Consider the following 57671-nt stretch of genomic DNA (forward strand, 5'->3'; position numbering starts at 1 on the left):
TGGTGACCCGTACGGGATTCGAACCCGTGTTACCGCCGTGAAAGGGCGGTGTCTTAACCGCTTGACCAACGGGCCATATCGTAATTAATAATTATTCTCAAGAAACATTTTCACATAAGAGGTCTGGCGGAGATGGAGGGATTCGAACCCTCGCACCAGTTTCCCGGCCTACACCCTTAGCAGGGGCGCCCCTTATAGCCACTTGGGTACATCTCCAAAAGAATGGCTCCGCAAGTAGGATTTGAACCTACGACCTACCGGTTAACAGCCGGTTGCTCTACCGCTGAGCTATTGCGGAACGTTACGTTCTGTTCGGAACACTTTTATATAGTAGCAACTTTTTTTCTTTCCGTCAATGCTTTTTTAAAAAAGTTTTTAGCGACGATAAGTTGTTTAGTTGCTGTCGTTTTGACGACTTCTATAATTTATCATGCTCCGAAATGAACGTCAACTACTTTTGTAAAAAATCTTTCCACGACATCGACCACATCGATATCTTTCCGTATTCATGCGTCTTTTCCTTCTATATAATGTGCTGCATTTCTCACATTCATAAAGATAGGATTTTTTTTCGTCTTCTTGTCTTCTCGGACTGTATCGAAGCCCATCGTAGCGCTCTAACCATTCCTTGAAGTCTTGATCTTGATGACGGTGTCCCATTCCTGCTAGATGTAAATGGTAGTGACACAGTTCATGAATCACGATTCCGCGGAAGACTTTCATGTCATCGATATATCGTTTATTGAAGTCTAAATGATGATCGCCTAAGAAATAGCGACCACCTGTCGTCTTCAGCCGTGGATTAAAATAAGCTTTATGTCGAAACGGTAAGGAAAATACGTCGAGCGACAGTTGCTCGACGTATCGTTGTAATTGTTCATTCGTCATTTCGGCGGAACCAGTGTCAAACCAATCCGTCCCCGCTCTGGTTCAACATTCGTCACCCATACTGTCACGATATCCCCGACAGCGACGACATCAAGTGGATGCTTGACACGTTTACGACTGAGCTTCGAGATATGAATTAAACCATTCTCTTTCACTCCGATATCAACGAACGCACCAAAATCAAGAACATTCCGAACCGTCCCTTGGAACTCCATCCCGACTTGGATCATATCCATCGATAGAACATCTTGGCGGAGCAACGGTTTATCGAGCGCTTCCCGAGGGTCACGACCCGGACGTTGTAACGCTTCGATGATATCACGTAATGTCGGCTCTCCGATCTCGAGCGTCTGTGCCATCTCCGGTAATGACAATGTAGACAATTGTTCCCGCACCGCATCCGTTCCAACTTGATCCAGCGTTAAGCCTAGTGTCTTAAATAACTTCTCGACTGTTTTGTACTGTTCCGGATGAATCGGCGTCCGGTCGAGCGGATGCGTACCTTCTAGAATTCGCAGGAATCCTGCTGCCTGTTCGTAGGCTTTTGCACCAAGACGAGGAACTTTCAATAATTCCTGGCGTGTCTTAAACGTCCCAAGTTCCGAGCGGCGTTCAACGATTTTTTTCGCCGTCGCCTTCGTGATTCCTGCGACATAACTCAATAGCGGTTCTGACGCTGTATTAACATCGACTCCGACTTGGTTGACGACCGTCTCGACGACAAAATCAAGCGTCTCCTTCAGTTTTGTTTGCGAGACATCATGTTGATATTGACCGACTCCGACAGACTGCGGGTCGACTTTGACAAGTTCAGCGAGTGGATCCTGCAGGCGACGCGCAATCGAAATCGCGGATCGTTGTTCGACCTGAAGCTCTGGAAACTCCGTCCGGGCAATCTCTGAAGCGGAATAAATACTCGCCCCTGCCTCGTCGACGATTGTAAAGGCGATATCTGTTTGCCCCTTCATCCAGTCCGCAACAAATGCTTCTGTTTCCCGTGAAGCAGTTCCGTTCCCGATCGCAATCAACTCGATTCCATATGTATCAACGAGCTGCGAAAGGGTTTGACGTGCTTCTTTTGCTTTTTGCTCTGACATCGTCACGTAAATGACGCCGACTTCCTTCATTTCACCTGTCGGATCAATGACTGCCCACTTACATCCTGTCCGGTAGGCCGGATCCAGTCCCAACATGACTTTCCCTTTCATCGGTGGTTGCATGTAGAGTTGACGGAGATTCTTACCAAAGACGTCAATCGCTTGGAACTCTGCCTTTTCCGTCAGTTCATTTCGAATTTCTCGTTCGATGGCAGGAAAGACCGATTTTTTATAGCCCGTCGTGATCGCTGCTTCGACGATATCACGTTTCTTTGGCGCCAGTTGTGCGTAGGAACGAAATAATGTCGGTAAAACCTGTTGTTCCTCTAACACGACTTTCACAGAGACGATTTTCAATGCTTCCGCACGGTTAATCGCAAGAATCCGGTGCGGAACGATCTGTTGGATACGCTCACTGTAGGCATAATACTGTGCAAAGACACCTTTTTCATCGACTGCATCCTTTTTCTGTTTCGTGACGATTTCTGCTGAACGGCGCATTTGCTTACGAATGAACTCACGCACCGTCGCTTGTTCGCCCCACTCCTCGGAAATGATCGATTGTGCCCCAGTAAGCGCTTCTTCCGGATCCAGCCCATTGCTCAAGCGATGGAATGTCGCTTCATCATAAGCAGACTTGTCGCGGAACCAGTCGGCAAGTGGTGCAAGCCCTTCTTCCCGTGCAATTTCCGCCTTTGTCCGACGTTTTGGTCGAAACGGTAAATAGATATCTTCAACTTGTTGTAACGTCGTCGCTTCTTCGAGCGTTCGACGGAGTTCCGGCGTCAATGCACCTTGCTCCTCGATTTTTTCAAGGACGTCACTCCGTCTACTTTCAAGTTGCGTTAATTGTTTATGTCGATCGAGAATCGCTTTGATCGCGACCTCATCGAGTTCACCTGTCTGTTCTTTCCGGTAGCGGGCGATGAACGGAATCGTACCGCCTTCTTCCGTCAATTGTAAGACTGCCTTCACTTGCGCAGGACGTACATTCAATTCACTTGCGATTCTCATTTCCATCTGCTTCACCTCTCATTCATTATACCGAAGAACGCATGGAAAAGAAAAAAGACTGACACGAGGTCAGTCTTTTGAGAATACTTCATTTGGTTCGACTTTGATCGCTTCACGTAACTTCTGTAAAGCGCGTCGTTGGAGACGGGAAACGTGCATTTGCGAAATGCCGAGTAGTTCGCCCGTTTCTTTTTGACTCATATTACGGTAGTAGGCACATTCGAGAATCGAACGTTCGCGGTCCGTTAAGACAGCAAATGCCTTTTCAAGAATCAAACGCTGATCGACGGAGTCATAGCCGTTTTCTTGATTCCCGACAAGATCGAGTAACGTAACGGTACTACCTTCCTGATCTGCCTCAATCGAGCTATCAACGGATAACGCTTGATAGCTTTTACCCATTTCAAGTGTTTCGAGGACTTCCTCTTCTGATACTTCAAGACGAGCAGCAATCTCATCGATGCGCGGAGAGCGTTGCAACTCCGTCGTCAACTCCTCGACTGCCTTCTTAATTTTCGGTCCGAGTTCCTTGATGCGACGTGGAACGTGAACGCTCCATGTCTTATCGCGGATGAAACGTTTGATTTCACCGATGATCGTCGGAACAGCAAACGACTCAAAACTGCGACCGAATTCCTTATCGAAGCGACGAAGCGCTGCAAGCAACCCAATCATGCCGACCTGAACAAGATCGTCATGAATCGGTCGACCACGCGAGAACTTTCGGGCCAAAGCTTCTACCAAGTCTGAATAACGCTCGAGTAATGCCGCATGCACTTCCTCATCTTGGTCGTCCTGCTGATACAAATCAATCAGTCGAAGTACTTCATCATCACTGTGATGGCGTTGTTGAGACTTTGCTGGCACTTTGACCCACCTCATCTCTATTCATATATTTTGTCATATGGACAGTGACGCCGTTCGCTTTCTCGATCGTTACTTGATCCATCAATGCTTCGATCATCAAGATACCGAGTCCTCCTTCATGCAAGGAATCGAGATCGTGTGCATCCGTAATCGGTTCACTTTGGCGTTTGACCTCATCTTTATCGAACGTAATGCCGTTATCCTTGACGACAATCTCGAGACGATCATCCGGATAGACGTTACATGTCAAGGCGATGCTACCATCTTCTTTTCCTTCGTACGCATGTTGAACAGCGTTCGCACATGCTTCTGAGACAGCGATCTTGATATCTTCGATGTCATCATACGTGTATCCCATCCGGTTGGCGACACCTGAAACCGTCAGACGGGCAATGGCTACATATTCCGGTTTTGCCGGTAATGTCATGTTTAGTTGTTCGTTCTTCATTGCGTTCCACCTCTTACACCACTATCGATTGTAATGATGCTTGAAAGACCTGTAATTTCGAATAGACGACGGATGCGTTCAGAAACGCCGACGAGCGTGAACGATGTACCGTTCTTTTTCGCCGCTTTGAGTGCTCCGACGAACACGCCGAGACCTGTCGAATCCATGTAGTGTACTTCATCCAAATGGACGACGACATCGTTTGTTTCAACTGCCGGGACTAGTTCTTGGCGAAGCTTTGGTGCTGTATACGTATCAATCTCACCTGCGATATAAAGATGCGTCTGACCGTCAAGCTGCTCTGTTTTAATTGTTAAATCCATCTTCAAGTTCCTCCTCAAGGAAAATCTGTCTATGTGGTCTTGCTATTCATCCTACCTCATCCCTTTATAAAAAGGTCACTTGGGTATGTTTCCCCGTAAAGAAAACTTTAAAACCCATTTTATAAAAAAAGAGGTCAAAAAAAGTCGCATACGCTAGTATCGACTCTTCTTGTGTTGCGCTTCTATGTAAGTGCCTAAAAATCAACCAAGCCTAAGCTGATTGCGACGGCACTATTTACTTTCATCATCGTGTCTGGATCTAGATGTGTGACTTTATCCGTTAGACGGCGTTTATCAATTGTACGGATTTGCTCAAGTAAGATGACCGAATCACGTTCTAATCCGTGTCGCTCTCGATATACTTCCACATGGGTCGGTAGTTTGGCTTTGTCGATCTGTGCCGTGATCGCAGCCACGATGACTGTCGGGCTGAATCGGTTACCAATATCATTTTGTAGAACAAGCACGGGACGAACTCCCCCTTGTTCCGATCCGACCACAGGTGACAAATTTGCATAAAACACGTCGCCACGTTTGACTATCAAAGCTTACACCCCGCTTACTTGACGTAGGAGTGAGAACTCCGCCTCCGTTTCAATCTGGAACATTTCGCCAACGATCGATAAATTGATTGCTGCCATTTCTTCGTAACCACGTTTCAATTCCTCACGTAGCTGACGCTTGCGTTCTTCGGTCGTATGGTTCGACTTCATCCCAATCGTCTCCTTCGCTACATTTCGCTCAACAAACTGCATTTCCCGTTGTTGGACCAAGATAATGGCACCTCCAGATTCACTGAAACCTTAACGAACGACTCACTTTCTACTTCAATATATCAGTCGAATTCAGAAAATACAATCAAAATTCAAACAAATAACATATTTTTGCCATCTTATTGATGTCTTGTACGAATCATTGACGCGGCACGCGCTTCGAGAATTGACAGAGAACTTCATAGTTGATTGTCCCGAGCCAATGGGCTGCTTCCTCGATCGGTGCCCCTTTTCCAATCAGAATGACTTCCGTTCCGATTGGATATTCCCTTGGTAATCGAATCATGAGCCGGTCCATGCAGACTCGACCAACGATTTCACACGGTAGACCGTCCACAATCAATGAGTAGCCTTGGAACTTGCGTGACCAGCCATCCGCGTAACCGATCGGAACAGTACCGATCCATTCATCCGTCGGTGCCGTATAGGTCGCCCCGTAACTGATCGTTTGACCAGGCTCGACTTGTTTGACCTGCATCAGACGACTTTTCAGTGAAAACGCCGGTTTTAAGAACTCGTAATGTCCTGCCATCTCATCCGACGGCATCGCCCCATATAAAGCGATACCGACTCGAACGACGTTAAACGGCGCTTGACCTGCTAGACGAATCGCTGCCGCCGAATTGGCACAGTGGATGTAACGGATATCCGGTACTAGTGCGACATACGATAAAAACGTTTCAAGTTGGCGTTCGAACAATCGGCTGTTCAACTCGTCAGCAGTTGCGAAATGCGTATAGATGCCTTCGAGTTCAACGAGATCGTCATCACATTCAGCAAGAATTCGCTTCAACTCATCGACATGTTGCAGTCCGAGTCGTCCCATTCCGGTATCGACCTTGATATGCAGACGAAGATGATCGATTTCTGTCAAATGACGTTTCGCTTCCTGAAGCCAATCAGCTGAAAAGACAGGAACGGCGACATCATAATTCGAAGCGACTGGTGCATGTTCCGGTAGTAAGGCTTCAAGCATCAGAATCGGTGCTTGGATGCCCGCTTCGCGTAACTCAATCGCTTCTTCGAGGAGCGCGACAGCCAGTAAGTCTGCTCCGTTCTCAAGAGCGATCTCAGCGACCGTCACTGCCCCGTGACCATAGCCGTCCGCCTTGACGACCGCCATCACCTGTTGTTCGCCCATCCGTGTTTTGATTTCGCGTATATTATGTGCGATCGCTTCCCGATCGATTTCAATCCAAGTTGGTCGGTACATCCCATTCCCTCTTCTCTAATAAGACTTGCGCAGATGCATAATGCTCTGAATGTGTGATCGAGACGTGGATGACGCCATCGAATGGTCCACTCATGATCGGTCGCCCTGTCTCATCGTTTAAAATTTCAACGTCTTGCCAGGAAACTTCTTTTCCGACGCCGGTTCCGAATGCTTTGACGAACGCTTCCTTTGCAGCGAAACGTCCAGCGAGGTACTCGATGCGACGGTGTCCTGAGAGCGATTGATAGCGTTCCTGCTCTATCTGCGTTAAGATTCTTCCGGCAAAACGTGGCTGCCGCTCAAGCGTTTGCTCGATTCGATCCAGTTCCACCAAATCGATGCCAATTCCATAAATCATCCGAGACGCCTCCACAGTTCTATTCTTCGCCATCTTCATATAGAATGAAGATGAAGCGAGGTGTTGTCATGTTTAGTCGAACGGAAAACCTACAAACGTTCACACGTTCTTATCCGGTCGTTTCGTTGTTCATTTTAATCCAAGTCGCCCTGTTTGTCATCGAACAGTTAGGTGCACTCCTTAATCTGACGTTCTCTCCTTTAAGTGCAGGCGCAGCAATCAATCTCTTAATTGGACAAGGTGAATGGTGGCGTGTCGTCACGGCCACGTTCTTGCATTATGATTTTTGGCACATTGCGTTCAATACGTTTGCTCTCGTCATCTTCGCTCCACCGCTCGAGCGGATGATCGGACATGCTCGATTTGCCGCTTTTTACTTGCTCGTCGGTACGCTCGCGAACATCTTGACGTACTTCACGAAAATCAATGAACCGTTTTACGGTCAAGCTGGAGCATCGGGTGCCATTCTTGGTTTGCTTGGGTTTTATGTCTACTTGAGCCGATTCAAGCGGACAGTCATCCTAGCAGACGATACACGTCTTGTGTATATCTTTACTGCGGTCACGGCAGTCTTTACGTTACTTGGCTCAAATGTCGCTGTATTCGGTCACTTGTACGGTTTCGTCCTCGGATTCCTCTTCGGATTCGTCTTTGGTAATCGTGCCGTTCCATTCACACGTCCGTTCCAAACCGGTCGTCGATCGAGCGGTGGACCTGTCTTCGTAAGCGGTTCTGGTCAACTCGGTCGGATCTTCTTCTATATCATCATCGCGTTTGCCGTACTCGGATTATTCTTCCGCTACTTGTAAAATGGCATAAAAAAAGGACTCCGCTACACGCGCGAGTCCTTTTTTTGCTTATTTGCGAAGTACTTCTGCTAAGTCCTTCACGTCGTCAATCAGATTATGGATTGTCTCCTGATTATCCGTATAGAGTGCTTTTAGTTCTTCAAAGCGCCCTTTTGGATCTTGTTTGACAGCAGACAATTGTGTTCCTGCGCCGCTGAATGTCCGTTTCACTGCTGCAAACTGCGCTTGGCGCGTATCTTTATGCAGTAGTGATAAAGTAGCGCCGACAAGTGCGCCACCAAGTGTTGCTACGACAAAATAGTTCTTCTTCATCTGTTAGTCCCCCTGCATCTCACTCATTTGTTGGTGGTACGATTTGATACCGTTTCATGACGGGAGAAGGCGCGAACGACTTCCCTGCCTCTTCAGCATACTGGTCTACCGTAAGACGTTCAACTGATTTTGCATAACGAGCTCCGTCCCCTGTCTCTTGGAACTGAATCAATAAGGCAAGATCCGTTCCCTTCTCGACACGTCCAATCCGAAATGCCTGGAAGCCACCATATTCTGCTCCGATGACTTTCGGATTCGACATCACTTGATGTACGAATAGATCCCCGCTATTTTGATCTGCCGGAATCGACCAGTAGAAGAGACTGCCTTCGTCCGAAAAATTGCCACGTGATTCGAGCAACGTATAGGTATTGCCACTTTGAAAAGGTGATTTCGAGTCCGTCTCCATCCAGAGGATGGCATCGCCGCTTCCGCTAGCGACACGAATATGAGCATCACGGGAACGAATTTGTTCAACGAACGAACCGCTACCGAATGTAATCGAAAGTTTAGATGGCATCACAGGCCTCCGCAAGTTGAAAGTCTTTTTCCGTCAATCCGTTTTCATCATGAGTCGTCGCTGCAAGTGTGACGTTTTTATAGTCGATCACGATTCGTGGATGATGATTCAAGTTTTCAGCGATACTTCCGACTTCCTGTACGAAATCCAGTGCCGCAGGAAACGATGCAAGTGTATAAGTCCGGACGATTTCATCATCCACGACACTCCAATCCTGCAACCGCTCAAGACGCTCTTCCACTTCATACTCATTCAACCTAGCCATCCCTTTCTCCTCCTCTACTATCATTTTCGTCCTATACCTTATACCCCATTCTTTTACTTCTCTATACCTGTTTGTATCCGATTTCTTCCTTTTGCCTTCTGTGTGAGATAGAGTACAATGTGAAAGAGAACACTAATTCAAAATCGGAAAGGGGCTTACGCATATGCGCGCTCTGATTGTCATTGATTACACGATCGATTTCGTTGCTGACGAAGGAAAGCTGACTTGTGGAAAACCAGGACAAGCGATTGAAGATCGAATTGCTACGTTGATGGAGGAATTTTCAACGGAAGACTACGTCGTCATCGCCAACGATATTCACGAAGAAGGCGATACGTTCCACCCGGAAACCGTCCTCTTCCCGCCACATAATATCCGCGGAACACATGGACGTGATTTGTTCGGAAAAGTCGCAGCCATGGCACGGGTCGCCGATCACGTCATCGACAAGACGCGTTATAGTGCGTTCGCCGGGACGGACCTCGATTTACGCTTGCGTGAACGCGGTATCCGCGAAGTCCACCTCGTCGGTGTCTGTACGGACATTTGTGTCCTTCATACAGCTGTCGATGCCTACAATCTCGGGTATCGTATCGTCGTCCATGCCGATGCGGTCGCAAGCTTTAACGCGACTGGTCACGAGTGGGCGCTTACACACTTTAAACAATCGATCGGCGCTGAAGTCGTCGGCGAATAAGAAGGGATCTGTCCGTCATGTTACAACGTAATCTTGCACTCCATACCGATCTGTACTTACCACGGTGGATGTATATCTATTGGAAAGAAGGACGTCATAATGAACGCGCCGTCTTTGATGTTTACTACCGTTCGAATCCGTTCGCAGGAGGCTATGTCGTCTTTGCGGGTCTCGAAAATATCATCGAGTACATTCAAACACTCCGTTTCACGGAAGAAGATATCACGTACTTGCAAGAGATGATTGGCTTCCCGGATGAGTTCAAGGATGAACTGCGTCAGTTCAAGTTCAATGGCTCGATTTCAAGTGTCAAAGAAGGCGAAATCGTCTTCCCGAACGAACCATTGATTCGGATCGAGGCACGCATCTTTGAAGCGAAGCTCTTACAGACCGCGATTCTGAACATCGCGAACCACGAATCGCTCATCGCGACGAAGTACGCACGTATTCGTCAATCGGCTCCCCGTGCGAAGTTCCTCGAAGCTGGTGCCCGTCGCGCGCAAGGCATCGATGCCGCTTACTTCGGAACGCGTGCTTCGTACCTGGCTGGTTTTGACGTCACAAGCCTTGCTTCAGCAGGACGCGACTTCGGCATTCCGTGTGGTGGAACGATGGAACATGCTGACATTCAATTCCACGATGACGAATTGACGGCATTCCGGACATTCGCTTCTCATTATCCGGATCAGGCGACATTACTCGTCGATACGTACGATACGCTCAAGAGTGGTCTTCCGAATGCGATCACGGTTGCGAAGGAGCTCCAAGCCAAAGGGCATAAACTGCGTGGCATCCGGATCGATTCTGGCGACTTATCTTACTTGTCAAAACGTGCCCGTAACATGCTTGACGAAGCTGGCTTCCCGGAAGTCGACATCGTCTTGTCAGGGGACCTCGATGAGTACGTCATTCAGGACTTACGCATCCAAGGTGCCCAAGCCAATACATTCCTCGTCGGAACACGTGGTATTACAGCTTACGAACAACCGGCTCTTGGGATGGTCTATAAACTGGTCGCACGTGAAGTAGATGGCGAGCTCGCACCCGTCATCAAAGTATCCTCGTCAAAAGCCAAGACGACGACACCTCACATCAAAGAAGTCTATCGCATCATCGATCCGGTGACGGATAAGTTCAAAGGCGATTACGTGACGTTGATGGACGAAGATCCGTCGACACTTGAAGCTGTCGATCTCATCGACGTCCGAGACCCATCGTTCCGAAATCGCATCGAACAGTTCAAGGTCGAGCGGTTACTTGAACCAATCTTCAAAGATGGAGAACTGGTCTATACGGTCCCAACGATTGAAGAAAGTCGCCACTTCCACGAAACACAGATCGGTCGTCTGTGGGAAGAGTACAAACGGCTGCGGTTGCCAGAGATTTATGCTGTCACATTCAGCGATCGTCTCTGGAAGCTCAAACTCGACATGATTCGGGACACTCGACTGGCAAGTGGGTTAAAATAAGACACAAAAAGCGCAGTTCTTCCTCCATCGGGATGAACTGCGCTTTTTCTCATGTTAATCCTGCTTCGTTTCCGACAGGTGTCATTTCTGTTGGCGCTTGTTCCATCTTCTTACGAAAGTACCATGCGAAGCCAAGTGCACCTCCGATGAAGACGATATACGTGATGCGTTGACCGAATTCAGCTAAGGAATCCGCGTAGAAAATACTGATTAAATGATCACTTCCACTAATGAGTAGCAAACAGGCAATCAGGAGCGCAATGCGATATGCAAGCGTCGGGCGGTCTGTCGGTTCAGCATGCCAATACATGATGATATGGTGGGCAAGTAGAACGATACCCAGGATTCCTAATATTCCAATGAGTACTTGCGGCATAATGAACGATCCTCCTGTTTAGTAGTATCTAGTCTTATTTAAACATAGTTCATACGAATTTCGTCAGGAAAAGTTTCCCGTCTTACATTCCTCACGGTATACTGTAGGAAAATCGTAAGCGATCAAGGGAGGGCATTTTTTCATGAAAACCTTTAAGTTATGCACATTACGCATTTTAATGGATGAGTCAGGACGTGATACGACGATTCCCGTCGCCATTCAGGACGGATTGACGGTCAGTACCGAACAGACGGCACAGTGGGTTGCAGAAATCGTCGTTCCTCCGACGGATCAGCCGATCGTCGATGAATTGTTCACAAAACATTTACGTGCTTTGATTGAAATCACGATCTCACGACCTGATAATGACCCTGCCGCGATGATCGTCACGCCTCTTGAACGGACTGTCTTAAGCGAAAACGTCTCGTATGTCTTCACGGGTAAGATGGTCATGATGAAAAATGATTTATCTGAATCGATCTTACGCGAAGTCGTCGAAGATGGATTCGCTGGCGAAGAACTCGTTCAGGAGTATAAGGATCGTCGTTCAAAACGTGGTGCCCATATCACAAGTATCGCTAAAGAAACGTTCAAACAATATTTGACAGAGCATCCGAACACACCCGTCTCTTAAGGTTTTTCGACCTCGTCCGTGATGTGGTCCGCTACGTTGATGCGGTCAATCGTATAGCGATCCGTATGATAGATATAATTCGCACACGCGTTTTTCAAAGGTGTCCGGTAACTGAATGTCGCGTCAATCGATGATAATGCTGCCTTGATCGTATGCGAGTGACAGACGATTAGAATTCGTTTCCCTTCATACGTGCGTGTCACTTCCTGTAGCGCCTCGAACACGCGATCCTGGATGGCTTGTTCCGTTTCAAGACCCGGCACAAGCGTCGTATCGTTCGCTTGAACGGCTTCGTAAATCGCTGCGACCGGTTCACCGGAAGCGGCTCCGAATTCGCGTTCGACAAGTCGCTCATCTGTCCCCGTGATCGTTAAACCAACAGCACGACCGATGATTTCCGCTGTCTCAACGGCACGCGACAGGGGACTTGCTAACAAGACATCCCACTTTTCATTCGATAGATAAGCGGCGCTGAGTTCCGCTTGTCTTCTTCCTGTTGCATTCAACGGGATATCTTCTCTTCCTTGAATCCGTTCGTTTAAGTTCCAATCCGTCTGACCATGCCGCACTAAACAAATTTCAGTCATGTCTCTGTCTCCCTCATTTAAGAAATATGACTGATTGTATCATGTTTTCCATTCGGAAGTTGTCGCGGTGGCAACAGTAGTACCTGACAGGTGAAATGTTCAATTCGTTCAAGTAATCGCTCGATCTTTAACGGATTTTCCGTCTGAGCGAAACTAGCTAGTGAGTGCGTACCATTCGGAAAGGAAAATAACCGAACATCGGCTCCGACATCTGCTCCTTTCTCAACGAAATGCAAGGCTTGAGAAAACGGAACAATCGGATCTTTTTTACCGTGCAAAAGCATGATTGGTGGGGCATCTGACGATAAATGTGTGACGGGTGAGACGTGCGTCATCAGCTTGCGCCATTCTTCTCGCCCCCCCTTGTAGAACTTAATGTGGGCAATCCAAGTTTGAATGAAATTAAACAACAAAAAGTTCGTCGGTGGATATAAAGCGATCACACCACTGATCAATGGCATGTGCCGCTCATCACGCTCACCGACGAAAGCAGATGGGGCAAGTGCCGTCGTCAGCATGAGTGCAGCTCCGGCTGAGTCTCCCCATACCATCATCCGTCCTCTTAGAATGCGAAGGTCCTCTGCTTCCTTGTTCAAAAAACATAACGCATCCCGTACATCCTCGAGGTTATCCGGAAAATAACTGCCCTCTTCGAACAAACGATACTCAATACTACAGACGGCAACTCCGAGTTCAAGTAGGCGGTCAACGATTGGACTAAAGCAGAATATGTCATCACGCTCCCCACGAACGAATGCACCACCGTGTGCATAGATGGCAACTGGAAACGGTCCTTCCCCCGGCGGATAATAGAGATCGAGCTGTAAGGTGCGGTCCCCCACCTGTTTATAGATGAGTGTCCGCGGTGCAAGTTGTTTTTCTGTGAGTGGCAAGGCGGGTTCGGTCCATCGAAGTAGTGCACCATAATTGTTCCAAATACTCGCTCCCGCTGCTGCTGTCGTCAATAATGCAGCTCCCCCCATTAGCCATGCAGTTTCACGTTTCACTTGATCACCTCCAAAAAGACGTGCCAGTTTCTTCACTTTATTATCCTTCTACCCCGTTTTAAAAGATGTCGAACGTCTTGGTATCCCTACTTGACGCTTCATCAACGTTCCGCTATAGTGAGAAAGTCCAAATCGGAATAGTTACGTTTTAATAATGGGGGTATCATATAATGAAAAAAATCATTCCTGCTTTAACAGTCGCATTTGCGAGTGCGAGTGTCCTCGCGGCTTGCGGATCAAATACCGATTCATCAACTTCAGAGAACAAACAGACAGAAGTCTACGCGTCAACGTTCGCGACGGCTGCTATTGCCCGCGAAATCGGAGGGGATCAAGTCAACGTCAAGATGATCGTTCCACCTGGAGCAGATCCCCACTCTTACGAACCGACATCGAAGCAACTCACAGAGATCGCTAAAGGAGACTTGTTCCTTTTGACAGGTACGACACTCGAGCCGTATTCGAAAAAAATCCAAGAGAGCTTAAAAGGCACGGACGTCCGCTTCATTGAGACGAGTAAAGACGTCAACTTGCTAGAATCGGATGCTACGCTTCATGCACATGAAGAAGAGGGGCATACAGAAGACGAACATGCTCACGAAGAAGAAGGGCACGATGATCACGCAACGGACGAACATGCGCATGAAGAAGAGGGTCATGACCACGGAAAATACGATCCACACGTCTGGCTCGACCCTGTCAACGCAAAAGCAATGGCACGTTCGATCACAACTGCTTTATCAAAAGAAGCTCCAAAAGACAAAGCAACGTTCGAAAAAAACTTGAAAACGTTCGATCAGCAAGCTGATGAATTGGACGAACAATTTAAACAAGCCGTCGCTGATGGATCGAAAAAAGAACTTCTCGTTACGCATGCCGCTTATGGTTACCTCGCAGAACGATATGGTTTCACACAACTGCCGATTGCGGGAATTTCTCCTTCCGATGAACCGTCACAAAAGCAACTGGCCGCTTTAGTGAAAGAAGCACGGATGCATGATTTGAAATACGTCGCGTTCGAAGAGACGGTCTCACCGAAGGTCGCACGTGTCATCCAAAAAGAAATCGGAGCTGAATCCGTGACGATTCATAATCTAGAGTCGGTCACGAAAGCGCAACAAAACAGCTCTTATTTCAAGTTGATGGAAGAAAACGTCCAAACATTGAAAAAGGCACTTCAGTAAAGTACAGTTGACACGCGTTACTCAATGCGGTACGGTAAGAAACGTGTTTTACAACAATTGAATGACTTCTTTTTATCGCGAGAAACGGAGGGACTGGCCCAATGATGTTTCGGCAGCGGACGATTTGATTCGTACTGTGCCAAATCCAGCAAGCGAAAGCTTGAGAGATAAGAAGAGCGTCTTTATTTCATAAAGACCTCCTTCTTTCTTGCGAAGGGGTCTTTTTTTGTATCTTTGAGAAACGAGGTGTCAACAATGAATGAAACGATCACGCCTAACAAATGGGCACTGCTTCCCCTCGTCGTATTCCTAGTTCTCTTCATCGGAGCCGGGATCTTCTATGACGACTTTTACAAATTTCCGATCCTTATCGCCGCACTGATCGCTTTGATCTTTGCTGCAATCACGACGAAAGGATCCATCAATCAAACGGTCGAACGAATCGCAACGGGTGCCGGAAATCCTGATATCATGATCATGGTCTTCATCTTCTTACTAGCCGGTACGTTTTCTGGAACGGCAGAAGCAATCGGCGCCATCGATGCGACCGTTAATGCTGCTTTGACGTTCCTACCTCCGTCGCTCCTCATGAGTGGTCTGTTCATCATCGCTGCCTTCATCTCGATGGCAATGGGGACATCGACTGGAACGATTGCTGCACTCGCGCCGATCGCCTTTGGAATTCATGAAGCGACAGGCATCAACGTTGCGATCGCAGCGGCTGCTGTCGTTGGTGGATCGATGTTCGGCGATAACTTGTCGTTCATCTCGGATACGACGATTGCCGCCGTCCGGACCCAAAAAACGAACATGCGCGATAAATTCCGGACGAACTTCATGATCGTCCTACCGGCTGCTATTTTGACGGTCATCCTACTCGCATTCGTTTCTGGTTCTGGTGACGTCGTCGAAGCAAAAGCATTTGAATTCTACAAGTTGATTCCATATCTCGCTGTCATCGTCCTTGCACTATTTGGCGTCAATGTCATTCTTGTCTTAATTGGTGGTACGTTACTCACCGGCATCATCGGTATGATTGATGGTAGTTTCGGCTTGAGTGGCTTCGTCCTCTCGATGTCTGAAGGAATGATGGGCATGGCGGAGATCTCCATTTTGACGCTCCTCATGGGTGGTCTCGTCAGCTTGATTACGTTCAACGGTGGAATCGCCTTCTTAAAAGAGACGCTGACACGCAAGATTTCACAGCGTCGTGGTGCCGAATTCAGTATGGCGGCACTCGTCAGCGCAACGAATCTCGCGACTGCAAACAATACGATCTCGATTCTCGTCGCTGGACCACTGGCAGCTGAAATCGCCGATACGTATGAAGTCGATCGCAAAAAATCGGCGAGTATCCTTGATATCTTCTCTTGTGGTATTCAAGGCATCATTCCGTACGGGGCACAACTTTTGATCGCAGCAGAATTGACGAAAACGGCTTCACCAGAACTGATTCCGTATCTGTTCTATCCGTTCCTCCTCTTCGTCTGTGGATCAATTGCCATCTTCTTCGGCTTACCACGCATGAAGAAGACAGCGACGAAGCAAGAAAAAATTTCTTCCTAATCATAAAAACAGGTCCGATCGCTATGATCAGACCTGTTTTGTTATTTTTTATGCTTTGCTTGTCTTTCTAAGATCAAATAGGCGATTGCCGGAAGTGGAAACTGAAGGAGTCCAGCACCTCCCCACACCCATGGATTACGTCCTGACTTTCGCGCACTAAGAAACAGACCCACTGCCTGCGTTACTAACAAGGCGCCAATGCTAAGCCACGTACATTTGGATAGCTGTTTATTCTTTTGAACCATCTTTTCTCCCCCTCTTTTAACACACGATTAAATCTCACGATTCTTTTCTATTTTACCTTATTTCATTCCTCCATGAGCATGGAAACGGACGTCTTCGTTCGTTCATGCTAAACTAAACGAGCAAATCTAAACTACGTTTTATGAGGAGGAGTAACACATGCAATACGCAAAACTTTCAAACGGTATTACGATTCCCCAAATCGGATTCGGTGTCTGGCAAGTAGATGAAGAGACAGAAGCACCTGCTGCTGTCGCTGAAGCATTACGTGTCGGCTATCGTCATATCGATACGGCTGCTGTCTACAAAAACGAGCGCGGTGTCGCAAAAGGAATCAAGGAAAGCGGCGTGAAACGTGAGGATCTCTTCTTAACGTCAAAAGTCTGGAACGATGATATTCGTGCCGGTCGGACGAAGGAAGCATTCGCAGAATCGCTCGAACGTCTCGAAACAGATTATCTTGACCTTTATCTTATCCACTGGCCGGTCGAAGGCTATATCGAAGCGTGGAAAGCAATGGTTGAACTGTATGAAGCAGGCAAGATCAAAGCGATCGGTGTCTCGAACTTCAAAGAACATCACCTCGATACATTGGCAGAAGAGGGCTTGATGGCACCAATGATCAACCAAGTCGAGTTGCATCCACAATTACCGCAACACGAACTGCACGAATACTTGCAAGATCACAACATTCAAGTCGAAGCATGGAGCCCACTCATGCAAGGGAAATTCCTCGAAATCAACGATTTCAAGGAAATCGCAGAGAAACATGGCAAGACACCTTCACAAGTTGTCTTACGTTGGCATCTCGACAACGGCATCGTCGCTCTTCCAAAATCCGTTACACCAGCACGCATTGCGGAAAACTTCGACGTCTTTGATTTCCAACTCGATGCTGATGATCTTGAGAAAATTGATCGTATTGCAACGGATGTCCGCCTCGGACCGGATCCGGACGAAATCGATTTTTAATCTGGCGATTCACGTAAAAGAGAACATCTTCCATATGAAGACGTCTTGCTTCATCTGAACGATGAGAGACCCGTTTCCAATCTATGACTTGGAAGCGGGTCTCTTTTTTTATGATTGAAGCTGATCAGACATAATAAATTAAAATCGTATCTTCCGCTTCTTCTGCCTTTTGAAAATAGGCGCGTAAATCGGCGAACTGTTCCCAGACATCCTCGAATTCGCCTGGTGTTCCGGCTTCATCATGAATCGAAGCGAGTGCCCGTTGATCAAAATTCCGCATCACCTCAGCTGAGATGATGAGGAGTGGCAAGGGAAGAATACCGACAATCGCCGCTTTTTCTTCATTGACGATCAACTCTTCGCCAACGATTGCTCGTCCCAGGTTGTAATGTGTGTCTTGATCAATATAGATATCGATTTGATTCATCAAATGATAGATGGCGTTCGTCTGTTCGAGAGCGAATAATTGTTCGTGATCGGGTTGTGTCTCATGAATGAATAAAATCCAGTCCATGATGATGTGGGGATCGTTTCCGAACGACTCCCAGACCGCATCCGTGACGCGGACGAAATGTACGTTTTCCATTCTTCCCCTCCCTTCTGTACTCTGTATTCCCTTTTTAAATTCGTTCTATACAAAAAAAGAGCCAGATTTCTCTGACTCCCTTTCCTTAGATCGCTTTTTCATCTTCTTTTGATTCCTGCCATGCTTCAAGCGTATCTTTCCCCGGCAAGTTCGGAATCGAGTCCGCATAGAATCGCGGCTCTTTCCCTGCTTTTCGTTGTGTCATGTAATCATCGAGAGCCAGCTTCGCTATCTTTGCAAGACGGAAAATCGCATACAGATTGACAATCGCCATTAATCCCATGAAGATGTCCGCTAACGCCCACACGAGACTAGCCGACTCGACAAGTGAACCGAAGACGATCATGACGAGGACGAGTACGCGGTATGCCATCATGACTTGTTTATTTTCACGGATGAAGTTGATGTTCGATTCACCGTAGTAGTAGTTTCCGACGACGGAACTAAACGCAAATAGGAAGATGGCGAGTGCCATGAATCCTGTTGCAAATGATCCAACTTGTGATGCAAGTGCGCCCTGTGCTAAATCAATACCAGCTAAGGCATCTCCATTCGCATCTTTTGTCGGAACTCCACTGACGAGAACGATCATCGCTGTCGCCGAGCAGACCATCAATGTATCGACGAAGACCGCGAATGATTGAATCAAGCCTTGTTTGACCGGGTGAGAGACTTCCGCTGTTGCTGCTGCGTTCGGTGCCGAACCCATACCGGCTTCGTTCGAGAACAAACCGCGACGAATACCATTCAGAACGGCCGCCCCGATTGCTCCCCCTGCTAATGTCTTAAACTCGAATAATCCTTCTTGGAAAATCAATTTAAAGACACTTGGTAATACTTCAAGATTCGTCACCATGATATAGAGGGCGATTAAGATATAACCACCTGCCATGATCGGAACCATGAATGAAGCGACTGTCGCAATACTGCGGACACCACCAAAAATGATCAGTGCCGTCAAGACGACTAATCCGACCGTAATCCATATCTTATCCACGCCATATTGACTTTGTAGAGAAAGCGAGATCGTATTCGATTGGACAGAGTTAAAGACAAAACCAAATGAGATTGTGATCAGAACACTAAAGACAATTCCTAACCACCGTTGTCCAAGCGCTTTTTCCATGTAATAGGCTGGACCACCACGCCATTCTTTTCCGTCACGTACCTTGTAAATCTGAGCAAGCGTACTTTCGACGAATGCTGACGCCGATCCAATCAAGGCAATTAACCACATCCAGAAGACTGCACCCGGACCGCCGAGTGCGATTGCAGCCGCCACACCCGCGATGTTTCCGGTACCGACACGTGCTGCCGTACTGATCGCAAATGCTTGGAATGGCGATACGCCATCTTTCCCTTTATCCGTTCCTTGGAACAATAAGCGAATCATCTCCGGGATCATCCGGAATTGAACGAACCGCATCCGGAATGTAAAATAAATGCCTAATCCAACGAGTAAAATAATCAATACATTTGTCCATAAGTAATCATTTGCTCGATTTACTAGTTTCATCACTTCTTTTTCCATCAAATCTCCTCACTTCCATCCATCTTTTCTCTCTATTTGTATGTAAGTTTTTTTCACATGTGATTTATCATACGCAATTTTTTTTGAAAAATCAAACTCATCTATACCTTAGGACGTAAAAAAAGTGTCAAACCTCACATCAGATGTCAGGTTTGACACGTTCACATAAACAGTTTTTAGATTAGATGAACAGATTCAGATTGGCACCGTCCGTTGCACCAAGGTAACTCGCGACACCACCGTAATCAATGCCATCGAGGAGTTCTTCCTTCTTAATGCCCATGATATCCATCGACATCGTGCAGGCGATCATACGGACACCCGCTGCTTGCGCTTTTGCCATCATCGTCTCGAGTGCATCGACTTGTTTATCCTTCATGACTTTTTTCATCATTTTTTGACCGGCGCCTGCCATGTTCATGTTCGAGAGCGGCAACTCCCCGGCATGTTTCGGCATCATCATGCCCATCATCCGTTCAATACCGGCTTTCTCAACTGCCGGTGCGTCTGATTTTCGAATGATGTTCAAGCCCCAGAACGTAAAGAACATCGTCACTTGTTTCCCCATCGCTTGTGCACCTTGCGCAATGACGAAAGAGGCAAGTGCTTTATCAAGATCACCACTGAAGACGACCATCGTCGCATCATCTGCCGGATTGACTTGAACCGATGCTGCAGCAGGTGTCTCCCCTTGCCCTTTTTCAAGCAAGACCTCGACGACTCCCTGATTCATCTCCGCTGAATGGACCGTGTGACCTAGTTTTTTCGCCCATGCTTGAACGTCTGGCAAGAATCCTGGGTCTGACGCCTTGACGAAAATTTGCTCGCCGTCCGTCATCTGATCGATTTTTGTTTTCAGCTCTAAGATTGGACCTGGGCACTGTAAACCGCACGTATCGAGCAGCGCCACTTGTTCTGGTGCAGTCTTCGTTGTTGGCTCACGTTTCGTTACCGTCACAGCAGTCTCCTCCTTCGCTTGGCTTCGTGCTTCTTGATCACGATGCACGACCGACCATGTTTTGTATCCGCCGCTTAAGTTTTTCACATCATAACCGTATTGTTGCAACAGTTGACTCGCAATATATCCACGTAATCCGACTTGGCATGTCACATAGATCGTTTGATCCTTCGGCAGATCAGTCAACTTCTCACGTAACGTCGGTAACGAGATATTGACCGACCCTGGAATCGCGCCTAACTCGTTTTCCGATGGTTCACGGACATCGAGTAATAAGCCACCGTTGGCGACGATCGCGTCAATTTCGTGCCAATGAACGTTCGCACTGTCACCAAGCACGATGTTCGACGCGATATACCCTGCCATGTTGACCGGATCTTTCGCTGAACTATACGGCGGTGCATATGATAGTTCAAGATCTGGTAGATCAAGCACTGTCAATCCACCTTTGATCGCTGTCGCGAGAACATCAATCCGTTTCTCGACACCTGTCATGCCGATTGCCTGCGCTCCGTAGATCGTTCCTTCGATTGGATCAAATAGTAACTTCATCGAAATCGGACTCGCCCCTGGGTAGTATCCCGCATGCGATCCCGGGTGGAGATGCACGGCTTCATAACGAAGACCAAGTTGACGCAACCGTTTTTCATTGTTACCGGTCGAAGCGACCGTCAAATCAAAGACTTTTGCTACCGCTGTTCCGAGTGTGCCGCTATACCGGACGTCGCGTCCGGCGATGATGTCAGCAACGAGGCGTCCTTGACGGTTTGCCGGCCACGCGAGTGGAACATGTGTCGCTTCCTTCGTGATATAGTCTTTGACTTCAATCGCGTCACCAATCGCAAAGATCGATGGATCAGATGTCCGCAGTTGATCGTCGACTTGAATCGTCTGTTTGATGCCAAGTGTTAAACCAGCATCTGCTGCGAGCGTGCTCTCCGGTGCAACACCAATCGATAGGATGTTCATCTCGGTTTCGATTACGCGTCCACTTGTCAGGACGACGCGGCGACCTGCCTCTTCAAAACGAGCGACGCCATCTTCTAGAATCAACTCGACGCCTTTCGCACGCAGATGTTCATGAACGATTGCTGCCATTTCCGGGTCGACCGGAGCCATGACTTGATCCGCCATCTCGACGAGGGTGACGTGCGCCCCACGTTCGACGAGGTTTTCTGCCATTTCGAGACCGATGAATCCTCCACCGATGACGACTGCCCGCTCTGGACGCGTCGTATCGACGTATTCCCGCATCCGGTCCGTATCCGGAATGTTCCGTAATGTAAAGACGTTTGTTGCATCTTCAAGTCCTGGAATGTTTGGACGAATTGGTTTTGCACCTGGAGAAAGAATCAGATGGTCGTACGATTCATCGTATTCTTCACCCGTTTCGACATTGCGGATCGTGACCGTCTTCGCTTCACGGTTGATCCGAATCGCTTCCGACAAGTTACGGACATCTAAATTAAACCGCGCGTGCATGCCTTCTGGCGTTTGGACGAGTAATTTATTGCGATCTTTGATGACATCTCCGATATAGTAAGGCAGTCCACAGTTCGCGAACGAAATCTCTTTTCCTCGTTCAAGCAAAATGATTTCTGCCGTTTCGTCAATCCGACGCAGTCGTGCTGCAGCCGTAGCGCCACCAGCGACGCCGCCTACGATGATCGTTTTCATCTGATGATTCCTCCTTGAATTTCTATCTGTCACCTAATATACCCTGTTAGGTATGTCATTTCAAGTCAATTGCTCGTAGATTCACAAACAAGACATATCTCTGCTCTTTTGTATTTTCTTCCTATCTTAACGGACATTAGTTGCAATTCCTTCTGAAATGCTTGAAACTGAATTTATAGTATATAAAGGGGGATTTTGCAATGGACCAGGAACGTAACTCGAACGAATCAAACGAGAACAATAAAGTGACACCGATTCACCAAGATCGTCAACCCGAAACAAACGAACAAGGAATCGCGCCACAACAGCAACAACACTTGGAAGCATTCCAAGCTTTCCTCGTTGAAAAAGGCATTCCAATGGAAGCACGTGAGAATGAGACACACGTCTTCTTTATGACACAAGAAAAAACACCTGCAGGAGCAGAACCGATGATGATGATCGTCTTCAGTAAGACGACGACAGATGTCGAATTATTCGCTCGTACGGTGACACACGTACCAGACGGTGTCGAGGATCTCCCGATTCTGAACGCCATCAATGACTTCAACCAAGAGTTCAAATACTTCCGCGTCGTTCTCGACAGCGACCGTGATGTCACGATCGCATCAACGATCGATCTTGATCATGGCTTCAACCCAGCTGCGATCTTCGGACATTCTGTCATGATGTTCCAAGCATCAGACGAAGTCTACACGTATTTGACAAAACTGTACGAACAGTTCTAATTTCTCATTTTAAAACGGCTTTGGAGCCCTGCTCCGAAGCCGTTTTTTTCTTTAAAGTTCAATTGACAATGAGAATTATTCTCGCTATAGTTAGATTTGTGAAAACGACTACATGACGGAAAACGTCTTATTAATTCTTCTGGGGGAATCACGATTATGAAAAAACGTTTAAAAGTAGCTTCTATCTTCATGGTAGCCGGTATCTTAGCTGCCTGCGGTTCGAATGAAACGGATACGACTGCACCGAAAAAAGAGAAAACGGAACAGTCGACCGAAACTAAATCAGCAGATGCGGGGATCGCTGCAACGACACTGACAGATGAATTGACGATCTTCAGCTCAATCAAAACAGAACTCGACAAAGCAAAAGAAGGACAAGCGATTGATTGGAAGATGGTCACGACAAGTTATGAATCGAAACTAAAAGGTGGTGTCGAGACGACAGCACCAGAAATCGAACAAGTCATCCAGTCTGCTTTAGCAGGTGTGGAAGCGAAGGATCTCGATGAGAACATCGCGCGTCAACTCGTGGATAAAGGTCTACAATCGTATTTCTATAAATTACAAAAAGCAACACAAGCAAAAGCTGAAGAAGCACTCGTAGCTGGTAAACCGGAAGCTGCAACGGAAGCACTCAAGGACGTGGAAGCGATGGCGAAGACCGTCTTCATTCCGACAGCTGAAAAACGGGACGCGAGCTACGGCTTCAAAAACGAAGACGCCATCGCTCAAGCGATCACATCAGGTCTTGCAGCTCAGCAAGAAGCCATCGACGCGAAAGAAATCGGTGACTTCAATGTTGCGAAACAAGTGACGGATAAATCGATTTATCGTTCCTTCTATTTAGCTGCACTCGGTTATGCACAAAAAATCGAGGATGGCGTCAAAGCCGGTACGGACGAAAAAGAATTACAAATGGAACAAGCAGAAGGATATGGCTTCCTCCTCGCGATCGAAGAATCATTAGCGGGCGGAGACGAAGAGGCTGTCAAAACACTGAAAGAGCGCTATGATTTCTCAAAAACAAAGCCAGCTGACGTTTCTTACAAAGAAATCGAAGGATTGTTCGCAAAAGCGTTGACTGAAAAAGTCGACGGGTATCATGAAGAGGCACAAGAAGCGATCGAGAAGAAAGACGTCGATACAGCACGTGCAGAAGCAATGGAAGCGAACATGTTCGTCGTTGCGATGAAACCGACGCTTGAGAATCGTCTCGGCAAGGACAAAGCAGCGCAAGTCGCAAAAGATGCAAACGAATGGTTCGCACTCGTCGAAAAAGGCGACGTCAAGGCTGAAACGACAGGTGAACGGATCACAGACGCACTCGAACCACTTAACTAAGAAGGAAATGGAAACGGAGGGATAAGATGAATATCGGAATCACAGGAGGTGCCGGCTTCATTGGCGCCGCCCTCGCCCTCCGGCTCCAGCAGCACCATACCGTCCATGTACTTGATGCTTTCACGGACTACTATGATGTTCAGTTAAAAGAAGAACGAGCAGCTGCATTAAGACGTGCCGGTGTTACCGTTACGACGGGTGACGTTCATCACGATCTCGACGCCTGGATGGAGACATCGTTCGACGCCGTCTTTCATCTCGCAGCTCTTCCAGGTGTTCCGCGTTCGCTCGAGGAACCGCATCACTATATTCGTGAGGACATCGATATGACGGTGACCTTGTTAGAAGCCGCAAAAAGACATGGCATGCCGCATGTCTTTTTCGCGTCTTCTTCTTCCGTTTACGGGGAACAGACGGGTCTGCTGAAAGAAGATCAGGCAACGGGACACGTCGCCAGTCCTTATGCGGCAGCCAAGTATAGTGCCGAAAGCTTTTGTCATGCTTATGCTCATTTATATGATGTAAACGTGACGCTGTTTCGCTTCTTTACGGTCTATGGTCCTTCGGGTCGTCCTGATATGGCGCTGTTTCGATTCATCGAACAGGCATTACGCGGAGAGGCACTCACCGTCTTCGGTGATCCGATCCGTGACTTCACGTATATCGATGACATCACCCGTGGAATGGAACAGGCGTTGCTGGCTCGTGCAGTAGGTACGTATAACCTCGGCGCGAATCAGCCGGTCTCCGTCCGCACGCTAGCTGAACGGATCGGTCAACGGTTTGATGTGCCCGTGCAAACTCAAACTGCACGACGTGGGGACGTGACGATGACATGGAGTGATACGACGGCTGCAAAAGAAGCATTCGGTTACCAACCGTCAATCGAGATCGATGTTGGACTGGAGCAGGTGATCGCGTGGCATCAAAACCGCTGATTCGAACGTTTCTGTATCTGACGCTTACCGGGCTTGTCATCTTTTTACTGCTCCGTTTTTTCCTGGAGTTACCGGTCTCGTATCGGTACATTGAAGCTTTATTCAAGAGTCCCTGGACGATCCTTGCGACCTTGACGTATGCGATCGCCTTTTATTTACGCGCGGTCGCCTGGCGCCGCGCCGATGCCAAACGTGCACCGACTGCTGTATACCTGTCGAGCCTGTATCTCGGACTGACGATCAATCATCTCTCACCGGTCAAACTGGGAGAGATGATCCGACTCGTGACGGCGAGAGCCGTCGGAAGTCCATGGAAACAGACGAGCGCGATCTTCGTCTTACAACGAAGTATTGACTTGATCGTTCTGTGTACCTTCATTCTGATCGGTTGGTTGTTTCACCCAATCGTCTTGCTCGTCGCGCTCCTTGCGACCGCGTTATTGCTCGTGTTACGCCGACATGTCCCGCATCTCCCATCGCTCGTTCTGTTCGGAACGCTCGCTTGGGCAGTCGAGGCACTCGCCGTCTTCCTCCTCTTACATGGAGCTGGTGTCGATGTGTCCTTTCCGACGACATTGATTGCGATGAGTGCCGGTGTCCTGTCCGGTGTGATTCAATTCACGCCGGGTGGACTCGGTACGTACGAACTCGCGATGGGTACGGTGTTACGGCAAGCCGGTGTTGCTCATGCATACGACGTTGCCTTGATGACGCACTTCTTTAAATATGCCTTTGCTTTTCTTATCCCGCTGTACGTTCTCATTCGGCATCCGGCTACACTTCGGTTGTTGGTTCGTCAGCTCAAATACACTGATTGGAAAGGAGGAAGACGATGAAAAGCGCTTCTCGCTTTGAAAAAGTCGCAGCACGCGCCTGGAACTTACTCAATGAAGGAAAACCCTTCACACCCATTTTTACGATCGGCGTCTTCTTGACGTACGCCTTATGGACGCAGATGCCTCTCGCAGAAGCTGGTCTTGGTTTCATCGTGACGCTTCCTTTGTTCATCTTGCTTTGGCGTTATGATTTTCCGTTATTTTTACGAAATTACCTTTGGATTCCGGTCATCGTTTGGCTGTTCCTTCGGGGTACGAATGCAGATTATTTACCTTTGTTCGCCTATGGCGCAGGTCTCTATTTCTTCTTCACGATTTTTTTCTGGGGGACGATCTATTATCATCTCCGGATTGGAACGCGCTGGACGAACTTCACGCGCTTTTGGAAACTCGTTCTGAAGAATAGTGATTCGACAAGTGGTAACGCGCAGGAGCAACTGCCTAAGGTTGCCTTGTTACTCATGTACTGGTGGACGGCAAGCGACGCGCCGACACTCGACATGACGTTCGTCTGGTTCCCAATTGGTCTATTCGTCTTTGCATGGATCCTGCATCACTACCTGTTCGACTGGAAACCGAAGTTGCCCGAGGCAATGACGGTAGATGCCGATCTTCCGACTTCAGAAAAAGTCTATGTCCTGATTGTCGACGGAATGCGTAAAGATCGCTACATGGCAGCAAACACACCGTTCCTCGAACGATTGCGTCAGGAAGGAACGGAATATACGAATATGGAGACGGTTTACCCTGCCCGGACCGTCGTCTGCTTCAGTTCGATGTTCACCGGTGCTCGCCCAGAAGATCATGGCATTCATTCGAACATGGTCTGGAATACGACCGGCGTTAAAACGGATACCGTCTTCGATCGTCTCCGTGCCGTCGATAAATCAGGAAAAATTCTTGGTATCGCGCACCTTGTCGATGCGTTCGGTTCAACCGATGTACGGACCGTCACGGCAGTCATGCATAACGATGTTGCAGATCGAAATATCGTTGAACGTGCCAAACAAATCGTCCATGAAGAGGATCCGGATCTGCTCGCGATTCAGTTGATCGGAACGGATCAAACGGGACACAGTCGGGGCACCCTCTATTCCGAGTATGTTCAAAAAATCGAAGAAGCGGATGCATTACTCGCTGAATTTTGTGAGGAGCTCGATCGTCTCGGTAAACTCGAGGATGCGACACTCATCGTCATGGCAGATCACGGTCAAGCGGATGGAATTGGCGGACACGGTCACTTGGATGAAGGCGAACGGTTCGTTCCGTTCTGGATGTACGGTAAGAACATTCATGCCGGTCTAAAAGTCGATACGCACCATCATATCTTGTCACTCGGACCGACGATCACAAAAGTACTAGGGGCAGACATCCCGCACGATAGCCGCGGGGTGCTGTTGACAGAAGCGTTCAAGGAGGCGAGGTACACATGAAGATTATCGTCTTTTTACCGGCACACAACGAGGAAGTGTCGCTCCCGCTCGTCTTAAAACGGATCCCGGACATGATCGACGGTATTCCGGTCGAGACCCTCGTCATCGATGATGGTTCGACTGATGAGACGAGTACGATCGCGCGTCAACACGGCGCACATGTCTATCGGTTCGAACAAAATCAAGGACTCGGCGCTGCAGTCCGGGAAGGACTCCGCCAATCCTACGAACTTGACGCGGATGTTGCTGTCATGATCGATGCGGATAACGAATATCCGGCCGATCAAATCCCGGATATCGTGCGACCGATCTTACACGATCAGGCCGACTACGTATTCGGTTCCCGCTTTCTCGGTACCGTCGACGGGATGCGACTCTATCGCTATATCGGGAATCATGTCTTCACGTGGTTGCAATGCCTTTTATTGAAACGTAAAATCCATGATGGTCAAAGTGGAATGCGTGCTTTTTCACGCGCAGCGTGTCACCATGCTGAGATCATTCACGATTATAACTATGCCCAAGTCTTAACTCTCAATCTCGTCCGAAAAGGCTTCCGCCTGCACGAAGTCCCGATTCGTTATCGGGTCCGGGAAGCAGGAAAGTCTTTTATCCGTCTGAATTATGTCCAACGTGTCCTCCCAGCGATTTACCGGGAATGGCGACGACCGATCACACAGCTTAGCGTTGAAGAACGCATGGAACGAAAGGAGCACCTCGGATGAAACGCCTTCTTTTGCTACCGCTCCTCCTGCTCTCACTGTTCGTGAGCACTTCCACGGTTTCCGCTTATAGTTATGGAGACCCAGGAAAGGAAGCTTTTGCGGAAGCGTATAAACAATTTGAAGAACAGCTTGATGCCAAGGATTACGCGCTTGCGAAAGAAACCCTTGCCGCCTATGATAAAGAATTCAAACTGTATTTCCCTGAAGCGAAAGCGAAGATCGACACGGCGCTTGAACAAGAAGATGCAGAGGCTGCTAAACAAGCATACCGCGTCGCTCTCCGTCAAAATATTGAACGTCGTCTGCACTTTGCTGAAGAGCAGTTCGAGGACTTCGGTCAAGCGAAGCTCTTACTTGCGAAAGCCCGCGGAACATACGATGTGCTCGCGCCTTACGTCAAGGAAAGCAAGGATGCACAAACATCCGATGACGTGTATACTGCATTTGATGAATCCTTAAAAGCACTCGGAAATCCTGGTCTGTTTGGGGTCGGGAAAAAAGCGAGTGATGAGGAATCCTTCAAGAAAAACATTACGATGATCGAAGATACGTTAACACCTCTCTTCGTTTTGCCGGGTGAAGAAAAAACAGGCGTCTTCACGGAAGAAGACTCCTTCCTCGGTCAAACGTTCGGAACGGACGCGATTTGGAAATTGATTGCGCTCGGACTCGTCATCGTCCTCATCGTCATCGTCGTCATTGGTCAATGGAAGAAGAAACGCCGCTCATAAGGAGGAAGACAGATGGATTTTCAAGCGTTTTTGATTACGCTTCGGGAGTGTCTCGAGGCTGTTCTCATCGTTGGGTTGATCTTAGGTTATCTCGATCGATTGAACGCTCCACAATATAAAAAGTGGGTCTACGCAGGTGTCGGGTTGGCACTTCTCGCTAGCCTTGGTGTCGCGTTCCTGTTCCAAGTCGTCTTTACGAGTTTTGCGAGCTTCGGAAGCGATACGTATCTCCGTCTCGGCATCATGATGGTCTCCGTCCTGCTCTTGACACACATGGTCCTCTGGATGGGAAAGGAAGCGAAAGAGAATCAACAAGCCTCCCAAGCGAAGGTCGCCGCTGCCGTCTCGACGGGTAGTGCCATCACGATGATCATCCACTCCTTCCTCGTCATCGTTCGAGAAGGAATTGAGACCGTCTTCTTCTTCGCTGCCATCTCAGGTGGGGAAATCGAAAAAGTACTAACGAGTTATGGCGCGGTTTCCGGTCTGTTACTCGCCTTGATTTTCGGATACTTATTCGTTTCCGGCTCTATGAAGATTCCCGTCAAACGCTTCTTCCAAGTGACGGGCGTACTCATTCTATTCATCGCAGCCGGCATGCTCGTCCAAACGATTGGACGCTTCCAAGATCTTGGTTTGCTCGGTAGTCTTTTGATGAATGCTGACGGCACACCAGCTGCTGTATACAATATCGTCGGCTTCATGCCGGAGCACTACATCGATCAGGTGCAATACTTGCGTGATACAGGAAATTCAACATTGATCAGTGGACAGATCGGAACGTTCATGGGTGCGATGTTCGGATACAGCCATAACCCATCGCTCGAACAAGTCGTCGCTTGGTGGGGCTACTTCGCCTTTGCCGGTTGGATGTTGCTCCGTCAAAACAAACCATCGAAGTCATCAAAGTCCTTACAGGAGGTTTCTTGACCGTCCGAAGCGATCGTTCACGTCCGCGTGGAAGATCGCTTTTTTGGATCACGCTGCTATTCATCGGTGGCTGGATTGGTTTACGGATCAGTTACGTCAGTCCCTTCATCGCGAGCTACGATATTGCGAACTTCACGTTAGCTGTGACCGATTATGATCTGGCTGATTTACGTCCGCACTTTCCGGGTTATCCCTTTTTCATCTTATTTGCCAATCTGTTTCTGCCGCTGATGATACCTGTCAAAGCGCTCGGACTCGTCTCTACACTAGGACTGGCAAGTGCGCTCTTGCCACTTTACTCGCTCTTTCGCCGTCATGCCTATGATACGGCTCGGCTGATCGCTGCCTTTACCGTTCTCTCCACTGCCTCACTCGTGACGTTCGCTGCGACAGGGATGTCGGATGGGCTCGCCCTCGGACTACTCGTCTGGTACGGCTGGAGCATCGAACGCGCACGGCATCAGATTCGTCGCTGGCTTCCGTATCTTCTGTTCGGTTTACTGATGGCGACTCGATTGTCCTACGCGCCGTTTGGTTTCATGTTGCTTGTCCTGCTGTGGCAGGTACGAAAGGATTACTGGCAACTCTTATCCGAGTGCGCCCTTCTTGTTCTGGCACAGCTTGCTTGGTTGCTCCCGGTCGCTTTTTCTGTCGGTGGACCCTATTCGTTTCTTCAATTATCACTCCGCTTCATCAGCGGTCATTTTTCCGATTGGGGTGGTTCTGCTCAGACCGATGATGCTTCTATCGTTCAACGATTTGTTCAGACGCTTCAGCAACTCTTCTGGCATGGAATCGGCTATGGCACATGGATCGGACTAGTGTCTGGACTGCTCCTATTCTTACGCAGACGTTGGACGGTCGATGTCGCTTGGGGAGCGACGGCTGGACTCTATTTCGTCTGGGTCTGGCTCGGACAAAATATCGATAAACCCCGTCATGTCTTACCGCTTGTCCTATTGCTACTCATCTGGTTGATCCGTCAGCTTCCGTTGCGGATGTATCTGCCGTTTTTAGTCATTCAATTGACGATCGGTAGCCTCGCGTTAAACGAGCAAGCAACGCGTCCTCCGGCAACGATTGAACTAGCGCGTTACGTAGCGACTCTTCCAATCGGCGCGACAGTCTTTACCGACGAGGAAGCTCGCCAATTCCAGTCTGAACAACCGGATGCCGCGATCGTTCCGATCGGATCGATCAGTAAATGGAACGCAGAACCAAAATCCGACCAGAGTTACGTGACCGGTCGATTGCTCGAGCGTCTTCACGCTCAAGGCGTACGACCAAACGTCAAACAAGTCGTCCGCTTCACGAGTGATGCCCGCTACGAACCAGAAGACGCGCAAGCGATGCTGTATCAATTAACGCCTTGACGACACGACTACACCCATACGAAAAACCATGTCGATTCCCGAATACCACCGTGGAAATCGATATGGTTTTTTTCATTGCTGCGTATCGTAACGACGTTCCATATAATCAAAGGTACCGCCGCTGATTTCAATCGTCCGGACTGGTTCGAAGCCGAGACGACGATACAGTCGCTGTGCTCCTGCATTCGTTTGATCAGCGTTTAAGGTGAACGCTTGTAGTCCTCGTTTTTCCCCTTCTTCCGCTGCTGCCTGCAATAGTTCCGTTCCAATTCCTTTTCCACCATGACGCGCGTCAACCGATAAAGTATCCAAGTAATAGACCGGTCCTTCCGTCTCGACGTCGATCCGGACGTCTTGACCCGTCCAACGTTTCAGTTGTGCTTTGATCGGTTCGTCGAGTTGTTCCGCATCCGTCCCGGCATATGCAATGACGATACCTGCTACTTCACCCTCGATGATTTTCACGAGGATGTTTTCATGACTCAATCGGTTTCCTGTTTCAGCGACGAAGTACGCGAGTCGCTCTAAAACTTCCTCCCGCTTTGTCGTACCCGTCAGTGTCTCAGCAATCTCATGAATCGCCTGCTCAATCAACGGGGCAATCTGTTGTGCTTCAGAAGCATGTGCTTGTCGAATCATCTCATCCTTCTCCTTTCGTTTTTTCTAATCCATGAACCTGAAAAATCGGACTCGACGATGTCGAATCCGATACATGATTTTTTTAGACATTCATCTGTCTCACTGCGTGACTTTTTGTACGACAGGTGCCGGTACGATGACAGGCTCCCGTGTCATGACAGCCACGACACGTCCAGCGATCGCTACAGCCAGTAACGTATATAACGTTAAGCTGAGCGGCAGATAGACGAGTGAGATGATTAACACGATGGCATCGAGTCCGAACAAGATCGTTCCGATCGATAGACCTGTCAGTTTACTTAGTCCCATCGATAGCAAATCGTCTCCACCTGTTGCCGCTCCACTTTTCAAAACAAGTCCGAGACCATATCCGGTCACGATTCCGCTAGCGATCGCTGCGATGAGCGTCGCTGGCCAAGCCTGTTCTGGAAAGTGGAACAAATCGAGTCGGTGCCACATCTCATAAAAAACTGATAATGCACCTGCTGAGAGTAACGCTTCGCTGACGAAACGTTTTCCTTTGAAGTACAAGGCACCAATGAAAAATGGAATATCGAGCACGATCATTGAAATCGAAGGATTGATATCAAAAAAGTATCGACCGAGCAACGACAATCCGATGAAGCCGCCTTCTGCTAATCCGAACTGTTCATTCAATGTGTAGTAACCGAACGCCATGATTAGCGTTCCGGTTAAGATGGTTGCGATTCGTTTCATGTTTTATTGTCCTCTCCCGTTTACATCGCGGGAGAGGTTTTATACGTCCCGTTTGGGTATTCATCTATTTTCGCTCTCCCTGATTTTTATAAGCCATTACCGTCTGTTCGTTATGACCGGTACTGCTAAAAATCAGGTAAGCTGAATAGATGATTGGTCCTCTCGGTATCCATCGGTTTCCACCCCTTCATTAAAAATCTACATTCATTATAACCCGAATTTCAGTAACTAAAACAGTTTTACGCATTCTTCACATAATCCAAACACTTTTGCTCACTCATTCACAATTTAGACAAGATTATGCTCAACATTGAACAAACTACTTGAAAACAACCTTGCGAAGGATTACACTAAGTATATCAAATGAATGTGATATTTATCACAAACAAAACACAAAGGAGACTTTACCCATGAAAGTAGCAGTCATCGGATGTACACACGCAGGAACAGCAGCAGTCAAAGAACTCGCTTCACAACAAGACGTCGAGATCACCGTTTATGAGCGGAATGACAATGTATCGTTTCTCTCTTGTGGAATTGCGCTTCACGTCGGTGGTGTCGTCAAACATGCGGAATCGCTTTTCTACTCATCACCAAGTGAACTCGCTGAACTCGGCGCTGAGATGCGTCTGAAACATGATGTACTTGAAATCGATAGTGAACGCCAAACGATCGTTGCAAAAAACCTCATGACTGGTGAAGTCGTTCACGATATGTACGATAAACTCATCATGACGACTGGATCATGGCCAATCATTCCGATGCTTCCCGGCATCGAATTGAATCAGATCGAGCTCTGTAAAAACTATCACCACGCTCAAACAATCATTGAAAAAGCAACAGATGCAGAGCGGATCACAGTCGTTGGTGCAGGGTATATCGGTGCTGAACTCGTCGAAGCGTTTGAAGCATACGGAAAAGACGTCACGTTCATCGATAGTGCGGATCGCATTCTCAACAAATACCTCGACCGCTCGTTCACTGACGTCATCGAACGTGAATTGACAGACCGTGGTATTCGCCTCGAACTCGGACAAACCGTCCAAAGCTTCAAAGGGGAAAACGGCGCCGTGACACACGTCGTCACAGACAAAGGAACGTTTGAAACGGATCTCGTCATTCTCTGTGTCGGTTTCCGCCCAAGTACGGAACTCTTAAAAGGACAGGTCGACATGCTACCGAACGGTGCTATCATCGTTGACGATTATATGCGCACAAGCAACCCGAACATCTTTGCTGCTGGTGACAGCTGTGCCGTCTATTACAATCCAGCTCGGACACATGCCTATATTCCACTCGCAACGAATGCTGTCCGGATGGGAACATTGATCGGTAAAAACTTGCGCGCACCAAAGATTCGTTACCAAGGAACACAAGGCACATCTGGTCTTCGCCTATATGATTTGAATATCGCATCGACTGGTTTGACAGAAGAAGCGGCACCCTTGTTCGGACTCGAAGTGAGTAGCACGACAGTCACAGATGCGTATCGCCCAGAGTTCATGCCAACAGCAGAAGACGTCCAATTGAAGCTCGTCTTCGAGACAGCAACCCATCGTGTCGTCGGTGCACAAATCATCTCAAAAATTGATTTGACACAAGCGATGAACACACTGTCTGTCGCGATTCAAAACGATATGACACTTGAAGAGCTCGCTTTCGTCGACTTCTTTTTCCAACCGCACTACAACAAACCGTGGAACTTGCTGAACCAAGCAGCTCTGCAAGCAATGAATGAGCGTCAATCCGCTCGTGTCTAAGCGCATTACACGATAAATCAAACAAGCAACGGATCACCGTTGCTTGTTTTAGACTGAAGACAAAGTGCAATTTTTCTCTAACGAGAAGGATTGCGCTTTTTTGTTCGTCTCGAATCGTTTTCCTGGGACAAGCATCGCGCCGCTTCGCTTCACTGCAGGGTCGCTCCTGCTTGTTTTTTCCTAGGAAGCGATTTCGAATGAAAACCCCAGTTATGTCGTCTTTTTCTCCGATTCAGTCTCAAATAGATGCTGCCAGTCCTGATACGGCATTGTGCCGTTCACCGTCTCCATGTCAAAGCGTAACGGTGCAATCAACTCGAGTGAATTTCCATCTGGATCCTCGAAGTAGATCGCCGCGTGCGCATGTGGATGGTTATCGAGAACGAGCGGTTGATCGGCTGCCGCTACACCAAAGGCGGATCGGACGATAATGCCCATCTCCTTTAACCAGTCCTGTGCTTTATCGATATTTTCTTGCTCCATTCGAAACGCCACATGTCGAATCGATGGATGATACGGTAACTCGGCTTGACCGGCTTTCCATAAACCTAACCAACTCTTGCCGTGCTCGATCCAAAAGAAAGCGACGCGTTCATTTTGGAACGCACATGCAAGTCCCAATTTTTCATAAAAGGCAATTGATCGTTCGAGTTCTTTGACCGGTAAATGAGCTTCATACAATCCAGTAATCATCTTCTTCACACTCCTCTTTTTCTAGTGTAAACCATCAATTTCCAAATTTACTACGATCAGAAACGTTTAATCCGACCTGTTGAGGGAACATACACCCTATACCAAAACCAACTTTCAGGAGGAATGTTTACATGGCTGCATCGAAAAATCCGTTAACCCAATACTTCAATGACGATTTCCCAAAACAATATCAGGACGCACCAGCAGTTCAAGCAAAAATGGAACCTGTTCCCGATTGTGGCGAAGAGAGTTATAAAGGCTCTGGCAAATTGATCGGCAAAAAAGCACTGATTACGGGTGGCGACTCCGGCATCGGCCGAGCAGCAGCCATTGCCTATGCTCGTGAAGGGGCTGACATCGTGCTCAACTACTTACCGGAAGAACAACAGGATGCGGAAGAAGTCAAAGCACTCGTTGAAGCAGCGGGACAAAAAGCATATCTCTTACCTGGTGATTTAAGTGATGAAGCGTTCTGTCAGCAACTCATTAAAGAAGCACACGAATCGCTCGGTGGACTCGACATTTTGGCACTTGTCGCAGGTAAACAACAAGCCGTCGAAGATATTCTCGACCTGTCAACGGAGCAATTACGTAAGACATACGAAATCAATGTCTTCTCCCTTTTCTGGGTCGTCAAAGCAGCCTTGCCACTCTTGAAAGAAGGGGCTTCGATCATTACGACGACATCCGTTCAAGGATACAACCCAAGCGCGAACCTCTTGGATTATGCATCGACGAAGTTTGCCATCAACGGGTTCACGCGTGGACTCGCTAAACAAGTCGCGCCAAAAGGAATCCGTGTCAACTCCGTCGCACCTGGTCCGATTTGGACACCGCTTCAAATCTCGGGTGGTCAGCCAAGCGAGAACATTCCAGAGTTCGGGCAGGAAACACCACTGAAACGAAGTGGTCAACCGGTCGAACTGTCGGATGTGTATGTCTTCCTCGCTTCAGACGCTGCGAGCTATGTTACGGCGCAAATCTATGGTGTCACAGGCGGAATCGAATTGGCATAAGGATTGAATCTCGACAGGATAGCTTCGGCTATCCTGTTTTCATGTGTCTTAACGGGATATCAGTTGCATCACGAGGCACCATTTAGTCTAATGAGAGTAATAACGATGAAGGAGTGAATCAGATGACTGAAAAAGAAAAGATGATTCAAGGGGAACTCTACTTAGCACAAGATCCGGAACTCGTAGCTGACCGTATCCGGGCACAATCGCTCTGTTATGAGTTCAATCAATTGAGTGTTCATGATGGGACTAAACGGAAGGCACTTCTTCAACAATTATTCCAGACGGAGCAAGCCGACTTTTACATTGAACCAACCTTTAAATGTGACTATGGCTACAACATTACGTTAGGGGCTCGCTTTTATGCCAACTACGACTGTGTCTTGCTCGATATTTGTCCGATCACGATTGGTGACAACTGCATGCTTGCTCCAGGAGTACATATCTATACTGCGACCCATCCACTCGATCCTGTCGAGCGCAACAGCGGTTATGAATTCGGGAAACCGGTCGTCATCGGGAATAACGTCTGGATCGGTGGACGCGCGGTCATCAATCCCGGTGTGACGATCGGAGATAATGCTGTCATCGCCTCAGGTAGTGTCGTCGTCAAGGATGTACCGGCAAACAGCGTCGTCGGTGGAAATCCAGCCCGAGTCATCAAAACAATCTAATTCTCATCAAATTCTAATCTGTTCCTCAGCTTCCTTTCACATGGTCTGGTTATTCTATGTATAAGAACAACAGCCACTACTAAAGGAGGACATCATCATGACTGAAAAACGAACAGATAAAGGGAATAAACGTTTCAAAAAAGGAATCGCTACACTTGCCGTAACGGGTACAGTCTTAACAGGAGCCGGTGCGTTCCTACTCTTCACAGGTCCGGGACACTCTCTCGTCAACTCGACGGTCACCACTTCACAGCAGGCAGAGCAAAAAGTCGAAGCTGCTTCGCGCCAAGTCGAACAAAAGCTTCCTGCTTCGATGCGTGACGATCAAGAAATCGAAGGCACATTACAAAAACTATCGGATCGTTCAATGACGATCGACGTCAACGGTGACACTCAGACGTATGACTTTGCTTCGTCAGTCGAACGCGAAGCCGTGCAAGAAGGCGATTGGGTCAAAATCGATCTGAATGCGAATCAGCAAATCACGGAACTGGAGCGAGAAGATCAAGACGATCGGAATGACCGAGAGGACGATGGCAATCGCTCAGATGATTCATCAGACGATGCGAATGAACGGTACGGCATCCTTCGTGCCCTATCACAAAGTGAATTGACACTCGAACAAGATGGACAAGAGACGGTCTACGCGATTGCGGATCGTGCGGAACGCGACGCTGCGAAATCTGGGGATATCGTGAAAATCGAATTGAATGCAGACGGTCAAGTCCGTGAAATCGACCGCGAAGATGACGACGAGAATCGTAATGCTACACGCGACGAAGACGGTGACGATGCACGGGAACAAGAAGTCCGCGGCACGCTCGCTAAAATAACGAATCAAGAAATCATCATCGAACAGAATGGTACGCAAAAATCGTACTCTCGTGCATCAAACATGGAACAAGATGATGACATCCGAGTCGGTGGTTCCGTTAAACTTGAGTTAAACGCGTCAGACGAAGTGAAAGAAATCGATGAATGATCATTAAAGGAGGATGTTTATGCCAACTACCATCTTAATCGTTGAGGACGATGCGAAAATCGCACGCCTCCTTGAACTCGAACTCCAATATGCCGGGTACGCGACACGTGTCGCCCCCAACGGAAAAGATGGTCTCGCTGCCGCTGAGCATTCGGTTGATCTCGTCTTACTCGACGTGATGATGCCGGAGCTGAGCGGCTTCGAGGTGTTGCGCAGGCTCCGTGGAAAAGGTATTCATATCCCCGTCATTATGCTAACAGCACGTGGGGAAGTTTACGATAAGGTCGCAGGACTCGATCTTGGTGCGAATGATTATGTGACGAAACCGTTCGAGATGGAGGAACTCCTTGCCCGGATCCGTGCGTTACTACGCACTCCGACTTCAACTAGTAACGCATCGCGCACGTTACAGTTCGCAGATCTTGTACTCGATCTTGATCGACATGAAGCATTTCGCGATGAATTGCGACTCGATTTGACACCACGGGAGTTCGAACTCCTGACGTATTTACTGGAAAACAAAGAACATGTCCTGACACGCGAACAAATCTTAAATCGCGTCTGGGGATACGATTACTTCGGCGAGACGAATATCGTCGACGTCTACATCCGTTACCTTCGAAAAAAAGTCGATGCTCACCCTCCTGCTTTGATCCAGACCGTTCGTGGGGTTGGTTATGTACTGAGGGAGGCGAACCCATGAAGCTTCGAACGAAACTTGCTTTATCCGTCACCGCCTTTACGACACTTTTATTGTTGCTTTCGTTCATCGTCGTGACCTTCGTCGTCCGCAATCATTTGATTGAATCGCGTTATACCCAACTGGAACAGGCGGAGGAATTGATGGAGGATGATTCATCGGTCCGGGCATTGTTGACGCTTCATGAGGATTCCGTCGTCTTATCGAACGAAGATGGACGATGGGTCATTTCAAATGATGAAGATGACGACGACTCGTCTACCGTTAACGGAGACGTACAAGCAAGTGACCTACCCGGTATCCCGCGTTCGAACGAACCTTTCAAATCTGGTGATTGGTTCGGTATCGTCTATCAGGATCAAGCCTATTTATTCGAAGATGAAAGCGTCGATGATACGGTCTCGACACTCGTCTTGACCTTCACCATCGTGTTGGTCGTTGGAATCGTCATCGCGTTCATCAGTAGCTTCTGGATTGCGTATCAGACGCTCCGCCCGCTCAGGCAACTGAATGATACGATGCAACGGATCTCGTCTTCTGGAACGCTTGAGACCGTGCAGACTGAACGTGATGATGAGATCGGTCGCCTCGGTCGCGTCTTCAATCAGATGATTGGGCGTGTCGATCAGACGATGGAACAACAACGGCAGTTCGTCGCCGATGTCTCGCATGAGATGAAGACACCGCTGACCGTCATCGAAGGGTATGCGCAATTATTGAAGCGATGGGGCAAAACGAAGCCGGACGTCCTCGATGAATCGATTGAAAATATCTTACAGGAGACGCATGCGATGCGGACGACCTTGATCGAGCCCATGCTCGAACTGTCTCGTCTCGGTTATGAAGAAACGTCTGTCGAAGAGATTGACTTAGCCGAGCTTGGGAGCGAACTCGCTGATCGGATGTATCACGCGACAGGGACGATCATCCCTGTTGATGCCTCTGGAACGATCCTGGCGAATCGCGAAGCGGTGCTACGCATCTTGACGATTTATGTCGATAATGCCCTGAAATATGCCACTTCTCCTGAATTGCATCTGCGCAAGGAGCGACTCGCTGTTCTTGATCGAGGAACATCTCTAACGAACGAAGAACGTACCCGGTTATTTGACCGGTTTTACCGACTTGATGCAGCACGCGATCGTTCAGGAAGTGGACTCGGATTGTCGATTGCTGCAGCTCTAGCGACGACGCATCATTTTCAGGTCGGTAGTGAAGCCCGTCAACCAGATGGCAGTTGTTTCTATCTGATTCCCGAGCAGTCTAAATGAAACTTTTTCTACATTTGTGTCGTACACTTAAGGAAGAACGTCACATGATGAAAGAAGGAATTTCACGATGGCTAAAAAACGTTGGGGTGGACTTACTGTTGCCGGCGCCTTTCTCTTAACGAAAGGAAAGGTCATCCTTGCCTTATTAAAATTTTCGAAGTTTGGAGGCACTCTGATTTCGTTCGGAGTTTCGCTTCTCTTTTACGCTCAAGTATTCGGTGTCTGGTTCGGGGTCGGATTACTCTATCTCCTATTCATTCATGAGATGGGACATCTACTCGCTGCGAAACGACTCGGTTTTAAAACGGGTCCCGCGATTTTCGTACCGTTCATGGGAGCCGTCATCGGGATCAAAGATACGTTCCGGACACCAAAACAAGAAGCGATTCTTGCGTACGGTGGACCACTCGCGGGTCTTGTGTCCCTGATTCCGCTTGCGATTGGATACGCTGTGACGGGAAATGACTTTTGGCTCGTCATCTTCCACCTCGGGGCCTTGTTGAATCTCTTCAACCTACTTCCCGTCAGTCCGCTTGACGGCGGACGGATTCTTGCGGGACTTCCGATCATCGTTTGGGTTGCGGGTCTTGCTGCCTTGATTGCTTACGGCATCACGAACTTCAGCCTGATTCTGCTCTTGATCGCTTTCTTCGGCGGCAGTGCTGTCTGGAAACGGTATAAGTTCGCAAAACAATATGAAGAGAACCGATCGACCTTGATGTTATACCGTGCTGCACGCGAACGCGTCTTACGCGCAAAGGCGGAACAAGAACGTGCAAACGCGGAAGTCGCTCTTGCACCGGAAGTGGAGGAAGAGCAAACGGTCGAAAGTACGTACGACCCGATCGCTTGGTCGCTTCGTCTCGATTTACAAGATTTGCGACAAGCGAGTCCGGAAGAGGCACGTCAGGAAGCGGACGACCTGTTACGGTATCAATATGATGCTGCGAACGACTACGATGCGTTGTTGCGACGAATCGATCAGCGGATCGAACCGCTCCGACTCGCTGAAGAGTCGGTCCAGTATCACCAGATGCCGAAAAAACAACAAACGATCACCTTACTCGCTTACTTGGCGCTCGGTGCCATTTTATTCATTGCTTTCGAGTACTCGAAAGGGTACTTGCCTACACCATCTTAGAACGAGTTCCATCGGATGCGCTTCATGGCGCATCCTTTTTTTATAAGACGAACACATTGACTAGAGTGATTTCTTGCATCTCTTCATAGAAGCGACTACTCTGAGTAAAACCCTACTTACCACTTGTCTAAAAAAGGAGGCTCTCCTTCCATGAATAAAAACACTGCCCGTTTGGGTGAAGCACCTATCAACCAGCTCTTACTTAGTCTCTCCTTGCCGGCAATGGTCGGGATGCTCGTCACGGCACTCTATAATATCGTCGATACGATTTTCGTCGCTCAAGGCATCGGTACGGCTGCCGTTGCCGCTGTCGGAATCGCTTTCCCCGTCCAGCTCGTGTTGATGGCAATCGCCAACTCGATTGGGATCGGGGGGGCTGCGATTGCGTCACAACGGCTTGGTCAAAAACAGACGGATGGTGCCAGTCGTGCTTATGCGAACGTCTTGATAGCAGTTTTCTTCATCAGTATGCTCGCCATCATCAGTGCTTTCATCTTCGTCGAACCGTTACTTCGTCTCTTTGGAGCGACAGATGAAATCATGCCGTATAGCATCGATTTCTTACGCGTCCTCTTGATCGGATCTCCTTTCTTCATGTTGACGATGGCGTCGAGTGCAATGTTACGCGCAGAAGGACGCGCGAACTATCAGATGCGCATCATGCTGACGACGGTTGCCATCAACATCGTCCTGACACCTCTGTTCATCTTTGGTCTTGATTGGGGCATCCAAGGTGCTGCACTCGGAACAGTCGTTGCGCAAATCGTCGGTGCTGCACTTGTTTTCCGATTCTTCTTTACGAAACGTCGGCAAACGGGGTTAACACTCGATCGGAATGCTTTCAAACCCGATTTCCGTTTAACGTTTCGGATGATGCAAATCGGATCATCGTCGTTCATCATGCAAGTCTCCCAATCGATTTTGTTCATCACCGTCAACCACATGCTCGTCCGGTACGGTGGTACGACGGAACTAGCGACGTTTGCGGTCATCAATAAGTTCATGGCGCTCGTCGGTATGCCAATCATGGGGATCGTGCAAGGGATGCAACCGATCGTCGGGTATAATTTCGGTTCTCGGCAATTTAGCCGGATGTCGCTTGCCATCAAGTTGGCAATCCGTTACGGCTTATCGTTATCGATCAGCTTGTGGTTACTGATTCAATTGTTCCCTCGCTTCTGGGTCGGCTTGTTCACGGAAGAAGCAGCACTGCTGCAGGAAGGCTCGAGTGCGATGCGCATCTTATTCGCTTTATCGTTCGTCTATGGGATTCAAATGATTGTCAACGGGATGTATCAATCGCTCGCCAAAGCGAAAGTCGCTTTATTCTTGTCCTTGTCACGCCAAACGTTATACACGATTCCACTCGTTTTGATCTTACCCCTGTTCTTCGGTGTCAATGGTGTCTGGTTCGCTTTCCCGATCGCTGATGCGATGGCTGTCTTGACGGCCCTTGTCTTCGCCTATAAAGATCGCGTTCTATTATTTAAACCGGAGGAGTACGTCGCAGAGGAACAAAAAGTCGCCACCGCGAAGTGACTGGAATGGATATCAGATCATCTGCCTTGCAGATGGTCTTTTTTAATGGACTTCTATAATACGAACATGTATTCTGTTACTAGTGAATGACAGAAAGGAGTCTGCTGCATGTATACATTAGCGATTGACTTTGAAACGGCAAATCGGAATAGCCGAAGCATTTGTGCGTTTGGTTGGTCCGTTCTCTCCAACGGTCGCGTCACGGAGAGTAAACAGGTCTTAATCAATCCAGAAGAGAACTTCGATGCTGGAAACATCCGGGTCCATGGAATTCGTCCGAGTGATGTCTTCGATGCACCGACGTTACCTGAAGCGATGGAAGCACAGGGCTTATACGATTTAATCGCAGGTGCTCAACTGGTCGTTGCCCACAATGCATCATTTGATATGGGGGCGCTCCAAAAAGCGATTCAAAAATACGATATGTACCAGATGCCCGCTTTCACCTACGGCTGCACGGTCAAATTATCCCGCAAACTGTATCCGTGGTTGCCGAACCATCGATTGAATACGATGGCTGAATTCCTCAACGTCTCTTTCCAGCACCATGACGCGAAAGAGGATGCCTACGTCTGTGCCTTGCTCCTAAACGATATGTTGGAACGAACGAATCTACAGGATCCGGTCTCCTTGCATACGTTTTGTGGCGTTCGGATGGGACAGGTTGCCTATTAATAAACAAAAAAATTGTAGACAACAGGGCTGACTCCAAAAAATGACGCATCTTTTCACGCCCTTTCCTCAGGCGAGACACAAGCCAGTTTTCCCGCTCTATTCGAGCAGGAAACGGGTCTCGTTTGTCTCTGACAGCGCATAAATGCGCTTTTTCCTGTAGGAGTGGCGTGTAACGCGTTATTCTTTTTTATCTAGAAGAAGGATCCGAGACGCGTTTTGTTCACTCGACATCGCTTCCTAGGGAAAAACAAGCAAGAGCGACCCTGCAGCGAAGCGAAGCGGCGCGATGCTTGTCCCAGGAAAACGATGCGAGACGAACAAAAAAGCGCAATCCTTCTCGTTAGAGAAAAATTGCACTTTACCTTCAGTCTCAAAGCACTCTAGACACGAGATCTAGAGTGTTTTTTGATACTATTCTATTATTTGCTTGTTTGTTTGATCGGGAACCAGCCTGGACGACTTGTGATGCCTGCCCATAATGCATCTGGAACGACGAGTTCTGCTTGTGCTTCTGGATCAAGTTCTGTCCGGATTGACGCAAGGTCACCCGCTTCGACTTTCTCAACCCACTTCGGTTCCATGATCAGTTCACGACCGAGAGCGATCATTGGAACGACAGCCAAACCTTGTTCGACTTCGTCCGCTGTGTGCAGCGATCCGACACCGATGACAGGTACTTGTTCGCCAACACGTTCTTGGACGAGCGTGATTGGTGATGTCGTTGCATTTTCGTCACGAATCGAACCTGCGAAGAAGTCCATCACGGAAACGTGCAAGTAATCGAGGTCTTTTTTCGCCAGCTCATCGACGAGGCGCATCGTATCATCGAGTGTGATTCCTGGATTTTCGATCTCTTCTGGAGAGAAACGGTATCCGACGATGAACGAAGGATCCTGTTTCGCGACAGCTTCGACTGCATCCACGACCGCTAATGGGAAGGCGAGACGTTTTTCTAAGCTACCGCCCCATTTGTCTTCGCGACGGTTTGAGTGTGGTGAGAAGAATTGTTGAATCAAGTACGTGTTCGCACCATGAATCTCAACACCGTCAAATCCAGCTTCCATCGCACGACGTGTCGCCTGACCGAATGCTTCAATGATTGCTTCAACTTCTTCCGCCTCTAGCGCACGAGGTGTCATTGCTCCTTCACGTACAGGTGCGACAGCACTTGCACTGACTGTTTGCCCACCGACGAGTTCTGGTGGTGCCATACGACCAGCGTGGAAAATTTGTAAGATCGCTTTTGCGCCTTTATCTTGAATCGTTTTTGCGAGTCGCTTCAGACTTGGAACGAGATCGTCACGATGCGCACCGAACTCATTCGGGAATCCTTGACCGTCTGCTGTGACATTCGCACATGCTGTAATGACCGCACTGACGCCGCCTGAACGTTCTGCATAGTACGCGAGTTCCGCATCCGATACTTCGCCGTTCTCTTGTGCTGCATAGTTCGTCATCGGTGCCATCAAGACGCGGTTTTTCAGCGTCACACCGTTTGGTAATGTAAATGGTTCAAACATTGCTTGAGTTGCCATGAGTGAAGTGCCTCCTCTAATTTCTTGAATTGAATATCGACAGTATACGCTCGTCTTCCTCCGAATAGCTACTGATGTGCTTACGCGATGTGTCACTTGCGAATCGCTTTACGACGACCACCCGGCCACCACCAGTTCCAGTGACCAAATAGTTTCATCAGTGCGGGGACGAGTAGCATCCGGACGATTGTGGCATCAATAAAAATCGCAAGCGCGATACCGACGCCAAGTTGTTTAATTGGACTGACGCCCGTGAAGGCAAACGCCCCTGTGACGACGATCATAATTAAGGCAGCAGACGTAATGATCTTACTCGTCTTCGCAAGCCCCATCTCGGTCGCATAATCGTTATCACCCGTCTCGTCATAATATTCTTCCATTCGCGAGACGAGGAACACTTCATAATCCATCGATAAACCAAAGACGAGTGAGAAGATGAAGACCGGTGTCAGAATGCCGATCGTCTCCTGCGGAAGAACTGCGCCGGACTCGAACAAGATGACGAGTAATCCGAATGTCGCTCCTAGACTAAGCAAATTCATCAGAATCGCCTTGATTGGGATCAAGATGGACCGGAACGCAATCAGCAGGATGATGAATGTCGCCAAGACGACGACACCGACTGCTAGTGGGAGTTTCGATTCAATGGCATCATAAATTTCCTGATTGAAGGCTGCCGGTCCCCCGACAAGATAACCGTCCGCTTGCATCTTTCGCACCCAGTCTTGCGAAGCAGCATCCCCGGGATCTCCTTTTAAGTTAACATCAATTCGTGCTTGGTCGTTCTCTGATAGAAATGCCGTCAAAGCTTCGCGCCCGGCCGGAACAGCGACTAACTGCTCGAGCGGCACTTGTTGCTGTTCGGCAATCGTTGCGGCGGATACGACGGAACGTACATCGGGATCCGACTCGAGTCGAATCGTCACGTCTTCGATTTTTTCTCGTCCCACCTCTGAGGAAGCATCAGCAGATAAGATGAGGACGGCGTCCGTTCCATCGTTTCCGAATGTTTTTTCCCACGACTCAAAGGCGAGACGTGACGGATAGGATTCCGGTAAAGCGGTCGCTTGCGGAATGTTCAACGTCAAGTCACGTAACGGCAATAAACAAGGTAACAACAGCAATAAGGACAAAATCGTCACTGCGACCGGGCGCTTCATGACGAAACGAGCGAGACGACGCCAACGATCTTCACTACGACCTGCTCGCTGCCGGAAGAGTCGTCCTTTCTCTAACACCTTCCCGAAAACGATCAATAGTGCCGGTAGTAACGTTAATGCACTGACGACTGCCCCAAGGACCGAAACGAGCGTCCCGATCGCAACAGCGCGGAAGACATCCACATCAATCAGCAATAGCCCGGCAAGTCCGACGAATACACAGATTCCGGAAAATAAAATTGAACGCCCTGCCGTCTCGACCGAACGGATCGCTGCCTTCCGAATATCTTGTCCGTCCTGCCGTTCTTCGCGAAATCGATTGACGTATAACAGCGAAAAATCAATTCCGAGCGCCAGCGAAATCATCGCGACCGCATTCAAGACGAAGATTGATAACTCTTGTTGCCCGGCGACGAAATAAAGAACACCGGCACCAAAGACAAAAGTAACGAGTCCCATGATCAACGGTAGGATGGCGGCAACCGGAGTACCGAAAACGAGTAGCAAGACGATCAACGCTGCTGGAATTCCAATCAACTCAGCCCGGATGAGATCATTTTTCGACGCTGTATTCAAATCATCGACGACGACTGGTTCACCCGTTAGTCGAATCGTTCCGGTATCATCCAGTTGACGTGTGACCGCAGCTGCCCATTTCGCATCAAGTGTCGGTACCCCGACCGTCACGTATCCCTTATCGTTCCGAATCGCTCGCGGATTTTCGACGGGACCAGTGACGTTCCCGACACCTTTGATATCACGGAAGCGCTCGACATGTTCCACCATCGTTTGTCGTAGATTCTCTTGATTTTCAAATAGAACGATGATCGTATGCGGATCCTGACCGAAGTCTTGATCGAGTACTGTCTCGACGCGTTGAAAATCACCGTCACGCGTAAATCCGTTTCCTTCTAGCCGATCGGGTAGTTGATAAGCGAAATATCCAAGCACGACGAGCAGGATTGCCCAAACAATCAACACTCCTCGAAAATACGTACTCATCAGATGACCAAGCCGTTGCATGATGCGTCCCCTTTCTGTATAAACGTACAAAAAACATCCTTCTTGCTGAAAAGCGAAAAGGATGTTTCATTACGTCTTTTGAAAAATTTGAACCCATGTGTTGCCGAATGTCGCCGATGTCGATACGATCGCAAGACGTCGCGCCTCTTCATCGAGTAACACACTTTTGAGTAAAACGGAGGAATGACATCCCTCGAACTTATATTTCAGCTGACTCTTCTCATACAAGTAAAAACGAGATGAATCGGTGATCGAAAACAATTGGTGCCGGTGATCAACGAGCGAGTACTCCGCGTAATCCGAAAAAGGAATGATCGATTCCTGATTCGTCGCAGCGTCCCAAATCACATACCGTTCTTTTAGATCATCATAAGAAATGATCGTCGTAGGTGCGATGAATCGTTCGAACGTCAAACGTGTATCATATCCTCGCTCCACTAAGCGTCCGAACAGTGGCGCCTCTTCATAATTTGAGTACCGCCAGTCCCCTGTTTGAACGTTCACACAGACGACGTCTGTTTCTGCCGTGTACAGGAAGATCTCATCATCTTGCCACAAGAATAAATTACTGAACCATGCCTCGGAAAAAGCAGCGGGTCGCTTGATATAATCTAAATGCCCTTGCTCTAAATCTAGTAAACCAAAATAAGCTGACTCTTCAAATACGATGAACAATCGTCCACCGCCTGGCTCAATGTACCAGGAGAATGGAACATACGCACATGCTGTTTCCCATAGTGGTCTTAAATCCGCATCACATTTCATAAATCCGTGGCGATCTCGAAAAAGAAGCAAATCCTCCCCGATTCGATCAAACAGTGAGACGGATTCATGGAGTAACAGCTCTGCAGCAGGTTTATACATATGCATCACTTCCTACTTCATACGGTATCAACCTTCTCAGTTTCTCGCTACTATTGATGCGCTCGGCTTGCACCTCCTGTTATACTAACTTCATGGAAAAAGGAGGACGAACACGATGAAACCTTTACAATTATCAGCAGAGACGGCTGTCGAACTCGCAAAACGTCTGAACGTACCACTTGAACAACTGATGCATATGCCGCGCCATATCTTGATTCAAAAGCTCGTCGAACTCGAGCAGGAACAAGCGAAAACAGAATCTGATTCGTCTAGGGAATCGGAATCTTGAGTAAAAAGCCTCTATTCCAATGACGGAAAGAGGCTTTAATCTTCGTTTAAGATTGTGGATGATAGTCGGATTTACCGTAACGGAAGACATTGATGATTGCTTTTCCGTCACTCGGATAACCATTCGGATGATCGATCGGGAAGAGGGAGAAAAAGACGAAATAAAACGAGAAATACGCAAATTGGTACGTAAAAATCGATGCCTCGAACACGCCGGCATAAATAAGACCATTTACGACTAAGATACTCACCAAGTTCGCGATCGATCCACCAGCATAGACCATGATATTAGCAAACTTCGTTTCATGACGCAGCGCCTCATATTGACACCATCCATCCCAAAAATAAACACGATTCAGTCGAATTGGACCAACACGAAGCAATGATTTGCCTGAACCAATATTGATTTCCATGTTTCCACCGAACAATCGGGCGAAAAAGTAATGACCCATCTCATGAATCAATGTCACGATAGGCAGCAGTAAAAAGAACGATAAAAAGAATTTCCATAAATCACCGAAACCGAACATACAACGTACACCCTCTCACTTCAAAACAACATCTTAAATACTACATATAATTTTTCCCGAAAGATGTATCTTCAAACAATGTTTCGATGATTTTCGCAAGTCAATTGCATGACAGACTGACATCGGACTGTCATCCACGCAAAAAAGGACGAAGCCTTATAGCGCTTCGTCCTTTTTGATTTAATCGGTTTTCTTACGACGTTTGTTCGCTGCGTACAACAATCCGATAATCGTCAGTGCTGCACCGCCTGCTACCGCATATTTCTTGTAATCCGCTTTTCGTTCGGCGATGACCGTCGTCGTCAATGCTTGGACGACCAACTGTTTCTCTTCATGCAGTCGTGGTGCGTGCAACTTAACGGCACCCGACTCCACCAACACCTCGAATTCACCGTTTGGCAATTCAATCGTGATATCCTCTTCCGTCGCATTATGATAGACACGCTGCCGTTCGACGTATCCTTCATATGTTCGTTTCAGTTCAAAGGCAATGACACCTTCCCCTTCTTCGAGGAAACGCAGATGTTTTTTGATCATCGCTGCGTTTGCGAGACGGAACATCGGATACTGACGACGGAGGGCAATCAATCCTTTGACGTACTCGACTGCCGGACGCTCTGTTTCCGCCCGTTCATAGTCAAGACGATTGACGACCTCTCCGGCATTGAAGCTGTCACGAATTCCGTCCTTCGTCCGGAAGAACTCTTGTCCGGCATGGAGGAACGGAATCCCTTGTCCCGTCAAGATGATGGCATTCGCGAGCATTTGCCGTTTCCGACGAATCTCTTCCGTATCCTCAGGGCGAGACACCGTTAATTTATCCCAAATCGTCAAATCATCGTGCGCTTCGACATACGAGACGACCTGATTCGGTTCATCGGCAAATCCTTGCGAAGAGACGTTGCCGGCGATTCCCCGTTTGACTTCACTCGTCCGGTCGAATGCGCCACTGATGAAACCGCGGTCTTCCGGCGTTTGGACGTCGCCTTTGACCCCGTCCCGTAAACCGTTATTGAAATGAGCGATTCCTGGCATCTTCGGTGCGTTGAAATAGTTCGCTTTTTCTTCCGGATCAAGTGGCGTATCGAGATCCCAGCCTTCACCGATGATTAGAATCGATGGATCGATCCGATCAAGTGCATGACGTACCTGATTCATCGTCTCGACATCATGCAGTCCCATCAAATCGAATCGGAAACCATCCAGATGGTACTCTTTCGCCCAGTACGTCACACAATCGAGAATGAACTTCCGCATCATCAGACGTTCAGATGCGGTATCATTCCCACAGAAACTACCGTTTGACAAGCTACCATCCGCCTCTTGACGATAGAAGTAGCCAGGAACGAATTGACCGAGCGGAACCATTGCTGCATCATACGTATGATTGAAGACGACGTCCATGATGACACGGATCCCGCGATCATGTAACGCTTGTACTAATTGCTTTAACTCAAGGATCCGCGTTCGTGGATCATCCGGATTCGATGAGTACGAACCTTCCGGCGCAAAGTAATTCACCGGATCATACCCCCAGTTATAGTTATCCGGGTCGTTCGGCGCTGTCTCATTGACTGAGCCAAAATCATAGATCGGCAGTAACTGGACATGCGTCACACCAAGATCCGCTAAATAATCAAGTCCTGTCAATCCGCCATTTGGTGTCCGTGTCCCTGCTTCCGTCAGCCCAGCGAACGTACCACGTGCGACGACACCACTAGCCGGATGACTCGTTGCATCGCGTACATGTAATTCATACACAACTGCGTCTTGCGAAGAATGGAACAGTGGGCGTTCTTCGATCCATCGTTCTGGTGTCACACTTGTCGGGTCAATTAACGCACCGCGTTTTCCGTTCGTTCCGACGGCTTTCGCATACGGATCGACCGCCTCGACTTTTTGTCCGTTGATGCTCGCTTGAAACGTATAGAAATAACCTTCATATGCTGCTCGATCGAGTTCAACGACGTACGTTCCCCGTTCGCCTGCCATCATCTCGACCTCTTCGACTTTTCGTGCGCGTAGTGTCTTGTAGAGACGAATCACGACACGTTCTGCCGTCGGCGCCCATAAGCGCACGCGAATCGCCGTCTCTGAGAAGGTCGCTCCTAAATCATTTCCACTATAGGCAAATCGCTCATCCAGTTCTTGCGGTGTGAGCGTCAACATGTCTGCTGTTTGTTTCAAAGCTAAGCACCCCTTTCATTTCATGGTTTTTATTATAACAAAATTTCAAAGCAGTGGACGCTTCCGGTATTCCTCTCTAAAATAGAGAGTGGAATGAAAGGGGAGATTAACATGGCAGCAAAAGATAATTCATTTGATATCGTGTCACAAATCAACATCGAGGAAGTCAAGAACGCCGTCCAGATCGCATTGAAGGAAATCACGAACCGCTTCGACTTCAAAGGTTCAAAGAGCGACATGAAGCTCGAAAAAGAGGATTTGATTCTAATCTCAGATGACGATTTCAAACTCGATCAAGTCAAAGATGTCTTAACAGCAAAATTGATCAAGCGCGAAGTCCCGACCAAAAACCTGCAGTACGAAAAAGTCGAGCAGGCTGCTGGGAATACGGTTCGCCAACGTGTCATCCTTAAGAGCGGAATTGATCGTGACGATGCGAAAAAGATCAACAATGCCGTCAAGGAATCGAAATTAAAAGTGAAGACACAAATCCAAGATGATCAAATCCGTGTCACAGGTAAATCACGTGACGACCTACAACAAGTCATGCAAATCGTTCGTGAACTTCCGTTATCGGTCGATGTTCAGTTCATTAACTTCCGTTAATCCACTCACGTCAAATTAGCTGAACGTTTTTGTTCAGTCCATCAAACAAAAAAGGGAGGTGCTTTCTGGATTGTATCCAAAAAGTACCTCCCTTCATTTATATCGTTGCTTACTGCGCTGTATAACCACCATCGAGAACGACAGCTTGACCCGTGACACCTGCTGCTTTGTCACTTGCAAGGAAAATAGCGTAATCCGCGATTTCTTTGACTTGGAGTAACCGTTGTTGCGGAACAAGTGGATAGATGACTTCTTCTAATACACGTTCGAGTGGTACATTCCGTGTTTCAGCGAGCGAAGACAATTGGTTTTGGACGAGTGGTGTATCGACATATCCTGGGCAAATCGCGTTGACCGTGATACCCGAAGTTGCCCCTTCTAATGCTGCGACTTTCGTTAAACCGATGACGCCGTGTTTCGCACTGTTATAAGCAGCTTTCCCTGCAAAACCAATCAATCCGTTGATCGATGACATGTTCAAGATCCGTCCAGAGCCTTGTTTTTTCATGATCGGGAAGACATATTTCGTATAGAGGAATGGTGCACGAAGCATGATGCTTTGAAGCAAGTCGAATTTCTCAGTCGAGAACTCTTCGATTGGTGAGACGTGTTGCATTCCCGCGTTGTTGATGACGATATCAATCGTTCCGTAATGTGCGACCGTCTGATCGATACTTGATTTGATTGCCTCTTCACTTGTCACATCACCTGCGACAGCAAACGCATCGAAGCCTTTTTCACGAAGCGTTTCAGCAGAGCGTTTTGCAGCTTCTTCCTGAAGATCGACGATGACGACCTTCGCACCTTCTTGAGCGAATTCTTCAGCGATCTCAAGACCGATTCCGCTTGCTGCTCCTGTAATTAACGCGACTTTTCCTTCGAGTTGTTTCATCATGATGGATTCCTTCTTTCTTTATCTTTACGTGTTCGGTCTCTTTACTGTACGCTGATTGAAAGAATAATAAAAATGAATACTTGTTATGACATCTATAACTCAAAAGAATAGGAGAATACTAATGGATTTCCGCCAACTGGAATACTTTACGGAAGTGGCACGCTTCAAAAGCTTCACTCGTGCCGCTGAACATCTCCACGTCACGCAACCGACGCTTAGTAAAATGGTCCGTCACTTAGAAGAAGAACTTGAGATGGAATTGTTCGACCGGAGCAAACGACAAATCGTCCTGACGGATGCCGGCGAGACCTTATTGATTGAAGGTGAAAAGATTCTGCGACAGTTATCTGATCTGCCTTCTCATCTCTATGATGTCATGCATCTGACGAAGGGAACGATTCGTCTCGGCGTACCCCCACTAATTGGTTCGCTGTTTTTCCCAGGTCTACTGCGTCGCTTCGAAGAGATGTATCCGATGATTCAAATCGAATTAATCGAAGCCGGTGGACATGCGTTAGAAAAAGCGGTCGTCGCCGGTGAAGTCGATTTGATCGCAACGGTGCTGCCTTCGGATGAGCATTTAACGACACACCCCTTCATTGAAGAAGAACTCCATTTATTCTTACCGAATGATCATCCACTCGCTGATCGGTCGATGATTGCGTTAGAAGAAGTTTCCGACATGCCGTTCGTCTTGTTCAATGAAACGTTCTCGCTCCACGATGTTGTCTTGAACGCCTGCCAAGATGCCGGATTTACGCCTAACGTGTCTCGGGTGAGCTCGCAGTGGGACTTCTTATGTTTACTTGTCGCAGAAGGAAATACCGTGACCGTCCTTCCGCGTTCGATCGCGGATCGCTTTTCGATTCGTGGCGTCAAAACGATCCCACTTGAAACACGAGTCCCGTGGCACTTAGGAATCGCCGTTCCAACCGGTCGCTACCAATCGTACGTGACGCGGAAATGGATTCAATTCGTCAGCGATATGTATTCCAAATAAGCATACCTTTCATAAAAACCATGTATTTGTAGAATGGAAATTCTTCCTTTACGATGAGAACATCGTTAAAAAAGAAAGGAAGTCCTTTACCATGGCAACTCATTTTGAATCACGTCACGAAACAGGCGTTAAAAAACTCAGCGAATTCACAGACGCAAACGCTGCACAATCGACGCATGACAAAATCTCTGAATCCCTGAAAGATATCGCTCCAGCAGTCGGTGAGTGGATCACGGATTTCGCATACGGTGAAGTTTACAGCCGTGATGGTCTCGTCAATCGTGACCGCGCAATCGTGACGATTGCTTCCCTCGTCACACAAGGTACAGAACCACAGCTCGCTCTCCACATCAATACTGGATTGACAGCTGGTTTGACAGGAAACGAAATCGTCGAAGCTATCATGCATCTTGTTCCTTACACTGGATTCCCACGTGTCTTGAACGCACTCGAAGTCGCAAAAGTCGTCTTCGCAGAACGTGGCGTCACAGTCGAAACAGAATAAGATACGCATGACTTGATTGAAAAAAGATGGGCATGACGCATTTTCGGGTATCTCCTTAACAAAGGAGTGGTCGATCATGCGTTATGCCCTTTTTGCGGATCTTCACAGTTCAGTAGCCGACACAGCGGCTGTCCTAGCTGACATACGGCGGATCGCTCCCGATGCGCATTTGTTTTGTCTCGGTGATGTTCATGAATGCCATGTCGGTAAAAAGCGAGCGAAGCGCTATTCTTTCGAATCGCTCTCCCTCGTCGTGACGCTCGATGATGATTTTTTAGAGCTGATTGATTTTAAGACGTTACTTGGTAATCAAGAAGAGCGCATCCTGTCGCTCGTTCCACCACATCTATCTCCTGTCATCGATGCATTACGCGATTGCCCTCGAAAACAACGCATCGAGGGGGCATTGTTGATTCATGGAGACCAACTCAGTTGGTCGCGGGATTTTCTACCCGACCTGTCACAACAACGCGAACCGTTACTCTTTTTTGGTCATAGTCATATCAGAGGTTTGTTTCGAAATGGCATCGCCAAACCGAGCCCACTAGGTCAAACTTTATCCATCAAAGGAGGACGGTATGCCGTCAATCTAGGTCCCGTCATGTTCGAACGAGAATGGTGTCTTTACGATTCAGAGCAACAAACGATCGTATTCTATCAGGCGAAGTAAGAAGATACGACAAAAGCCGTCGGGCACAGGGCTCGACGGCTTTTGTTCGTGCATCTTATTGATCAGAGATAACGGACAAGCGATGCCTTGACGACATCCACTTGTGTGAAGTTCGTCTCTTCCGCGAATGTTTCGATGACTTGACGGACATCCCCTTGACGACGTACGAAGCTCGTCGGGACTGGTGTCGTACCGACAAGTTGCTCATGCAGACTCGTCAATCGATGATCATCGATGATCGTCGTCATCAAATCAAGGAATAGGAGAACATGCAGACGGTTCAAATAATCCCATGGTTTGTCTTCCGAACGGAATTCATTACGAGCGAGCCATTTTTTCAATCCGATCGCATCGATTTGACTCAACGTCTCTGTCGTACGTGCCGACTTCCAAAGCGTCAACAGTTCACCCAGTTTTTTTCGTGTCTGTTTCTTACGCATGAAGAATTCAAAATTATCTTTCGTCCGTAATGCGTCTCCTTCAATCGGAGCAATCAAATCGGCTTCCGGCGCCGTCACGAAATCGTGAACGAAATCGACAGACTCTCCCGGTAACCAAGCAGCGACTTTCCCGTGAAAATCAGCCATAAAGGCGACCGTTTCTGCCAAAGGCTCCTGCTTCATCTGTGAAGCAGCTTGCTGTAATCGTTCTTTCGTCTCAGTCTTCATAATCTACCTCTTCTTATTCGTGGATTGGTCTTACATTTCTTCTGGAGCGCCGACACCAAGCAAACGAAGACCCTCTGTCAAGACGATCGTGACCGACTTGACGAGTGCAAGACGCGATTGTTTTGCTGCGTCATCTTCGAGAACACGGACGTGTCCGTAGTATTTATTGAAGCTTTGTGCAAGATCTAAGACGTAACGGCTGATGATTGATGGCTCGCGACGTGTGAACGCGCGATCGATGACCGTCGAGAATTGGTTTAGCATCGAGACGACACCCCATGCATGATCATCGGCACTACCAGCGAATGGTGTGCCATCATAGCCACCTTTACGGAGCAACGAGTGCGCACGGGCATTCGTGTACTGGACATACGGTCCTGTTTCGCCTTCGAATTTCAACATCTGCTCAAGATCGAACTCGATGTTGTTCATCCGTTCGTTCTTCAAGTCGTGGAAGATGACGGCGCCGACACCTACTTGACGAGCCGTTGCTTCGGCATTCGCTAAGTTCGGATTTTTTTCCGCGATGTTTTGCTTCGCGACGTCGATCGCTTCTTGTAGTACTTCTTCAAGTAAGACGATCCGACCTTTACGCGTCGACATTTTCTTTCCGTCCTTCATGATCAGACCGAACGGCACATGGTGCATTCCGTCGACGTTCTCAAATCCAAGTTTCTTCAAGACTGCGAACAATTGCTTGAAGTGAAGCGCTTGTTCCCCACCGACGACGTAGAACGCTTGCTCAAAGCGGTACGTTTCGAGACGATAGACAGCAGCTGCTAAGTCACGTGTCGCATAAAGCGTTGCGCCATCTTTCTTTTTAATCAAGGCAGGTGGCATACCCTCTGCTTCGAGGTCGACGACCATTGCCCCTTCTGATTCGACGAGGAGATCTTTTTCTTCGAGCAAATCGATGACGTGTTGCATCTTGTCGTTGTAGAAAGCTTCTCCGTTCAAGCTATCGAATTTAACACCGAGAATCTCATAGACACGGTTGAACTCGACGAGTGAAACTTCACGGAACCACGTCCAAAGCGTCGTCGCCTGCTCATCACCTTGCTCGAGTTTTTTGAACCAGAGACGTCCTTCATCTTCAAGAGCTGGGTTCGTTTCCGCTTCTTCGTGGAACCGGACGTATAATTTCAATAATTCCTTGATTGGTTCTGCACGAACTGCCTCTTCCTCACCCCACATCGTGTAAGCCACCATCAATTTCCCGAACTGTGTTCCCCAGTCCCCTAGATGGTTGATCCCGACGACGTCGTACCCTTTTTTACGTGAGATTTGGTTGAGCGCGTTCCCGATGACTGTCGAACGCAAGTGACCCATCGAGAAAGGTTTCGCGATGTTTGGCGCTGAGAAGTCCGTGACGATCGTTTTTCCATTCGCTTCACTTGATCCGAACGCCTCTTGCTCCGTCAAGACTTGGTTGACGATTTCTTGCGAGACGACTTCCCGGTTCAAGAAGACGTTGATGTAAGGACCAACAGCTTGAACGTTCGAGAACAACGGCGCGTCAATTTTCTCTGCGAGCTCCGAAGCAATCATGTTCGGTGCTTTACGGAATGCTTTCGCGAGCATGAAACATGGGAATGCCAGATCTCCATGATCTTCATGTTTCGGTTGCTCGATCAGTTGTTCGATTTGTTCAACCGATAAGGCACCTTCCATGACGTGATGTAATACTTCTGCATACTGCGCTTTATAACTCATCTTTATTTCCTCCTGATTCACTGATTTTTTGGCAATAAAAAACGCCCCTTGCGCCACGCGCAAAGAGACGGAATGACCGCGGTACCACTCTTCTTGGTGTCATTTCGACACCCACCTTGTTCGGGGATAACGGGGTTCCCCCGGCTACGCCTTTTCCATCAGGAATCGGGTAGCGTCTCAGAAGTGCGTTTCACGACCGGTTCGTCCTCAGGCTTCCACCATTCCCTGATTCGCTAGTTGACGAATATCAACCGTTACTCTCTTCATCATCGACTGTATTCGATATCTTTCACATTATACGCAATTCTTTCTTTTCTCTCAACCTTATTTTTTTGGTAAATGGCTTATCAAAATTTCCACAATTCGGGTATAGGAATAAAAGATACTTCTCAGGGGGAGGGATGTTTCATGCGCTACTACCAACATGTAGCCCGGACGAGCTGGATCGTCTTCGGTCTCGTCGCCTTGACATTATTAGTGATCGGCATCGTTCATCCACCAACCTTCCATCCTTCTGTCTCCATCATCAACACCCTTTATTTATTCGGACTCGTTCTCCTGTTTCAGTTCGATAATGTCCGTCGTGGTGGCATTTACTATACATTCCAAGAAGGAATTATCTTATTTTTATTCCTCAATTACGGTTTAACGTACGCCTTGATTTTAAGCCAAATCGGTATTCTCGTCTTTCAATTCATGTCCCATCGAAAAGCGATTCGTTGGAAACGTTTCGTTTATCTTTACCCGATCAATGCCTTATTCGATTTAGTCTACATTTCGCTTCCGGCCTTTGCGTATTATGCGCTCGGCG

At 48.1% G+C, this 57671-nt stretch carries 59 protein-coding genes, 3 tRNA genes, 1 pseudogene, 1 riboswitch and 1 other annotated feature (1 of these 65 running past the window's edge); of the genes and pseudogenes, 31 read left to right on the forward strand and 32 right to left on the reverse strand.

Annotation, left to right across the window (positions count from 1 at the left end; translation table 11 throughout):
• The 12 genes from F8N00_RS00320 to acpS form a co-directional block, all read right to left on the reverse strand.
• A tRNA-Glu gene (locus F8N00_RS00320) sits at positions 1-75 on the reverse strand.
• Positions 76-124: 49 nt separating this feature from the next.
• Positions 125-216 (reverse strand) — tRNA-Ser (locus F8N00_RS00325).
• A gap of 7 nt (positions 217-223) precedes the next feature.
• Positions 224-298: transfer RNA gene (locus tag F8N00_RS00330), tRNA-Asn, on the reverse strand.
• A 149-nt stretch (positions 299-447) separates the two neighbouring features.
• On the reverse strand, positions 448-888 hold the full coding sequence (locus tag F8N00_RS00335; RefSeq protein WP_023469618.1) for a SprT family protein: 441 nt from the start codon (positions 886-888) through the stop codon (positions 448-450).
• Positions 885-3005 carry a Tex family protein gene (locus tag F8N00_RS00340; RefSeq protein ID WP_421017593.1) on the reverse strand — a complete coding sequence of 707 codons (2121 nt, stop codon included), beginning with the start codon at positions 3003-3005 and terminating at the stop codon, positions 885-887. The genes F8N00_RS00335 and F8N00_RS00340 overlap by 4 nt, the downstream gene beginning before the upstream one ends.
• A gap of 63 nt (positions 3006-3068) precedes the next feature.
• Entirely contained in the window at positions 3069-3866 is a 798-nt protein-coding gene (sigB, locus tag F8N00_RS00345; RefSeq protein ID WP_023469620.1) for an RNA polymerase sigma factor SigB, read from the reverse strand.
• Positions 3832-4314 (reverse strand): anti-sigma B factor RsbW, encoded by a 483-nt coding sequence (gene rsbW / locus F8N00_RS00350; protein WP_023469621.1) that lies wholly within the window; start codon positions 4312-4314, stop codon positions 3832-3834. The genes sigB and rsbW overlap by 35 nt, the downstream gene beginning before the upstream one ends.
• Positions 4311-4637: an STAS domain-containing protein gene (locus F8N00_RS00355; protein WP_023469622.1), complete on the reverse strand. Its 327-nt coding sequence runs from the start codon at positions 4635-4637 to the stop codon at positions 4311-4313. Before F8N00_RS00355 ends, rsbW begins: the two co-directional genes overlap by 4 nt.
• A 194-nt stretch (positions 4638-4831) precedes the next feature.
• On the reverse strand, positions 4832-5182 hold the full coding sequence (locus tag F8N00_RS00360) for a type II toxin-antitoxin system PemK/MazF family toxin (RefSeq protein ID WP_023469623.1): 351 nt from the start codon (positions 5180-5182) through the stop codon (positions 4832-4834).
• A 3-nt stretch (positions 5183-5185) separates the two neighbouring features.
• Complete coding sequence (locus tag F8N00_RS00365) at positions 5186-5410, reverse strand: hypothetical protein (RefSeq protein ID WP_023469624.1); 225 nt, start codon at positions 5408-5410, stop codon at positions 5186-5188.
• 139 nt (positions 5411-5549) lie between these two features.
• Positions 5550-6623: an alanine racemase gene (gene alr, locus F8N00_RS00370; RefSeq protein WP_058713905.1), complete on the reverse strand. Its 1074-nt coding sequence runs from the start codon at positions 6621-6623 to the stop codon at positions 5550-5552.
• A complete protein-coding gene (gene acpS / locus F8N00_RS00375) occupies positions 6601-6981 on the reverse strand; it encodes a holo-ACP synthase (RefSeq protein ID WP_055969547.1) in 381 nt (126 codons plus the stop codon). Before acpS ends, alr begins: the two co-directional genes overlap by 23 nt.
• Before the next feature lie 68 nt (positions 6982-7049).
• Here acpS and F8N00_RS00380 point away from each other — a divergent pair, with 68 nt between their 5' ends.
• A complete protein-coding gene (locus F8N00_RS00380) occupies positions 7050-7790 on the forward strand; it encodes a rhomboid family intramembrane serine protease (protein WP_023469627.1) in 741 nt (246 codons plus the stop codon).
• A 48-nt stretch (positions 7791-7838) separates the two neighbouring features.
• Here F8N00_RS00380 and F8N00_RS00385 read toward each other — a convergent pair whose 3' ends face one another.
• Genes F8N00_RS00385 through F8N00_RS00395 form a run of 3 tightly spaced genes read right to left on the reverse strand, consistent with a single transcriptional unit; the run spans position 7839 to position 8887 of the window.
• Positions 7839-8102: a hypothetical protein gene (locus F8N00_RS00385; RefSeq protein WP_023469628.1), complete on the reverse strand. Its 264-nt coding sequence runs from the start codon at positions 8100-8102 to the stop codon at positions 7839-7841.
• A 19-nt stretch (positions 8103-8121) separates the two neighbouring features.
• Complete coding sequence (locus F8N00_RS00390; protein ID WP_023469629.1) at positions 8122-8622, reverse strand: hypothetical protein; 501 nt, start codon at positions 8620-8622, stop codon at positions 8122-8124.
• A complete protein-coding gene (locus tag F8N00_RS00395) occupies positions 8612-8887 on the reverse strand; it encodes a 4a-hydroxytetrahydrobiopterin dehydratase (protein WP_023469630.1) in 276 nt (91 codons plus the stop codon). The genes F8N00_RS00390 and F8N00_RS00395 overlap by 11 nt, the downstream gene beginning before the upstream one ends.
• A gap of 163 nt (positions 8888-9050) precedes the next feature.
• On the opposite strand from F8N00_RS00395, the gene F8N00_RS00400 reads away from it, so the two are divergent.
• On the forward strand, positions 9051-9584 hold the full coding sequence (locus F8N00_RS00400; protein WP_064300647.1) for a cysteine hydrolase family protein: 534 nt from the start codon (positions 9051-9053) through the stop codon (positions 9582-9584).
• 17 nt (positions 9585-9601) lie between these two features.
• Entirely contained in the window at positions 9602-11053 is a 1452-nt protein-coding gene (locus F8N00_RS00405) for a nicotinate phosphoribosyltransferase (protein ID WP_029342847.1), read from the forward strand.
• A 49-nt stretch (positions 11054-11102) separates the two neighbouring features.
• Here the strand turns inward: F8N00_RS00405 and F8N00_RS00410 are convergent, their stop codons facing one another.
• On the reverse strand, positions 11103-11429 hold the full coding sequence (locus tag F8N00_RS00410) for a hypothetical protein (protein WP_029342848.1): 327 nt from the start codon (positions 11427-11429) through the stop codon (positions 11103-11105).
• Positions 11430-11571: 142 nt separating this feature from the next.
• Here F8N00_RS00410 and F8N00_RS00415 point away from each other — a divergent pair, with 142 nt between their 5' ends.
• The gene (locus F8N00_RS00415) at positions 11572-12063 is read left to right on the forward strand and encodes a YwpF family protein (protein WP_023469634.1); all 492 of its coding nucleotides are present in this window, start codon (positions 11572-11574) and stop codon (positions 12061-12063) included.
• On the opposite strand, the gene F8N00_RS00420 is transcribed toward F8N00_RS00415, so the two are convergent.
• A complete protein-coding gene (locus tag F8N00_RS00420; protein ID WP_075642936.1) occupies positions 12060-12650 on the reverse strand; it encodes a histidine phosphatase family protein in 591 nt (196 codons plus the stop codon). The genes F8N00_RS00415 and F8N00_RS00420 overlap by 4 nt on opposite strands.
• Positions 12651-12667: 17 nt before the next feature.
• Positions 12668-13657, reverse strand: coding sequence for an alpha/beta hydrolase (locus tag F8N00_RS00425; RefSeq protein WP_051353637.1), 990 nt, complete (start codon positions 13655-13657; stop codon positions 12668-12670).
• A gap of 170 nt (positions 13658-13827) precedes the next feature.
• Here F8N00_RS00425 and F8N00_RS00430 point away from each other — a divergent pair, with 170 nt between their 5' ends.
• The 3 genes from F8N00_RS00430 (at position 13828) to F8N00_RS00440 (ending at position 17622) form a co-directional block, all read left to right on the forward strand.
• Positions 13828-14841 carry a metal ABC transporter solute-binding protein, Zn/Mn family gene (locus F8N00_RS00430; protein ID WP_075642935.1) on the forward strand — a complete coding sequence of 338 codons (1014 nt, stop codon included), beginning with the start codon at positions 13828-13830 and terminating at the stop codon, positions 14839-14841.
• 69 nt (positions 14842-14910) lie between these two features.
• Positions 14911-15015, forward strand: a riboswitch (SAM riboswitch).
• A gap of 81 nt (positions 15016-15096) precedes the next feature.
• Positions 15097-16407 (forward strand): Na+/H+ antiporter NhaC family protein, encoded by a 1311-nt coding sequence (locus F8N00_RS00435; protein WP_075642934.1) that lies wholly within the window; start codon positions 15097-15099, stop codon positions 16405-16407.
• A 402-nt stretch (positions 16408-16809) separates the two neighbouring features.
• On the forward strand, positions 16810-17622 hold the full coding sequence (locus F8N00_RS00440; protein WP_029342855.1) for an aldo/keto reductase: 813 nt from the start codon (positions 16810-16812) through the stop codon (positions 17620-17622).
• 124 nt (positions 17623-17746) lie between these two features.
• On the opposite strand, the gene F8N00_RS00445 is transcribed toward F8N00_RS00440, so the two are convergent.
• From F8N00_RS00445 to F8N00_RS00455, 3 genes are all read right to left on the reverse strand, one after another.
• Positions 17747-18208, reverse strand: a complete 462-nt coding sequence (locus F8N00_RS00445; protein WP_023469641.1) for a hypothetical protein — start codon at positions 18206-18208, stop codon at positions 17747-17749.
• Positions 18209-18293: 85 nt separating this feature from the next.
• Positions 18294-19739, reverse strand: a complete 1446-nt coding sequence (locus F8N00_RS00450; RefSeq protein WP_023469642.1) for an alanine/glycine:cation symporter family protein — start codon at positions 19737-19739, stop codon at positions 18294-18296.
• 181 nt (positions 19740-19920) lie between these two features.
• On the reverse strand, positions 19921-22374 hold the full coding sequence (locus F8N00_RS00455) for a CoA-disulfide reductase (protein ID WP_075642932.1): 2454 nt from the start codon (positions 22372-22374) through the stop codon (positions 19921-19923).
• Between the two features lie 200 nt (positions 22375-22574).
• Here F8N00_RS00455 and F8N00_RS00460 point away from each other — a divergent pair, with 200 nt between their 5' ends.
• From F8N00_RS00460 to F8N00_RS00500, 9 genes are all read left to right on the forward strand, one after another.
• Positions 22575-23102 (forward strand): YbjN domain-containing protein, encoded by a 528-nt coding sequence (locus F8N00_RS00460; RefSeq protein WP_023469644.1) that lies wholly within the window; start codon positions 22575-22577, stop codon positions 23100-23102.
• Positions 23103-23258: 156 nt separating this feature from the next.
• Positions 23259-24443, forward strand: a complete 1185-nt coding sequence (locus F8N00_RS00465) for a hypothetical protein (protein WP_035395649.1) — start codon at positions 23259-23261, stop codon at positions 24441-24443.
• A 26-nt stretch (positions 24444-24469) separates the two neighbouring features.
• Positions 24470-25381, forward strand: coding sequence for an NAD-dependent epimerase/dehydratase family protein (locus F8N00_RS00470; protein WP_075642931.1), 912 nt, complete (start codon positions 24470-24472; stop codon positions 25379-25381).
• Positions 25363-26217 carry a lysylphosphatidylglycerol synthase transmembrane domain-containing protein gene (locus F8N00_RS00475; protein WP_058265699.1) on the forward strand — a complete coding sequence of 285 codons (855 nt, stop codon included), beginning with the start codon at positions 25363-25365 and terminating at the stop codon, positions 26215-26217. Before F8N00_RS00470 ends, F8N00_RS00475 begins: the two co-directional genes overlap by 19 nt.
• Positions 26214-27650, forward strand: coding sequence for an alkaline phosphatase family protein (locus F8N00_RS00480; RefSeq protein WP_075642930.1), 1437 nt, complete (start codon positions 26214-26216; stop codon positions 27648-27650). Before F8N00_RS00475 ends, F8N00_RS00480 begins: the two co-directional genes overlap by 4 nt.
• Complete coding sequence (locus tag F8N00_RS00485; RefSeq protein WP_075642929.1) at positions 27647-28375, forward strand: glycosyltransferase family 2 protein; 729 nt, start codon at positions 27647-27649, stop codon at positions 28373-28375. Before F8N00_RS00480 ends, F8N00_RS00485 begins: the two co-directional genes overlap by 4 nt.
• On the forward strand, positions 28372-29106 hold the full coding sequence (locus F8N00_RS00490) for a hypothetical protein (RefSeq protein WP_235515952.1): 735 nt from the start codon (positions 28372-28374) through the stop codon (positions 29104-29106). Before F8N00_RS00485 ends, F8N00_RS00490 begins: the two co-directional genes overlap by 4 nt.
• Positions 29107-29118: 12 nt before the next feature.
• Entirely contained in the window at positions 29119-30036 is a 918-nt protein-coding gene (locus F8N00_RS00495; protein ID WP_075642928.1) for an FTR1 family iron permease, read from the forward strand.
• Positions 30033-31409: a hypothetical protein gene (locus F8N00_RS00500; protein WP_075642927.1), complete on the forward strand. Its 1377-nt coding sequence runs from the start codon at positions 30033-30035 to the stop codon at positions 31407-31409. The genes F8N00_RS00495 and F8N00_RS00500 overlap by 4 nt, the downstream gene beginning before the upstream one ends.
• Before the next feature lie 72 nt (positions 31410-31481).
• Here the strand turns inward: F8N00_RS00500 and F8N00_RS00505 are convergent, their stop codons facing one another.
• Positions 31482-32048: a GNAT family N-acetyltransferase gene (locus F8N00_RS00505; RefSeq protein ID WP_058713916.1), complete on the reverse strand. Its 567-nt coding sequence runs from the start codon at positions 32046-32048 to the stop codon at positions 31482-31484.
• Between the two features lie 99 nt (positions 32049-32147).
• Positions 32148-32765: a YitT family protein gene (locus F8N00_RS00510; protein ID WP_058265694.1), complete on the reverse strand. Its 618-nt coding sequence runs from the start codon at positions 32763-32765 to the stop codon at positions 32148-32150.
• Between the two features lie 410 nt (positions 32766-33175).
• Between F8N00_RS00510 and F8N00_RS00515 the strand changes: the two genes are divergently transcribed.
• Entirely contained in the window at positions 33176-34525 is a 1350-nt protein-coding gene (locus F8N00_RS00515) for an FAD-dependent oxidoreductase (RefSeq protein WP_075642926.1), read from the forward strand.
• 210 nt (positions 34526-34735) lie between these two features.
• Here the strand turns inward: F8N00_RS00515 and F8N00_RS00520 are convergent, their stop codons facing one another.
• The gene (locus tag F8N00_RS00520; RefSeq protein WP_055969574.1) at positions 34736-35218 is read right to left on the reverse strand and encodes a VOC family protein; all 483 of its coding nucleotides are present in this window, start codon (positions 35216-35218) and stop codon (positions 34736-34738) included.
• Between the two features lie 131 nt (positions 35219-35349).
• Between F8N00_RS00520 and F8N00_RS00525 the strand changes: the two genes are divergently transcribed.
• From F8N00_RS00525 to F8N00_RS00560, 8 genes are all read left to right on the forward strand, one after another.
• The gene (locus F8N00_RS00525; protein ID WP_055969577.1) at positions 35350-36234 is read left to right on the forward strand and encodes an SDR family oxidoreductase; all 885 of its coding nucleotides are present in this window, start codon (positions 35350-35352) and stop codon (positions 36232-36234) included.
• 122 nt (positions 36235-36356) lie between these two features.
• Positions 36357-36908, forward strand: coding sequence for a maltose acetyltransferase domain-containing protein (locus F8N00_RS00530; protein ID WP_035395634.1), 552 nt, complete (start codon positions 36357-36359; stop codon positions 36906-36908).
• 97 nt (positions 36909-37005) lie between these two features.
• Complete coding sequence (locus F8N00_RS00535; protein ID WP_035395632.1) at positions 37006-37890, forward strand: hypothetical protein; 885 nt, start codon at positions 37006-37008, stop codon at positions 37888-37890.
• A 19-nt stretch (positions 37891-37909) separates the two neighbouring features.
• Positions 37910-38593, forward strand: a complete 684-nt coding sequence (locus F8N00_RS00540) for a response regulator transcription factor (protein WP_035395630.1) — start codon at positions 37910-37912, stop codon at positions 38591-38593.
• Complete coding sequence (locus F8N00_RS00545; protein WP_421017594.1) at positions 38590-39861, forward strand: sensor histidine kinase; 1272 nt, start codon at positions 38590-38592, stop codon at positions 39859-39861. Before F8N00_RS00540 ends, F8N00_RS00545 begins: the two co-directional genes overlap by 4 nt.
• 67 nt (positions 39862-39928) lie before the next feature.
• Complete coding sequence (locus F8N00_RS00550; RefSeq protein WP_075642925.1) at positions 39929-41002, forward strand: site-2 protease family protein; 1074 nt, start codon at positions 39929-39931, stop codon at positions 41000-41002.
• Between the two features lie 150 nt (positions 41003-41152).
• The gene (locus F8N00_RS00555) at positions 41153-42541 is read left to right on the forward strand and encodes an MATE family efflux transporter (RefSeq protein ID WP_058265687.1); all 1389 of its coding nucleotides are present in this window, start codon (positions 41153-41155) and stop codon (positions 42539-42541) included.
• A 108-nt stretch (positions 42542-42649) separates the two neighbouring features.
• Positions 42650-43216, forward strand: a complete 567-nt coding sequence (locus F8N00_RS00560; RefSeq protein WP_035395622.1) for a 3'-5' exonuclease — start codon at positions 42650-42652, stop codon at positions 43214-43216.
• A 419-nt stretch (positions 43217-43635) separates the two neighbouring features.
• Here the strand turns inward: F8N00_RS00560 and F8N00_RS00565 are convergent, their stop codons facing one another.
• The 3 genes from F8N00_RS00565 to F8N00_RS00575 all read right to left on the reverse strand — a co-directional run bounded on the left by F8N00_RS00565 (position 43636) and on the right by F8N00_RS00575 (position 47798).
• Entirely contained in the window at positions 43636-44751 is a 1116-nt protein-coding gene (locus F8N00_RS00565) for an NADH-dependent flavin oxidoreductase (RefSeq protein ID WP_023469665.1), read from the reverse strand.
• Between the two features lie 92 nt (positions 44752-44843).
• Positions 44844-46934, reverse strand: a complete 2091-nt coding sequence (locus tag F8N00_RS00570; RefSeq protein ID WP_058713922.1) for an MMPL family transporter — start codon at positions 46932-46934, stop codon at positions 44844-44846.
• A 69-nt stretch (positions 46935-47003) separates the two neighbouring features.
• On the reverse strand, positions 47004-47798 hold the full coding sequence (locus tag F8N00_RS00575) for a hypothetical protein (RefSeq protein WP_082663182.1): 795 nt from the start codon (positions 47796-47798) through the stop codon (positions 47004-47006).
• Positions 47799-47913: 115 nt separating this feature from the next.
• On the opposite strand from F8N00_RS00575, the gene F8N00_RS00580 reads away from it, so the two are divergent.
• Positions 47914-48087, forward strand: a complete 174-nt coding sequence (locus F8N00_RS00580; RefSeq protein ID WP_075642923.1) for a YycC family protein — start codon at positions 47914-47916, stop codon at positions 48085-48087.
• Between the two features lie 46 nt (positions 48088-48133).
• On the opposite strand, the gene F8N00_RS00585 is transcribed toward F8N00_RS00580, so the two are convergent.
• Positions 48134-48616 (reverse strand): site-2 protease family protein, encoded by a 483-nt coding sequence (locus F8N00_RS00585; RefSeq protein ID WP_058265683.1) that lies wholly within the window; start codon positions 48614-48616, stop codon positions 48134-48136.
• A gap of 180 nt (positions 48617-48796) precedes the next feature.
• Entirely contained in the window at positions 48797-50803 is a 2007-nt protein-coding gene (gene pulA, locus F8N00_RS00590) for a type I pullulanase (RefSeq protein WP_244150234.1), read from the reverse strand.
• Positions 50804-50914: 111 nt separating this feature from the next.
• Between pulA and F8N00_RS00595 the strand changes: the two genes are divergently transcribed.
• Entirely contained in the window at positions 50915-51409 is a 495-nt protein-coding gene (locus F8N00_RS00595) for a YajQ family cyclic di-GMP-binding protein (RefSeq protein ID WP_023469671.1), read from the forward strand.
• A 109-nt stretch (positions 51410-51518) separates the two neighbouring features.
• Here the strand turns inward: F8N00_RS00595 and F8N00_RS00600 are convergent, their stop codons facing one another.
• Complete coding sequence (locus tag F8N00_RS00600; protein WP_023469672.1) at positions 51519-52304, reverse strand: 3-hydroxybutyrate dehydrogenase; 786 nt, start codon at positions 52302-52304, stop codon at positions 51519-51521.
• Between the two features lie 121 nt (positions 52305-52425).
• Here F8N00_RS00600 and F8N00_RS00605 point away from each other — a divergent pair, with 121 nt between their 5' ends.
• From F8N00_RS00605 to F8N00_RS00615, 3 genes are all read left to right on the forward strand, one after another.
• Positions 52426-53304 carry a LysR family transcriptional regulator gene (locus tag F8N00_RS00605; RefSeq protein ID WP_058713924.1) on the forward strand — a complete coding sequence of 293 codons (879 nt, stop codon included), beginning with the start codon at positions 52426-52428 and terminating at the stop codon, positions 53302-53304.
• Between the two features lie 91 nt (positions 53305-53395).
• A complete protein-coding gene (locus tag F8N00_RS00610; RefSeq protein ID WP_023469674.1) occupies positions 53396-53809 on the forward strand; it encodes a carboxymuconolactone decarboxylase family protein in 414 nt (137 codons plus the stop codon).
• Positions 53810-53885: 76 nt separating this feature from the next.
• The gene (locus F8N00_RS00615) at positions 53886-54479 is read left to right on the forward strand and encodes a metallophosphoesterase family protein (RefSeq protein WP_058713925.1); all 594 of its coding nucleotides are present in this window, start codon (positions 53886-53888) and stop codon (positions 54477-54479) included.
• Positions 54480-54541: 62 nt separating this feature from the next.
• Here F8N00_RS00615 and F8N00_RS00620 read toward each other — a convergent pair whose 3' ends face one another.
• Positions 54542-55147, reverse strand: coding sequence for a hypothetical protein (locus F8N00_RS00620; RefSeq protein ID WP_050678446.1), 606 nt, complete (start codon positions 55145-55147; stop codon positions 54542-54544).
• Positions 55148-55177: 30 nt separating this feature from the next.
• Entirely contained in the window at positions 55178-56860 is a 1683-nt protein-coding gene (argS, locus tag F8N00_RS00625; RefSeq protein WP_075642922.1) for an arginine--tRNA ligase, read from the reverse strand.
• A gap of 60 nt (positions 56861-56920) precedes the next feature.
• Positions 56921-57139 (reverse strand) — a binding site (T-box leader).
• Between the two features lie 129 nt (positions 57140-57268).
• Between argS and F8N00_RS00630 the strand changes: the two are divergent.
• A pseudogene (locus tag F8N00_RS00630) lies at positions 57269-57671 on the forward strand (GGDEF domain-containing protein) (its annotated part continues 562 nt past the right edge of the window); the annotation flags it as partial.

This window comes from Exiguobacterium sp. A1_3_1 (assembly GCF_048985645.1).
GTDB classification, from domain to species: Bacteria; Bacillota; Bacilli; order Exiguobacteriales; family Exiguobacteriaceae; genus Exiguobacterium_A; species Exiguobacterium_A indicum.

Excerpts from the sequence above, each read along its gene's own strand:
- F8N00_RS00335 (WP_023469618.1), bottom strand. The coding sequence starts at position 888 with ATGACGAATGAACAATTACAACGATACGTCGAGCAACTGTCGCTCGAC.
- F8N00_RS00340 (WP_421017593.1), bottom strand. The coding sequence starts at position 3,005 with ATGGAAATGAGAATCGCAAGTGAATTGAATGTACGTCCTGCGCAAGTG.
- rsbW (WP_023469621.1), bottom strand. The coding sequence starts at position 4,314 with ATGAAGAACGAACAACTAAACATGACATTACCGGCAAAACCGGAATAT.
- F8N00_RS00355 (WP_023469622.1), bottom strand. The coding sequence starts at position 4,637 with ATGGATTTAACAATTAAAACAGAGCAGCTTGACGGTCAGACGCATCTT.
- alr (WP_058713905.1), bottom strand. The coding sequence starts at position 6,623 with ATGTACCGACCAACTTGGATTGAAATCGATCGGGAAGCGATCGCACAT.
- acpS (WP_055969547.1), bottom strand. The coding sequence starts at position 6,981 with ATGATTTATGGAATTGGCATCGATTTGGTGGAACTGGATCGAATCGAG.
- F8N00_RS00380 (WP_023469627.1), top strand. The coding sequence starts at position 7,050 with ATGTTTAGTCGAACGGAAAACCTACAAACGTTCACACGTTCTTATCCG.
- F8N00_RS00385 (WP_023469628.1), bottom strand. The coding sequence starts at position 8,102 with ATGAAGAAGAACTATTTTGTCGTAGCAACACTTGGTGGCGCACTTGTC.
- F8N00_RS00390 (WP_023469629.1), bottom strand. The coding sequence starts at position 8,622 with ATGCCATCTAAACTTTCGATTACATTCGGTAGCGGTTCGTTCGTTGAA.
- F8N00_RS00395 (WP_023469630.1), bottom strand. The coding sequence starts at position 8,887 with ATGGCTAGGTTGAATGAGTATGAAGTGGAAGAGCGTCTTGAGCGGTTG.
- F8N00_RS00400 (WP_064300647.1), top strand. The coding sequence starts at position 9,051 with ATGCGCGCTCTGATTGTCATTGATTACACGATCGATTTCGTTGCTGAC.
- F8N00_RS00405 (WP_029342847.1), top strand. The coding sequence starts at position 9,602 with ATGTTACAACGTAATCTTGCACTCCATACCGATCTGTACTTACCACGG.
- F8N00_RS00410 (WP_029342848.1), bottom strand. The coding sequence starts at position 11,429 with ATGCCGCAAGTACTCATTGGAATATTAGGAATCCTGGGTATCGTTCTA.
- F8N00_RS00415 (WP_023469634.1), top strand. The coding sequence starts at position 11,572 with ATGAAAACCTTTAAGTTATGCACATTACGCATTTTAATGGATGAGTCA.
- F8N00_RS00420 (WP_075642936.1), bottom strand. The coding sequence starts at position 12,650 with ATGACTGAAATTTGTTTAGTGCGGCATGGTCAGACGGATTGGAACTTA.
- F8N00_RS00430 (WP_075642935.1), top strand. The coding sequence starts at position 13,828 with ATGAAAAAAATCATTCCTGCTTTAACAGTCGCATTTGCGAGTGCGAGT.
- F8N00_RS00435 (WP_075642934.1), top strand. The coding sequence starts at position 15,097 with ATGAATGAAACGATCACGCCTAACAAATGGGCACTGCTTCCCCTCGTC.
- F8N00_RS00440 (WP_029342855.1), top strand. The coding sequence starts at position 16,810 with ATGCAATACGCAAAACTTTCAAACGGTATTACGATTCCCCAAATCGGA.
- F8N00_RS00445 (WP_023469641.1), bottom strand. The coding sequence starts at position 18,208 with ATGGAAAACGTACATTTCGTCCGCGTCACGGATGCGGTCTGGGAGTCG.
- F8N00_RS00450 (WP_023469642.1), bottom strand. The coding sequence starts at position 19,739 with ATGGAAAAAGAAGTGATGAAACTAGTAAATCGAGCAAATGATTACTTA.
- F8N00_RS00455 (WP_075642932.1), bottom strand. The coding sequence starts at position 22,374 with ATGAAAACGATCATCGTAGGCGGCGTCGCTGGTGGCGCTACGGCTGCA.
- F8N00_RS00460 (WP_023469644.1), top strand. The coding sequence starts at position 22,575 with ATGGACCAGGAACGTAACTCGAACGAATCAAACGAGAACAATAAAGTG.
- F8N00_RS00465 (WP_035395649.1), top strand. The coding sequence starts at position 23,259 with ATGAAAAAACGTTTAAAAGTAGCTTCTATCTTCATGGTAGCCGGTATC.
- F8N00_RS00470 (WP_075642931.1), top strand. The coding sequence starts at position 24,470 with ATGAATATCGGAATCACAGGAGGTGCCGGCTTCATTGGCGCCGCCCTC.
- F8N00_RS00480 (WP_075642930.1), top strand. The coding sequence starts at position 26,214 with ATGAAAAGCGCTTCTCGCTTTGAAAAAGTCGCAGCACGCGCCTGGAAC.
- F8N00_RS00485 (WP_075642929.1), top strand. The coding sequence starts at position 27,647 with ATGAAGATTATCGTCTTTTTACCGGCACACAACGAGGAAGTGTCGCTC.
- F8N00_RS00490 (WP_235515952.1), top strand. The coding sequence starts at position 28,372 with ATGAAACGCCTTCTTTTGCTACCGCTCCTCCTGCTCTCACTGTTCGTG.
- F8N00_RS00495 (WP_075642928.1), top strand. The coding sequence starts at position 29,119 with ATGGATTTTCAAGCGTTTTTGATTACGCTTCGGGAGTGTCTCGAGGCT.
- F8N00_RS00505 (WP_058713916.1), bottom strand. The coding sequence starts at position 32,048 with ATGATTCGACAAGCACATGCTTCTGAAGCACAACAGATTGCCCCGTTG.
- F8N00_RS00510 (WP_058265694.1), bottom strand. The coding sequence starts at position 32,765 with ATGAAACGAATCGCAACCATCTTAACCGGAACGCTAATCATGGCGTTC.
- F8N00_RS00515 (WP_075642926.1), top strand. The coding sequence starts at position 33,176 with ATGAAAGTAGCAGTCATCGGATGTACACACGCAGGAACAGCAGCAGTC.
- F8N00_RS00520 (WP_055969574.1), bottom strand. The coding sequence starts at position 35,218 with ATGATTACTGGATTGTATGAAGCTCATTTACCGGTCAAAGAACTCGAA.
- F8N00_RS00525 (WP_055969577.1), top strand. The coding sequence starts at position 35,350 with ATGGCTGCATCGAAAAATCCGTTAACCCAATACTTCAATGACGATTTC.
- F8N00_RS00530 (WP_035395634.1), top strand. The coding sequence starts at position 36,357 with ATGACTGAAAAAGAAAAGATGATTCAAGGGGAACTCTACTTAGCACAA.
- F8N00_RS00535 (WP_035395632.1), top strand. The coding sequence starts at position 37,006 with ATGACTGAAAAACGAACAGATAAAGGGAATAAACGTTTCAAAAAAGGA.
- F8N00_RS00540 (WP_035395630.1), top strand. The coding sequence starts at position 37,910 with ATGCCAACTACCATCTTAATCGTTGAGGACGATGCGAAAATCGCACGC.
- F8N00_RS00545 (WP_421017594.1), top strand. The coding sequence starts at position 38,590 with ATGAAGCTTCGAACGAAACTTGCTTTATCCGTCACCGCCTTTACGACA.
- F8N00_RS00550 (WP_075642925.1), top strand. The coding sequence starts at position 39,929 with ATGGCTAAAAAACGTTGGGGTGGACTTACTGTTGCCGGCGCCTTTCTC.
- F8N00_RS00555 (WP_058265687.1), top strand. The coding sequence starts at position 41,153 with ATGAATAAAAACACTGCCCGTTTGGGTGAAGCACCTATCAACCAGCTC.
- F8N00_RS00560 (WP_035395622.1), top strand. The coding sequence starts at position 42,650 with ATGTATACATTAGCGATTGACTTTGAAACGGCAAATCGGAATAGCCGA.
- F8N00_RS00565 (WP_023469665.1), bottom strand. The coding sequence starts at position 44,751 with ATGGCAACTCAAGCAATGTTTGAACCATTTACATTACCAAACGGTGTG.
- F8N00_RS00570 (WP_058713922.1), bottom strand. The coding sequence starts at position 46,934 with ATGCAACGGCTTGGTCATCTGATGAGTACGTATTTTCGAGGAGTGTTG.
- F8N00_RS00575 (WP_082663182.1), bottom strand. The coding sequence starts at position 47,798 with ATGTATAAACCTGCTGCAGAGCTGTTACTCCATGAATCCGTCTCACTG.
- F8N00_RS00580 (WP_075642923.1), top strand. The coding sequence starts at position 47,914 with ATGAAACCTTTACAATTATCAGCAGAGACGGCTGTCGAACTCGCAAAA.
- F8N00_RS00585 (WP_058265683.1), bottom strand. The coding sequence starts at position 48,616 with ATGTTCGGTTTCGGTGATTTATGGAAATTCTTTTTATCGTTCTTTTTA.
- F8N00_RS00595 (WP_023469671.1), top strand. The coding sequence starts at position 50,915 with ATGGCAGCAAAAGATAATTCATTTGATATCGTGTCACAAATCAACATC.
- F8N00_RS00600 (WP_023469672.1), bottom strand. The coding sequence starts at position 52,304 with ATGATGAAACAACTCGAAGGAAAAGTCGCGTTAATTACAGGAGCAGCA.
- F8N00_RS00605 (WP_058713924.1), top strand. The coding sequence starts at position 52,426 with ATGGATTTCCGCCAACTGGAATACTTTACGGAAGTGGCACGCTTCAAA.
- F8N00_RS00610 (WP_023469674.1), top strand. The coding sequence starts at position 53,396 with ATGGCAACTCATTTTGAATCACGTCACGAAACAGGCGTTAAAAAACTC.
- F8N00_RS00615 (WP_058713925.1), top strand. The coding sequence starts at position 53,886 with ATGCGTTATGCCCTTTTTGCGGATCTTCACAGTTCAGTAGCCGACACA.
- F8N00_RS00620 (WP_050678446.1), bottom strand. The coding sequence starts at position 55,147 with ATGAAGACTGAGACGAAAGAACGATTACAGCAAGCTGCTTCACAGATG.
- argS (WP_075642922.1), bottom strand. The coding sequence starts at position 56,860 with ATGAGTTATAAAGCGCAGTATGCAGAAGTATTACATCACGTCATGGAA.